The sequence below is a fragment of the Delftia tsuruhatensis genome (assembly GCF_903815225.1).
Lineage (GTDB): Bacteria > Pseudomonadota > Gammaproteobacteria > Burkholderiales > Burkholderiaceae_C > Comamonas > Comamonas tsuruhatensis_A.
Genome location: NZ_LR813084.1, coordinates 6055001 through 6111784, shown reverse-complemented (window position 1 = coordinate 6111784; position 56784 = coordinate 6055001). Strand labels below are relative to the sequence as shown.

50 protein-coding genes (2 of these 50 only partly in view) are annotated in these 56784 nt (G+C 68.4%); 28 read left to right on the top strand and 22 right to left on the bottom strand.

All coding sequences use genetic code 11. From position 1 onward, the window contains the following. On the top strand, positions 1-143 hold the 3' end of the coding sequence (locus tag L1Z78_RS27860; RefSeq protein ID WP_234639530.1) for a glycerophosphodiester phosphodiesterase. It extends 1021 nt beyond the left edge of the window; the window shows 143 of its 1164 coding nt (coding positions 1022-1164); its start codon lies beyond the left edge, outside the window; the stop codon is at positions 141-143. On the opposite strand, the gene L1Z78_RS27855 is transcribed toward L1Z78_RS27860, so the two are convergent. Then, positions 127-756: an NAD(P)H-dependent oxidoreductase gene (locus L1Z78_RS27855; RefSeq protein ID WP_418921657.1), complete on the bottom strand. Its 630-nt coding sequence runs from the start codon at positions 754-756 to the stop codon at positions 127-129. The genes L1Z78_RS27860 and L1Z78_RS27855 overlap by 17 nt on opposite strands. A 48-nt stretch (positions 757-804) precedes the next feature. Beyond that, entirely contained in the window at positions 805-1191 is a 387-nt protein-coding gene (locus L1Z78_RS27850) for a MerR family transcriptional regulator (RefSeq protein ID WP_234639529.1), read from the bottom strand. 119 nt (positions 1192-1310) lie between these two features. On the opposite strand from L1Z78_RS27850, the gene L1Z78_RS27845 reads away from it, so the two are divergent. Together L1Z78_RS27845 and L1Z78_RS27840 are read left to right on the top strand one after the other, a co-directional pair. Next, the gene (locus tag L1Z78_RS27845) at positions 1311-2804 is read left to right on the top strand and encodes a M20 family metallopeptidase (protein ID WP_234639528.1); all 1494 of its coding nucleotides are present in this window, start codon (positions 1311-1313) and stop codon (positions 2802-2804) included. After that, a complete protein-coding gene (locus tag L1Z78_RS27840) occupies positions 2801-3670 on the top strand; it encodes an alpha/beta hydrolase (protein ID WP_234639527.1) in 870 nt (289 codons plus the stop codon). The genes L1Z78_RS27845 and L1Z78_RS27840 overlap by 4 nt, the downstream gene beginning before the upstream one ends. On the opposite strand, the gene L1Z78_RS27835 is transcribed toward L1Z78_RS27840, so the two are convergent. Beyond that, a complete protein-coding gene (locus L1Z78_RS27835) occupies positions 3657-4409 on the bottom strand; it encodes a 16S rRNA (uracil(1498)-N(3))-methyltransferase (RefSeq protein ID WP_234639526.1) in 753 nt (250 codons plus the stop codon). The two genes, L1Z78_RS27840 and L1Z78_RS27835, sit on opposite strands and share 14 nt — an antisense overlap. A gap of 13 nt (positions 4410-4422) precedes the next feature. Continuing rightward, positions 4423-5520, bottom strand: coding sequence for an aminoglycoside phosphotransferase family protein (locus L1Z78_RS27830; RefSeq protein WP_234639525.1), 1098 nt, complete (start codon positions 5518-5520; stop codon positions 4423-4425). Positions 5521-5612: 92 nt separating this feature from the next. Between L1Z78_RS27830 and L1Z78_RS27825 the strand changes: the two genes are divergently transcribed. The 3 genes from L1Z78_RS27825 to rsmA all read left to right on the top strand — a co-directional run bounded on the left by L1Z78_RS27825 (position 5613) and on the right by rsmA (position 10372). Continuing rightward, complete coding sequence (locus tag L1Z78_RS27825) at positions 5613-8054, top strand: LPS-assembly protein LptD (protein ID WP_234639524.1); 2442 nt, start codon at positions 5613-5615, stop codon at positions 8052-8054. 41 nt (positions 8055-8095) lie between these two features. Beyond that, positions 8096-9529, top strand: coding sequence for a peptidylprolyl isomerase (locus tag L1Z78_RS27820; RefSeq protein WP_234639523.1), 1434 nt, complete (start codon positions 8096-8098; stop codon positions 9527-9529). 75 nt (positions 9530-9604) lie between these two features. Beyond that, positions 9605-10372 (top strand): 16S rRNA (adenine(1518)-N(6)/adenine(1519)-N(6))-dimethyltransferase RsmA, encoded by a 768-nt coding sequence (rsmA, locus tag L1Z78_RS27815; RefSeq protein ID WP_234639522.1) that lies wholly within the window; start codon positions 9605-9607, stop codon positions 10370-10372. 24 nt (positions 10373-10396) lie between these two features. Here the strand turns inward: rsmA and L1Z78_RS27810 are convergent, their stop codons facing one another. The 10 genes from L1Z78_RS27810 to L1Z78_RS27765 all read right to left on the bottom strand — a co-directional run bounded on the left by L1Z78_RS27810 (position 10397) and on the right by L1Z78_RS27765 (position 21592). Beyond that, positions 10397-10822 carry a barstar family protein gene (locus L1Z78_RS27810; RefSeq protein WP_234639521.1) on the bottom strand — a complete coding sequence of 142 codons (426 nt, stop codon included), beginning with the start codon at positions 10820-10822 and terminating at the stop codon, positions 10397-10399. 149 nt (positions 10823-10971) lie between these two features. Then, a complete protein-coding gene (locus L1Z78_RS27805) occupies positions 10972-11388 on the bottom strand; it encodes a ribonuclease (protein WP_234639520.1) in 417 nt (138 codons plus the stop codon). Positions 11389-11682: 294 nt separating this feature from the next. After that, the gene (locus tag L1Z78_RS27800) at positions 11683-13992 is read right to left on the bottom strand and encodes an NADP-dependent malic enzyme (RefSeq protein WP_234639519.1); all 2310 of its coding nucleotides are present in this window, start codon (positions 13990-13992) and stop codon (positions 11683-11685) included. 202 nt (positions 13993-14194) lie between these two features. Beyond that, positions 14195-15661, bottom strand: a complete 1467-nt coding sequence (locus L1Z78_RS27795) for a M81 family metallopeptidase (protein WP_234639518.1) — start codon at positions 15659-15661, stop codon at positions 14195-14197. Then, positions 15658-16917: a Zn-dependent hydrolase gene (locus L1Z78_RS27790; RefSeq protein WP_234639517.1), complete on the bottom strand. Its 1260-nt coding sequence runs from the start codon at positions 16915-16917 to the stop codon at positions 15658-15660. The genes L1Z78_RS27795 and L1Z78_RS27790 overlap by 4 nt, the downstream gene beginning before the upstream one ends. Before the next feature lie 30 nt (positions 16918-16947). Continuing rightward, positions 16948-17655: an ABC transporter ATP-binding protein gene (locus L1Z78_RS27785; protein WP_234639516.1), complete on the bottom strand. Its 708-nt coding sequence runs from the start codon at positions 17653-17655 to the stop codon at positions 16948-16950. Beyond that, positions 17652-18431 (bottom strand): ABC transporter ATP-binding protein, encoded by a 780-nt coding sequence (locus L1Z78_RS27780; protein ID WP_234639515.1) that lies wholly within the window; start codon positions 18429-18431, stop codon positions 17652-17654. The genes L1Z78_RS27785 and L1Z78_RS27780 overlap by 4 nt, the downstream gene beginning before the upstream one ends. Beyond that, the gene (locus L1Z78_RS27775) at positions 18428-19417 is read right to left on the bottom strand and encodes a branched-chain amino acid ABC transporter permease (RefSeq protein WP_234642285.1); all 990 of its coding nucleotides are present in this window, start codon (positions 19415-19417) and stop codon (positions 18428-18430) included. The genes L1Z78_RS27780 and L1Z78_RS27775 overlap by 4 nt, the downstream gene beginning before the upstream one ends. Before the next feature lie 8 nt (positions 19418-19425). Beyond that, on the bottom strand, positions 19426-20286 hold the full coding sequence (locus tag L1Z78_RS27770; protein ID WP_234639514.1) for a branched-chain amino acid ABC transporter permease: 861 nt from the start codon (positions 20284-20286) through the stop codon (positions 19426-19428). 100 nt (positions 20287-20386) lie between these two features. Then, positions 20387-21592 (bottom strand): ABC transporter substrate-binding protein, encoded by a 1206-nt coding sequence (locus L1Z78_RS27765; RefSeq protein ID WP_234639513.1) that lies wholly within the window; start codon positions 21590-21592, stop codon positions 20387-20389. Between the two features lie 244 nt (positions 21593-21836). Between L1Z78_RS27765 and L1Z78_RS27760 the strand changes: the two genes are divergently transcribed. Further along, complete coding sequence (locus L1Z78_RS27760) at positions 21837-22760, top strand: FadR/GntR family transcriptional regulator (protein WP_234639512.1); 924 nt, start codon at positions 21837-21839, stop codon at positions 22758-22760. A 142-nt stretch (positions 22761-22902) separates the two neighbouring features. Then, on the top strand, positions 22903-23931 hold the full coding sequence (locus L1Z78_RS27755) for a Bug family tripartite tricarboxylate transporter substrate binding protein (protein WP_234639511.1): 1029 nt from the start codon (positions 22903-22905) through the stop codon (positions 23929-23931). A gap of 73 nt (positions 23932-24004) precedes the next feature. Here L1Z78_RS27755 and L1Z78_RS27750 read toward each other — a convergent pair whose 3' ends face one another. Together L1Z78_RS27750 and L1Z78_RS27745 are read right to left on the bottom strand one after the other, a co-directional pair. Then, positions 24005-25363: an aspartate aminotransferase family protein gene (locus L1Z78_RS27750; protein WP_234639510.1), complete on the bottom strand. Its 1359-nt coding sequence runs from the start codon at positions 25361-25363 to the stop codon at positions 24005-24007. Positions 25364-25484: 121 nt separating this feature from the next. Next, positions 25485-26123, bottom strand: coding sequence for a LysE family translocator (locus L1Z78_RS27745; protein WP_234639509.1), 639 nt, complete (start codon positions 26121-26123; stop codon positions 25485-25487). Positions 26124-26243: 120 nt separating this feature from the next. Here L1Z78_RS27745 and L1Z78_RS27740 point away from each other — a divergent pair, with 120 nt between their 5' ends. Next, on the top strand, positions 26244-27212 hold the full coding sequence (locus tag L1Z78_RS27740) for a LysR family transcriptional regulator (protein ID WP_234639508.1): 969 nt from the start codon (positions 26244-26246) through the stop codon (positions 27210-27212). A 438-nt stretch (positions 27213-27650) separates the two neighbouring features. Here the strand turns inward: L1Z78_RS27740 and L1Z78_RS27735 are convergent, their stop codons facing one another. Next, positions 27651-27890, bottom strand: a complete 240-nt coding sequence (locus L1Z78_RS27735) for a DUF2061 domain-containing protein (RefSeq protein ID WP_234639507.1) — start codon at positions 27888-27890, stop codon at positions 27651-27653. Between the two features lie 139 nt (positions 27891-28029). On the opposite strand from L1Z78_RS27735, the gene L1Z78_RS27730 reads away from it, so the two are divergent. The 6 genes from L1Z78_RS27730 to sigJ all read left to right on the top strand — a co-directional run bounded on the left by L1Z78_RS27730 (position 28030) and on the right by sigJ (position 35957). Continuing rightward, complete coding sequence (locus tag L1Z78_RS27730) at positions 28030-31791, top strand: PAS domain S-box protein (protein ID WP_234639506.1); 3762 nt, start codon at positions 28030-28032, stop codon at positions 31789-31791. Next, on the top strand, positions 31788-32789 hold the full coding sequence (locus tag L1Z78_RS27725; protein ID WP_234639505.1) for an HD-GYP domain-containing protein: 1002 nt from the start codon (positions 31788-31790) through the stop codon (positions 32787-32789). The genes L1Z78_RS27730 and L1Z78_RS27725 overlap by 4 nt, the downstream gene beginning before the upstream one ends. A 78-nt stretch (positions 32790-32867) precedes the next feature. Then, on the top strand, positions 32868-33392 hold the full coding sequence (locus tag L1Z78_RS27720) for a GNAT family N-acetyltransferase (protein WP_234639504.1): 525 nt from the start codon (positions 32868-32870) through the stop codon (positions 33390-33392). A gap of 106 nt (positions 33393-33498) precedes the next feature. Further along, positions 33499-34431: a DMT family transporter gene (locus L1Z78_RS27715; protein WP_234639503.1), complete on the top strand. Its 933-nt coding sequence runs from the start codon at positions 33499-33501 to the stop codon at positions 34429-34431. 41 nt (positions 34432-34472) lie between these two features. After that, positions 34473-34973: an NUDIX hydrolase gene (locus L1Z78_RS27710; RefSeq protein WP_234642284.1), complete on the top strand. Its 501-nt coding sequence runs from the start codon at positions 34473-34475 to the stop codon at positions 34971-34973. 54 nt (positions 34974-35027) lie between these two features. Next, the gene (gene sigJ, locus L1Z78_RS27705; RefSeq protein ID WP_234639502.1) at positions 35028-35957 is read left to right on the top strand and encodes an RNA polymerase sigma factor SigJ; all 930 of its coding nucleotides are present in this window, start codon (positions 35028-35030) and stop codon (positions 35955-35957) included. Between the two features lie 6 nt (positions 35958-35963). Here the strand turns inward: sigJ and L1Z78_RS27700 are convergent, their stop codons facing one another. The 3 genes from L1Z78_RS27700 to fur all read right to left on the bottom strand — a co-directional run bounded on the left by L1Z78_RS27700 (position 35964) and on the right by fur (position 39334). Beyond that, entirely contained in the window at positions 35964-37178 is a 1215-nt protein-coding gene (locus L1Z78_RS27700) for a DUF1501 domain-containing protein (RefSeq protein WP_234639501.1), read from the bottom strand. A gap of 15 nt (positions 37179-37193) precedes the next feature. Further along, positions 37194-38759, bottom strand: a complete 1566-nt coding sequence (locus tag L1Z78_RS27695; protein ID WP_234639500.1) for a DUF1800 domain-containing protein — start codon at positions 38757-38759, stop codon at positions 37194-37196. A 149-nt stretch (positions 38760-38908) separates the two neighbouring features. Further along, positions 38909-39334, bottom strand: coding sequence for a ferric iron uptake transcriptional regulator (gene fur, locus L1Z78_RS27690; protein WP_234639499.1), 426 nt, complete (start codon positions 39332-39334; stop codon positions 38909-38911). A gap of 156 nt (positions 39335-39490) precedes the next feature. Here fur and L1Z78_RS27685 point away from each other — a divergent pair, with 156 nt between their 5' ends. The 4 genes from L1Z78_RS27685 to L1Z78_RS27670 all read left to right on the top strand — a co-directional run bounded on the left by L1Z78_RS27685 (position 39491) and on the right by L1Z78_RS27670 (position 42227). Continuing rightward, positions 39491-40039, top strand: coding sequence for an outer membrane protein assembly factor BamE (locus L1Z78_RS27685; protein WP_234639498.1), 549 nt, complete (start codon positions 39491-39493; stop codon positions 40037-40039). A gap of 116 nt (positions 40040-40155) precedes the next feature. Continuing rightward, positions 40156-40995, top strand: a complete 840-nt coding sequence (gene dapB, locus L1Z78_RS27680; protein WP_234639497.1) for a 4-hydroxy-tetrahydrodipicolinate reductase — start codon at positions 40156-40158, stop codon at positions 40993-40995. Between the two features lie 14 nt (positions 40996-41009). Beyond that, positions 41010-41723: a MotA/TolQ/ExbB proton channel family protein gene (locus L1Z78_RS27675; protein WP_234639496.1), complete on the top strand. Its 714-nt coding sequence runs from the start codon at positions 41010-41012 to the stop codon at positions 41721-41723. A 24-nt stretch (positions 41724-41747) separates the two neighbouring features. After that, the gene (locus L1Z78_RS27670; RefSeq protein WP_234639495.1) at positions 41748-42227 is read left to right on the top strand and encodes an ExbD/TolR family protein; all 480 of its coding nucleotides are present in this window, start codon (positions 41748-41750) and stop codon (positions 42225-42227) included. A gap of 21 nt (positions 42228-42248) precedes the next feature. Here the strand turns inward: L1Z78_RS27670 and L1Z78_RS27665 are convergent, their stop codons facing one another. After that, positions 42249-43445: a mechanosensitive ion channel family protein gene (locus tag L1Z78_RS27665; RefSeq protein ID WP_234642283.1), complete on the bottom strand. Its 1197-nt coding sequence runs from the start codon at positions 43443-43445 to the stop codon at positions 42249-42251. Positions 43446-43797: 352 nt separating this feature from the next. Here L1Z78_RS27665 and leuS point away from each other — a divergent pair, with 352 nt between their 5' ends. The 3 genes from leuS (at position 43798) to holA (ending at position 48242) form a co-directional block, all read left to right on the top strand. Further along, positions 43798-46464, top strand: a complete 2667-nt coding sequence (gene leuS, locus L1Z78_RS27660; RefSeq protein WP_234639494.1) for a leucine--tRNA ligase — start codon at positions 43798-43800, stop codon at positions 46462-46464. 43 nt (positions 46465-46507) lie between these two features. Further along, positions 46508-47014, top strand: coding sequence for an LPS assembly lipoprotein LptE (lptE, locus tag L1Z78_RS27655; protein WP_234639493.1), 507 nt, complete (start codon positions 46508-46510; stop codon positions 47012-47014). 175 nt (positions 47015-47189) lie between these two features. Further along, positions 47190-48242, top strand: coding sequence for a DNA polymerase III subunit delta (holA, locus tag L1Z78_RS27650; RefSeq protein ID WP_234639492.1), 1053 nt, complete (start codon positions 47190-47192; stop codon positions 48240-48242). Positions 48243-48374: 132 nt separating this feature from the next. On the opposite strand, the gene L1Z78_RS27645 is transcribed toward holA, so the two are convergent. Then, on the bottom strand, positions 48375-48677 hold the full coding sequence (locus tag L1Z78_RS27645) for a hypothetical protein (RefSeq protein WP_234639491.1): 303 nt from the start codon (positions 48675-48677) through the stop codon (positions 48375-48377). A 165-nt stretch (positions 48678-48842) separates the two neighbouring features. Here L1Z78_RS27645 and L1Z78_RS27640 point away from each other — a divergent pair, with 165 nt between their 5' ends. The 6 genes from L1Z78_RS27640 to L1Z78_RS27615 form a co-directional block, all read left to right on the top strand. Then, entirely contained in the window at positions 48843-50123 is a 1281-nt protein-coding gene (locus L1Z78_RS27640) for a glutamate-5-semialdehyde dehydrogenase (RefSeq protein ID WP_234639490.1), read from the top strand. A gap of 59 nt (positions 50124-50182) precedes the next feature. After that, entirely contained in the window at positions 50183-51640 is a 1458-nt protein-coding gene (trkA, locus tag L1Z78_RS27635) for a Trk system potassium transporter TrkA (protein ID WP_234639489.1), read from the top strand. A gap of 9 nt (positions 51641-51649) precedes the next feature. Beyond that, positions 51650-53116: a TrkH family potassium uptake protein gene (locus tag L1Z78_RS27630; RefSeq protein WP_234639488.1), complete on the top strand. Its 1467-nt coding sequence runs from the start codon at positions 51650-51652 to the stop codon at positions 53114-53116. Between the two features lie 81 nt (positions 53117-53197). Next, positions 53198-54493, top strand: coding sequence for a glutamate--cysteine ligase (gshA, locus tag L1Z78_RS27625; RefSeq protein WP_234639487.1), 1296 nt, complete (start codon positions 53198-53200; stop codon positions 54491-54493). Positions 54494-54590: 97 nt separating this feature from the next. Continuing rightward, complete coding sequence (locus L1Z78_RS27620) at positions 54591-56459, top strand: potassium transporter Kup (protein WP_234639486.1); 1869 nt, start codon at positions 54591-54593, stop codon at positions 56457-56459. A 69-nt stretch (positions 56460-56528) separates the two neighbouring features. Then, a protein-coding gene (locus tag L1Z78_RS27615; protein WP_234639485.1) for a benzoate/H(+) symporter BenE family transporter crosses the window boundary here: on the top strand, positions 56529-56784 show its beginning. Its footprint extends 926 nt past the window's final position; only the first 256 of its 1182 coding nucleotides appear in the window; it begins with the start codon at positions 56529-56531; its stop codon lies beyond the right edge, outside the window.

Below are 56784 nucleotides of genomic sequence, written 5' to 3'. Positions count from 1 at the left end.
CCCCCGTGGGGGATGGCGCGCGGCGCGGCAATGCGCGCGCCGACATGGATGATTTCCTGCGCGCAGGCATCGACGGCATCTTCACCGATGACCCGTCGGTGGGGCGCGCCGCCATCGACGCCTTGCTCAGGACACGGCCTTGACCGGGCGAGCCGCCGCGCGCCGGCCCAGCGAGCCGGCACGCTCCAGCCACCGCTGGAGCCGGGCGGCATCGGCGCCGAGCACGGGGCCGAAGCTGTGGATGCGCACGGGCCGGACGCCGCTGAATTCCAGGATGGCGCGGCGCATCTGGTGGTGGCCCGGCATGTGCGCCACCCAGCGGTAGTACCAGGGCGGGGAATCCATGCTCACCAGCAGGTCGGCCGAGCGGCCGGCCAGCAGCCGATCCCACAGCAGCGAGCCCTTGCGGTACTTGAAGGCGAAGCCGGGCAGGAACACGCGGTCGATGAATCCCTTGAGCAGGGCCGGCAGGCCGCCCCACCAGTTGGGATAGACCCAGGCCAGGTGGCTGGCCCAGAGGATGTGCTCCTGGGCCTGCCGCAGGTCCGGCTCCAGGGGCTGCTCGCCTCGGTAGCCGGCATGCAGCACCGGATCGAAAGCCAGTGCGGCCAGGTGCAGGATGCGTACTTCGGCGCCGCCTTCGCGTGCGCCACGGGCATAGGCTCCGGCCATGCCGGCGCACAGGCTGCCGTCCGACGGATGGCCGAGGATGATGAGGATGCGCTGGGAAGCAGGGGGGGTGGAGATGGCAGGCATGGCGCCTATGTTCGCCTTGTCCCTGGGGGCAAGGTCAAGCCCCCTGCATCAGGCAGGCGCGGATTCGCAGGCGGCCATGGCGGCCGCCGGCTCCAGGCTGCATGCGAGCAGTTCACGTTCCAGCGCCGCCAGATGGTCCTGCTGGCGTTGCAGGCGCAGCATCTCGGCCCGCACCTTCTCGCGCCGTGCGCGCAACAGCTGCGCCAGGGCCTGCCAGCCTGCGGCGTCGTCGATGCGGTGCAGGACATGCAGCTCGTCCAGGCGAAAGCCCAGCGCGAGCGCCTGGCGGATGCGCTGCACGAGCACGAGGTCGCGCTCGTCGTAGACGCGGTAGCTGCCCAGGCGCGCCACGGCGCCCATCAGGCCCCGGGATTCATAGAGCCTGACGGCCTTGGGCGAGCAGCCGGCGCGACGGGCGAGTTCTCCGATATACATGGCGTGATCGTAGTCGTTGCCGGGCTGGCTCCCTGCCAGTCTGTCGTTGGCGCACAATGGCCGGATTGCGGCGCCGGCCCGCGCTCGAGAGCTGCGCCGCCATGACACGAGGACCCGCCATGAACGCACGCACCCCTTCGCAGCTGCTGCAGCCCGCAGCCGCCCTCGAACAGATCGGCCGCTCGTGGGACGAGCGCATCGTCCCGGCGCTGACCGACTACATCGCCATTCCGGCCAAGTCGCCCATGTTCGCGCCGGACTGGGAACAGCAAGGCCACCTGGAGACCGTGCTGCGCAATGCCGCCGACTGGGTGCTGGCGCAGAAGGTGGCGGGCCTGACCCTGGAGATCGTGCGCCAGCCGGGCCGCACGCCGGTGCTGTTCTTCGAGGTGGATGGCACGCAGGACCATGCTGCCTCCAGCCCCACGGTGCTGATGTACGGCCACCTGGACAAGCAGCCCGAGTTCGACGGCTGGCGCAGCGACCTGGGTCCGTGGACGCCCAAGTACGAGAACGGCAAGCTCTATGGCCGCGGCGGCGCGGACGACGGCTACGCGGTCTACGCCAGCATCGCCGCCGTGCAGGAGCTCAAGCGCCAGGGCGTGCCGCATCCACGCATCGTCGGCCTGATCGAGACCTGCGAGGAAAGCGGCTCGCGCGACCTGCTGCCCTACGTGGATGCGCTGCGCCCGCGCCTGGGCGAGGTGGGCCTGGTGGTCTGCCTGGACAGCGGCGCCGGCAACTATGACCAGCTGTGGCTGACGACCAGCCTGCGCGGCATGGCCAGCGGCACGCTGAAGGTGGAGATCCTCACCGAAGGCGTGCACTCTGGCGATGCCTCGGGCGTCGTCCCCTCGTCCTTTCGCATCCTGCGCCAGGTGCTGGACCGCCTGGAGGACAGCAAGACCGGGCGCCTGCTGCCCGCCAGCTTCCACTGCGAGATCCCGGCCGATCGCATGGCCCAGATGCGGGCTACGGCGGCCATCCTCGGCGAGGAAACCTATGCCCGCTTTCCCTGGGCGCACTACGACTGCGGCGGCTCCACGCTGTTCGCCCTGCCCACCACCACCGATCCCGTCCAGGCCCTGGCCAGGCGCACCTGGGAGCCCACGCTGAGCGTGACCGGCGCAGAGGGCCTGCCCGCCCTGCAGGACGCCGGCAACGTGCTGCGCCCCTATACCGCCTTCAAGCTCAGCCTGCGCCTGCCGCCCCTGGTCGACGCCGCCGCCTGCGTGCAGGAGATGAAGGCGCTGCTGGAGGACAACGCGCCCTATCAGGCCCGCGTGACCTGGCAGGGCCTGTCGGGCGCCAGCGGCTGGAATGCGCCGCCCATGGATGCCTGGTTCGAGAGCGCGCTCGACGCCGCCAGCCAGGCGCATTTCGGGGCGTCATGCGGCTATATCGGGCAGGGCGGCACGATTCCGCTCATGAACATGCTCAGCCAGGGCTTCCCCAAGGCGCAGATGATGGTCTGCGGCGTGCTGGGCCCCAAGAGCAATGCCCATGGCCCCAACGAGTTCCTGCATGTGCCCTATGCCAAGCGGCTCACGGCCGCCGTGGCCCAGGTGATCGCCGCCATGGCGCAATCTCCCTCGGAGGCCGCCACCGCATGACGGATGCGCCTGTCCCCGCCCCGGACGGCCTGGCCGGGCGCCTTCCCGGCTGCGATGGCGCCGAGCTGGCGCTGCGTGACTGGCCCGTGGCCGGTGGGCCGGCGCGCGCCACCGTGCTGCTGGTGCACGGGCTGGGCGAGCACATCGGCCGCTATGCGGCGCTGGCTCAGCGCCTGAACGCATGGGGCTATGCCGTGCGCGGCTATGACCACTACGGCCATGGGCGCTCGGCGGGGCCGCGCGGCGGCCTGACGGGTGACAGCCGCCTGCTCGACGACCTCGCCTGCGTGGTCGATGCCACGCGCGCACAGCAGCCGGCCGGCCTGCCGCTGGTGTTGCTGGGTCACAGCCTGGGCGGCCTGGTGGCGGCGCTGTTCGTCGCCCGTGCCCTGCGGCCTGTCGACGCGCTGGTACTGTCTTCCCCGGCCTTCGACATCGGCCTGTCGCCGCTGCAAAGGCTGCTGGTGGGTACGCTGCCGCGCCTGTTGCCCGACCTGCGTGTGTCCAACGGCCTGCAGATTCCCTATCTCTCGCATGACGCGGCGGTCTGCGATGCCTACCGTGCCGATCCGCTGTGCCATGACCGCATCTGTGCGCGGCTGGCACGCTTTCTGGCGCAGGGCGGGCCTCAGGTGCTGGCCCTTGCGGGGCGGTGGAGCGTGCCCGGCCTGCTGCTGTGGGCGGGTGATGACAGGCTGGTGGCGCCGGCCGGCAGCCGGGCCTTTGCCGACCGCGCACCGCCGGCCGTGTTGCAGGCACAGTGCTTTGACGGCGCCTACCATGAGCTGTTCAACGAAAGCGATGCGTTCGCTGCGCCTGTGTTCGCGCGGCTGCGCGACTGGCTGGGCCGTTTCAGCCCAGCGTGAGGGCCGCCAGCGCCGCCAGGGGAGCGGTCTCCGCGCGCAGCACGCGAGGTCCCAAGGTGACGGGCACGAAACCCTGGCCGCGGGCCAGGGCCTCCTCGGCGGGCGAGAGGCCGCCTTCGGGGCCCGAGAGAAAAACCACGGGCATGTCTTCGGTGGCGGCCTCCATGACCTCGGCCAGCGGCCGCGTGCCTTCACCCAGCGACAGCAGCAGGCGCAGCGTGCCGGGCGGCAGCTTTTTCGCGCCACCCTCCAGCCAGTCTTCCAGGTCGGTGGGCGCGTGCAGCGGGGGCACGCGGTTGCGCGTGCACTGCTCGCAGGCCGACACGGCCACGGCCTGCCAGTGGGCCAGCTTCTTTTCGGCGCGCTCGCCCTTGAGCTTGAGCACGCTGCGCTCGGCCACCAGCGGCGTGATGCTGGCCGCGCCAAGCTCGGCGGCCTTCTCGACCAGCCAGTCCATGCGCTCGTTGGCCGTGATGCCGGCCAGCAGATGCACGGGGCGCAGGGGTTCGCGCTCCACGGCGTGGTGGGCGCCTATGCGCACGGCCACGTCGCTGCGGCCCATGCGCAGCACGGTGGCCTCGAACTCGCCGCCGCTGAAGCCGTCTCCGGCACGGCCTTCGAACAGCGTGATGCCATCGCCGGGCTGCAGGCGCAGCACCTGTACATGGCGCGCGGCACCTGCCGGCAGGTCGATCTCGTCGCCGCTGCGCAGCGCAATGGGGCAGTGGAAGCGGGGCATGGCGGTTCCGTCCTCAGACGCGCCCGTAGGCCCAGCCGACCTGAGGCTGGATGTTCTCGATCTGGTCCACCAGACGCAGCAGCGGCGTCAGTTCACGGTAGCGGCCGCAGGTGGAGCGGATGTAATGGATGAAGCGCGGCGTATCGGCCAGATAGCGGGGTTTGCCGTCGCGCAGCGTCAGCCGCGCGAAGATGCCGGCCACCTTGAGGTGGCGTTGCAGACCCATCCACTCGACACCGCGGTAGAACTCGCCGAAGTCATCGCCCCAGCCGCTTTGGCTGCGTGCGCCGACCAATCCCGACTTGCGTGCCTTCTCCCAGTAACGCACGGTAATGTCGATGACAAAGTCCTCCTCCCAGCTGATGAAGGCATCGCGCAGCAGGCTGGCGATGTCGTAGGTGACGGGACCGTGGACCGCATCCTGGAAGTCCAGCACACCCAGCGGGCCATCGGCGGCCACGGGTTGCATGAGGTTGCGCATCATGAAGTCGCGGTGCACGAAGACCGGGGGGGCGGCCAGGTTGTGGGCGACGATCTGTCCGAATGCCTGGGACAGCGTGGCCTGCTGCCTGTCGTCGAGCACGGTCTGCCTGTGGCGTGCGATGTACCAGTCCGGGAACAGCTGCAGTTCGCGGCGCAGCAGGGCCTCGTCATACGGAGGCAGCACGCCGGGGCGCGAGGCGGTCTGCCAGGCCAGCAGCACTTCGAGCGCCGAGCGGTACCAGGCCTCGGCCTCCTGCGGCTTGTCGGGGTCCAGCGCCTCGATGACGGTGTGACCACCCAGGTCGGACAGCAGCATGAAGCCGTGGACCGCATCCCAGTCGAGGATCTGCGGCACGGCCAGGCCGGCTTCGGCCATCAGTGCCTGCACCTTGGCGAAGGGCGCGCAGTCTTCCTTGTCCGGTGGCGCATCCATGACGATGAGGCTGGAGCCCGTGCCGGCATCCAGCCGCAGATAGCGGCGAAAGCTGGCGTCGGCCGAGGCCGGACGCAGGGTTTCGGGGCGCAGCGCATGCCTGGCGGCCAGCGGGGCCAGCCAGGCGTCGAAGGCGGCATGGCGGGCGGAATCGGCCCAGACAACGCCGGCCGTGGGGGTGTTTGGATGGCTCATGGATAATCGCGATTCTACAAACCGCCACCCCGACGAACGCCCGGCGGTGATGCTAGGCTTGCGCCTTTCTCCATCCGCCGCTGTTGACCAACGTGTACCTCCGACCGCTGCCCCCCGATCCGCTGGCTGCCCGCGCGCCCGCGCGCCCCGCCGTACGCCCGCTGGCCTGGCTCGTGGCTCTCGCCTGGGCCGGGGGATCGACGCTGGCCCAGGCCCAGACCGCCCCCGCCCCGGCCGAGGAAGGCCGGCTGCAGCAGGTGCGCCCGCTGCGCCCCAGCACGCTGATGCAGGAAACCTATCCCGAGCAGGTGCGTTCGCAGCAGCCCGTCTACGTGCGCGGCGACGCCCTCAGCGGCCAGCCCGACATCAGCACGGTGATCGAGGGCAATGCCGAACTGCGCCGCGGCGACACCATGATCCGCGCCGACCGGCTCGAATACCAGGTGCCGGACGACCGGGTCAATGCCTCGGGCGCGGTGCACATCAACCAGGCCGGCAATGTCTATGAAGGCTCGCTGCTGGACCTGAAGGTCGATGCCTTCCAGGGTTTCTTCGACAACGCCGGCTACCGCTTCCTGGCCAACGGTGCCTATGGCAAGTCCTCGCGCGTGGATTTCATCGACCGCGACCATGCCGTGGTCCACGACGCCACCTACACCACCTGCCAGCGCGATGACGAGGCCAGCTGGGAGCCGGCCTGGATGCTGCGCGCCAAGACCCTGCACATCGATGCGGCCGAGGAGGTCGGCGTGGCCGAGGGCGCGGCATTGCAGTTCAAGGGCGTCACCGTGCTGCCCGTGCCGCGCATGAGCTTTCCGCTGTCGGACAAGCGCAAGTCGGGCCTGCTGCCGCCGACCATGGGCCTGGACCAGCTCAGCGGCTTCGAATACACCCAGCCCTACTACTGGAACATCGCGCCCAACCGGGACATGACCCTGTATCCGTCGGTCATGACCAAGCGTGGCGTCAACCTGGGCGCCCAGTTCCGCTATCTGGAGCCGACCTACTCGGGCGAGGCCTATGCGGCCTACATGCCGGGCGACCGCCAGCGCGACCGGGACCGCTGGGCCTATTCGCTGCAACATCGTGGCGTCATCGATTCGCCCATCGGTGGATTGGGGCTGAACATGAACCTCAACCGCGTCAGCGATGACAACTACTGGCGCGATTTCCCGCTGGCCGCGAGGTCGCTGCGCGAGCGTCTGCTGCCCAACGACGTAAACCTGTCCTGGGCGCGTGGCGACGGGGTGCTGACCCTGCGCACCATGTACTGGCAGACCATGCAGGATGCGTCGGCCCCCATCACCCCGCCCTATGGCATGAAGCCCCAGCTGCAATGGCGCTACACGCCACTGGACGTGCCGCACGGCCTGGACTTCAGCTTCGTGGCCGACACCACGCGCTTCGAGATCGACAAGCCCCTGGCCGGCATGAGCTACAACAACGGCCAGCGCAGCTACATGCAGGCGCAGCTGAGCCGCCCGTTCCTTTCGCCAGGCGCCTTCATCACACCAAAGATCCAGCTGCACGCCAGCAACTACCAGGTGGACAGCATGATGGGCAACGGCAGCCGCAGCGCCTCGCGCACGCTGCCCACCCTGAGCGTGGACAGCGGCCTGGTGTTCGAGCGCGACACCTCGCTGTTCGGCCGCCAGCTGCTGCAGACCTTCGAGCCGCGCGCCTTCTACACCTACACGCCCTACCGCGACCAGAGCTTTCTGCCGCTGTACGACACGGCGCGCAACGACTTCAACTTCGCGAGCATCTACGCCGAGAACGACTACAACGGCCAGGACCGCATCGCCGACAACCACCTGCTGACACTGGGCGCGACCACGCGCCTGATCGACGGGGCCACCGGCGCTGAGAAGGCGCGCTTCGGCATCGCGCAACGCGTGCGCTTCTCCGACCAGAAGGTCATCCTGCCTGGCGAAGTACCCGCCACCAGCCGCCTGTCGGATGTGCTGCTGGGCGCGGCCATCAACTGGACGGACGCCTGGTCCACCGAAGGCACGACGCAGTACAACCGCGACCTCAACCGCTCGGTGCGCACCACCTTCGGCGCACGCTACAGTCCCAGTTCCTACCGCACGGTGAACGTGGCCTACCGGACCCAGTACGACACCGTGGCGCGCACCGATGCCAGCAAGCTGGTGGATGTGGGCTGGCAGTGGCCCATCAACGACCTGTGGGGTGACAAGGGCCGTGACCTGGGCGCCGGCCGTGGCCAGGGCGGCGGGCGCTGGTATACGGTGGGCCGGCTGAACTACAGCCTGAAGGACCGCAAGCTCGTCGACACCGTCGTCGGCCTGGAATACGACGGCTGCTGCTGGATCGGGCGCGTGGTGCTGGAGCGCCTGCAAAGCGCGATCAACCAGTCCAATACGCGGTTGCTGTTCCAGATCGAGTTCGTGGGCTTCTCGCGCCTGAGCCTGGGCGCCGATCCGCAGCGCAGCCTCAAGCAGAATGTGCCGCGCTACCAGTACCTGCGCGAATCCGTGACGCCTCCCAGCCGCTTCACCAATTACGATTAGAGCCAAGGCTCCAAACACGCTTTTTGCAAGGCATCTCTCCCATGCGTTTTCTTTCCCAGACCCATTGCAGCGCAGCTGTCGCCGTGGCGCTGGCCTTGCTGGCCTCCACAGCCCAGGCGCAAGGCCTGCGTGTTCCGGGCCAGACCCGGGCCACGGCGCCCCAGGCGGGCGACGCTGCCGTCACGCGTGCACTGGACGCCACCAATCTGCCCTCGGCACGCGAGCGCGGCGGCAATGCGGGTGTGCGCTCTGCCGACTACATCGTGGCCGTGGTCAACTCCGAGCCCGTGACCAACAACGAAGTGCGCGCCCGCATGGTGCGCGTGGCGCAGAACATTGCCGAGCAGGGCGGCCAGATGCCGCCCGAGGCGCTGCTGGCCCGCGAGGTGCTGGAGCGGCTGATCGTCGAGAAGGCCCAGTTGCAGGAAGCCAAGGACACGGGCCTGCGCGTGGACGACTACGCGGTCGACCAGGCGCTGGGCAACGTCGCGCGCCAGAACGGCATGGACAAGGCCGGCCTGCTGGCCCGCCTCCGGGCCGATGGCGTGGACGAAAAGCAGTTCCGTGAGGAGCTGCGCCGCCAGATCACCTTGCAGCGCCTGCGCGAGCGCGACGTGGATGGCCGCGTGCGTGTCACCGAGGCCGACATCGACCGCTACCTGGCCGAGCAGCGCCGTGGTGGTGGCGAGCAGGCACCCGCAGCGGTGAACCTGGGCCACATCCTGATCGCCGTGAAGGAAGATGCCGGCCCCGCCGAGGTGGCCGAGCGCGAGGCTCGCGCCAGGCAGGCGGCCGAGGCCGCACGCACGCAGCCCGACTTCAAGGCGGTGGTCAAGGAGTTCTCCGACGTGCCGGATGGCCAGGGCGGAGGCGCCATGGGCATGCGCCCGCTGGACCGCTATCCCGAGCTGTTTGCCAAGGCCGTGGGCCAGGCGCCGCTGGGCGGCATCGTCGGTCCCTTCCGTTCGGGCGCGGGCTTCCACGTGCTCAAGGTGCTCGAGAAGTCGCAGGCCGGCATGCCGGCGGTGGTCACGCAAAACCATGCGCGCCACATCCTGCTGCGCATCGGCGACCAGATGACCGAGGCCGAAGCCGCCAGGCGCCTGGCCGACTACAAGCGCCGCGTGGACAGTGGCCAGGCCAGCTTCGAGTCGCTGGCGCGCGAGTTCTCGCAGGACGGCAGCGCGCGCAACGGCGGCGACCTGGGCTGGTCCTCGCCCGGCCAGTTCGTGCCCGAGTTCGAGCAGGTGCTGGACCAGCTGCAGCCCGGCCAGGTCAGCGATCCGCTGGTCTCGCGCTTCGGCGTGCACCTGATCCAGCTCATCGAGCGCCGCCAGGCCGCACTGACGCCGCGCGAGCAGCGCGACATGGTGCGCAACGTGGTGCGCGAGCGCAAGCTGGAGACCGACTACCAGACCTGGCTGCAGGAATTGCGCGGCCGGGCCTATGTCGAGTACCGCGAGCCTCCGCAGTAAGACCTTCGTGCAGCCGCGGCTGCTCCGGTCCACAATGGAAGGCGGTGCCATTGGCGCACCGCCTTGCTTTTTTCCATGAAACATATTCCTCGCAAACGTTTCGGCCAGAACTTCCTGACAGACGGCGGCATCATCGATTCCATCGTGCGTGCCATCGATCCCCGGCCGGGCCAGCCCATGGTCGAGATCGGTCCGGGCCTGATGGCGCTGACACAGCCCCTGGTGGAACGCCTGGGCCGGCTCACCGTGATCGAGCTGGACCGGGACCTGGCCGTGCGCCTGCGCCTGCACGAGCAGCTGGATGTGGTCGAGTCCGACGTGCTCAAGGTGGACTTCCGTGCCATCGCCGTGCGCCTGGGCGTGGCCAGGCTGCGCATCGCCGGCAACCTGCCCTACAACATCTCCAGCCCCATCCTGTTTCACCTGCTCGAGCAGGTGGATGTGGTCGAGGACCAGCATTTCATGTTGCAAAAGGAGGTCATAGACCGCATGGTGGCCGCACCGGCCACGGCCGCCTATGGCCGGCTGACGGTGATGCTGCAGTGGCGCTACGCGATGGAGAACGTGCTGTTCGTGCCGCCCGGGAGTTTCGATCCACCACCCAAGGTGGACAGTGCCGTCGTGCGCATGGTCCCGCGCGAGACGCCTGCGGCCCTGGACGCGAAACTGCTGGAGGAACTGGTGCAGGTGGCCTTCAGCCAGCGGCGCAAGATCCTGCGCAACACGCTGGGGCGCTGGCTGGAAGGCAAGGGCTTCGAGGGGGAGTTCGATCTGCAGCGCCGTGCAGAAGAAGTGCCGGTGGCCGAATACGAGGCCCTGGCCGCCGGGCTGTCGCGCCGGTAGCCGGAGGCTGCTCGGAAGGCTGGGTCAGAGGAAAGAGTAGAAGCAGCGGAAGGGAATCTTGCGCTCGGCCCAATACTCGGCCGCGTCACGGAAACTGTCCAGCAACTGCTCCCGGACTTCCTTGTCGAACTTGGGCGTGGTCGGGATCTGGTCGAGCACGAGCACGAAGCCCGGCTGCGGTCCGGCCTTGTGGATGGGGTCGGTCAGGCAGTCGTAGAGCGCATCGAAGTTCTTGCCGAAATGCGCGGGAAAGAAAAACTGCGTGGCCAGCAGCTCCAGGATGTCGGCCTTGGTCTGGGCATGGGCCAGGTTGGCATACAGGAAATGGCACCCCAGCGTCTCGGCCGCCTGTTGCAGATCCTGCACCCTGTAGGCGCGGATGGACTGCACGATGTTGGCGCGCACGTTCCGCAGCGGGGTGTCGGGGATCTTACGAAGTGGTGCATCCATCTCCGTGGCTCTTTCTCTAACGTGGATGTGGCCTGCGGGAGCGGGCTCATGGCCTGCCGCATTCCCGGGCTGTGGATGAAATGCAGACCCCTGCCAGCGCGCTGCGTCGGACGCGGAAGGTCGAACGGGCTGCAAAGACTGGGTCGAGGTCATTCGATGATCTTGCGAAAGCTGCTGTAGTGGTCGCTGGTGTAATAGCAGGCATCGGGCCGTTGGGGCTCGCCGCCGCAGACGATGCGGCGTGCGCCGCGATCACGCGAGCCCGGCGTGCGCACCGTGTATTCGCGGTAATAGCCGCGCGTCTGACGGGGCAGGATGCGTTCCCGGTTGCCGAAGACCGTGCCGTCCTTGTCATGGGCAAAGGGTCCGCCACGCAGGATCAGCGCATAGGTGGAACGCCCCTCGCGTGGCAGCTCGGAAAGCGCCACGGTGTCAACGGCCGGCATCTCCGCGCTTTCGGGCACCGAACGGCGCGCATCGGCCAGCGAGGGCGACAGCACGAAGGCGGCCCCGACGATGAGCGCTAGACCGGACTTGTACGCCTTGGCGGCGGCTGCCTTCAGCATCAACTACACCTTTCAGAAATCCAGGGAAGCCCTGAAATCTCGACCCGCTAGTGTGACGGATCACCCCCCAAATTGCAAGTTCTGCCTAAAAAACAGGCAGCTTGACCAAGCAATTGTCTGGGGATTGAACAGTGAGACGTGGTGGCGCTGCGCGTGAGCCACCGGACACGGCCGACGCAACCGGCGCGCCCCAAAAGCGAGGGGCGCCGAGCAAGAGCCGCCTCGCGGCGATGGCGCCGTCCCCCTCCCGCGAAGCGAGAGAGGGGGAAGCCGCGCAGCGGCTCAGGGGGTGCCTTACCGGTTCGCGTTCGCGTCAGCGACCGTCAGCGCCGTCATGTTGACGATGCGGCGCACCGTGGTGCTGGGCGTGAGGATGTGCACGGGACGCGCCGCGCCCAGCAGCACCGGGCCGATGGCGATGCCGCCGCCGGCGGCCTGCTTGAGCAGGTTGTAGCTGATGTTGGCGGCATCGATGTTGGGCATGACCAGCAGGTTGGCATTGCCCAGCAGCGTGCTGTGGGGCATGAGCTGGGCGCGCGCCTTGCCGTCCAGGGCCACGTCGCCATGCATCTCGCCGTCCACTTCCAGCCAGGGGGCCTGTTCGCGCAGCAGCTCCAGGGTCTGGCGCATCTTGATGGCGCTGGGCTGGTTGCTGGAGCCGAAATTGGAGTGCGACAGCAGGGCGGCCTTGGGCTTGATGCCGAAGCGCATCATTTCCTCGGCGGCCATGATGGTGATCTCGGCCAACTGCTCGGCCGTGGGGTCGTAGTTGACGTGGGTGTCCACCAGGAAGACCTGGCGGTCGGGCAGCAGCAGCCCGTTCATGCAGGCATAGGTCTGCACGCCGGCGCGGCGGCCGATCACCTGGTCCACGTACTGCAGGTGGTGCGAGGTCTGCCCCCAGGTGCCGCTGATCAGGCCATCCACCTCGCCCTTGTGCAGCAGCATGGAGCCGATCAGGGTCAGGCGCCGGCGCATCTCGATCTTGGCGATGGGCACGGTGATGCCCTTGCGCTCGGTCATGCGGTGATAGGTCTGCCAGAAGTCGCGGTAGCGCTCGTCGTGCTCGACGTTGACCACGTCATAGTCCTGGCCCTCCTTCAGGCGCAGGCCGAACTTCTCGATGCGCTGGGCGATGATGGCCGGACGTCCGATCAGCGTGGGGCGCGCGATGCGCTCGTCCACCACGATCTGCGCGGCGCGCAGGATGCGCTCTTCCTCGCCTTCGGCGTAGGCCACGCGCTTCTTGGCCGCCTTCTTGGCTGCGGCGAACAGCGGCTTCATCATCGTGCCCGAGGCGTAGACGAAGGTCTGCAGATGGGCGCGGTAGGCATCCATGTCCTGGATCGGGCGCTGGGCCACGCCGCATTCGGCGGCGGCCTGGGCCACGGCCGATGCGATCTTCATCATCAGGCGCGGATCGAAGGGCTTGGGAATCAGGTACTCGGGGCCGAAAGTCAGCTGCTCGCCCACGTAGGCGGCCGCCACTTCCTCGCTCTGCTCGGCCTGGGCCAGCTCGGCGATGGCGTGCACGGTGGCGATCTCCATCTCGGTGGTGATGGTGGTCGCACCGCAGTCCAGCGCACCCCGGAAGATGTAGGGGAAGCACAGGACGTTGTTGACCTGGTTGGGGTAGTCCGAGCGGCCCGTGGCGATGATGGCATCGCTGCGCACGGCCTTCACATCCTCGGGGACGATCTCCGGATTGGGGTTGGCCAGGGCGAAGATCACGGGGCGCGCGGCCATCCTGGCCACCATGTCCTGCTTGAGCACGCCGCCGGCCGACAGGCCCAGGAAGACGTCGGCGCCTTCGATGACCTGACCCAGGGTGCGCAGTTCGGTGGCGCGCGCGAACAGGGCCTTGTCCTCGTCCATCAGCTCGGTGCGGCCCTCATAGACCACGCCGGCCAGGTCGGTGACGAACACGTTCTCGCGCCTGAGGCCCACCTTGAGCAGCAGGTTCAGGCAGGCCAGGGCGGCGGCGCCCGCGCCCGAGGCCACGAGCCTGACCTCCTCGATCTTCTTGCCGGCGACCTTCAGGGCATTGACCATGGCCGCGGCCACGGTGATGGCCGTGCCGTGCTGGTCGTCGTGGAAGACGGGGATCTTCAGGCGGCGACGCAGCTCGCGCTCCACGAAGAAGCACTCGGGTGCCTTGATGTCTTCCAGGTTGATGGCGCCGAAGGTGGGCTCCAGCGCGGCGATCACGTCGACCAGCTTCTGTGGGTCCTTCTCGTTGATCTCGATGTCGAAGACGTCCACGCCGGCGAACTTCTTGAACAGCACGGCCTTGCCTTCCATCACGGGCTTGGAGGCCAGCGCGCCGATGTCGCCCAGGCCCAGCACAGCCGTGCCGTTGGAGATCACGGCCACCAGGTTGCCGCGCGCCGTGTACTTGAAGGCGGCGGCGGGGTCCTTGACGATCTCTTCGCAGGGGGCGGCCACGCCGGGCGAGTAGGCCAGCGCCAGGTCGTGCTGGTTGGCCATGGGCTTGGTCGGGACGATGGTCAGTTTGCCGGGCTTGGGGAACTCGTGGTATTCGAGTGCGGCACGGCGCAGCTGGGCACGTTTATCGGAAGGGGTCGGGGCCGTGTTGTCGGACATCAAGCGTCTCCAGCGATGCATGGCCGACGCGCGCGTTTCGGACCCGCGTGCCGTCGGCTGAGGTAGGGGGGAACCGATTGTAGGCCGGGAGGCGATAGCCGGTGTCTGCGGTGAAACTGTTGTGATGCCGGCGTGCCCAATTTGCCCAATCGCCCCGCGGCGGCGCCGGTCTTTGCTTGCGCGCCCTGGCAAAGCCGGGCAACTACAGGGCGTCCAGCGGAAACACCGGCCGGTGGACGTGCGTGAACGGAAAGCGCGCATAGTCCGAGGTGGTCACGCCGGGGCTGTCGCACTCGACCAGGCCGGCGGACAGCGGCACGAAGACGGGCCGGCAGTACATGCGCGACTTGAGCAGCAGGAAGCGGAACCGCGTCGGGTCCATGCCCACGCAGTGGAACACGCCCAGGTCCCAGGGTTCGTGCGTCTGCTCGGTGACCACGATCTGCGCGGCGCCGATGTCCAGGCACACGCTGCGGCCCATGTGGCAGCGCTGTCCCGTGTAGATGGGACCGCTGACCGTGTAGGCGCCATCGCTGACGGCGCGCACCGTGCCGCGCAGCCGCAGTGGCTGCTTGTGCAGGCCTATGCTTTCGAGCGAGACCTTGTTGCCCAGCGCGATCTCCACCTCGGCGCCTTCGCCCGCCGCCGCCAGCGCGGCCACGGCCTCGGGGTCGCACAGCGGGCCCACGGCGATGCCCGTCAGTCCCAGCTCCAGCGCGGTCTGCAGCACGTCCATGGTGTCGCAGGTGCCGCCGGACATGCAGTTGTCGCCGTGGTCCAGCAGCAGCACGGGGCGGTCGGCGCCTTCGGCCAGGGCCTGGGCGCGGCGCAGCGAGTCGGCCAGCGGTTCGCTGCGGTAGACGTAGTCGGCGCGCCGCTGCCAGATCTGGGCGGCCAGCGTGTCCACGCTCGCCTGGGTGGCCGCGCGCTCGTCGGTGCGACAGGTGGCGACCACGCTCACGCAGGGCGCGGCGATGTCGGCCAGCGAGAATCCGCCGAACACCGAGACGGCCGGCAGGCCCTCCGCTTCCAGGGCACGCGCGGCGTTCACGGCGTCCAGCATGGGGCCGTCCAGCGTGGTGCTGCGCAGCGTGTGGCTCATCAGGGGCAGGCGGTGCCAGCACACGGCGTAGCGCGCGCGGCCGGCCAGCATGTCCAGCAGCAGGCGGCCCGCATGCTCGCCGGTCTCGTACATGTCGATGTGCGGATAGGTCTTGAAGCCCACCATCACATCGGCATTGCCCACCATTTTTTCGGTGATGTTGCCGTGCAGGTCCAGCGCCACGCCAACGGGCACGCCGGGTGCGGCGGCGCGCACGCGTTCGAGCAGGTCGCCTTCGCCGTCGGCGCTGTGCTCGGCCACCATGGCGCCGTGCAGGTCCAGCAGGATGGCGTCGCAGCCCGGTGCGGCTTCGACGATGCGGCGCGTGAGCTCGTCATAGGCGGCCCCATGCACGGGGCCGCTGGGGTTGGCAGTGGCCGACACGGGCGTGACCAGGGTGGCGCCCGCCGCCTCGGCCAGGTCGATGAAGGCGGCCATGGCCGTGCGCATGCCCTTGTTGGCCGAATAGGCCGCCTCGCCATAGGTGGGCGCAAAGGCCTGGATGGGCGTGGGCACGGGCGAGAAGGTATTGGTCTCGTGGTTGAGCCGGGCGATCAGAACTTTCATGACACCACTCCGGCCGCTGCCAGCATGGCGCGCAGCAGCACGTTGCAGCCGGCCTCCAGATGGGCAGGCTCGGCGTCCTCGATCTCGTTGTGGCTGATGCCGTCGGCGCAGGGCACGAAGATCATGGCGGTCGGTGCCAGGCGCGCCACGTAGACGGCATCGTGGCCCGCGCCGCTGACCACGTCCATGGCGCTGTAGCCCAGGTCGGCGGCATTGGCGCGCACGGCCTCGACCAGGTGGGGCGTGAAGGGCTGGGGCGGGAAGTAGACCACCTGCTCCACGCCGACCTCCACGCCGCGCGCGGCGGCGATGCGCTCGCAGGCCGCGCGCAGCGCGGCGTCCATGTCCAGCAATTGCTCGTCGTCGGGCGCGCGCAGGTCCACGCTGAGCCGCACGCGCCCCGGGATCACGTTGCGCGAGTCGGGGAACACCTGCAGCGAACCCACCGTGCCGCGTGCATGCGGCAGGCGGTCCAGGGCGATGCGGTGGACCTCGGCCACCAGCTCGCTGGCAGCCAGCAGCGCGTCGCGGCGCAGCTCCATGGGCGTGGGGCCGGCATGGGCCTCCATGCCCTGCACGGTGACGTCGTACCAGCGCTGGCCCAGGGCGGCGCTGACCACGCCGATCACGCACCCGTGCTTTTCCAGCACCGGGCCCTGCTCGATATGGGCCTCGAAATAGGCGCCCACGGCATGGGCGGGGCCGGCCTGGCCTGCATAGCCGATGGCGGCCAGCGCCTCGCCCACGCTCACGCCCTGGGCATCGCGCTGGGCCAGCGCGTGCTCCAGCGTGAAGGCGCCCGCGAACACGCCCGAGCCCATCATCACGGGCACGAAGCGCGAGCCTTCCTCGTTCGTCCACACGGCCACCTCCAGCGGGGCGCGCGTGCGCACGCCGGCCTCGTTGAGGGTGCGCAGCACCTCCAGGCCCGCCAGCACGCCGTAGTTGCCGTCGAACTTGCCGCCCGTGGGCTGGGTGTCGATGTGGCTGCCCGTCATCACGGGCGGCAGCGCGTCATCCACGCCCGCGCGGCGCGCGAAGATGTTGCCGATGGCATCGACGCGGATGCTGCAGCCGGCCTCGCGCGCCCATTGCACGAAGAGGTCCCGGCCCTGGCGGTCCAGGTCGGTCAGCGCCAGGCGGCACACGCCGCCCTTGGGCGTGGCGCCGATGCGCGCCAGCTCCATCAGCGATTGCCACAGGCGGGCGCCGTCGGTGCGCAGCGCGGCGGTGGCGTTGGGGGTACTGAGATCCATGGGGGCTCCTGGCGATGCAAAAAAGGTGGATCAGGCGATGCCTACGCCGAGATAGCGGTCCTTGACGGCGGCGTCGGCGAGGAAGTCGGCGTTGCTGGCCTCATGCGCAATCGCGCCCTGTTCGATGATGTAGTGGCGGTCGGCCAGCTGGGTGCAGACCTCCAGGTTCTGTTCCACCAGCACGATGGCCACGCCTGCGGCCTTGATGGTCTTGAGCTGGGCCACGATCTCCTCGACGATGACGGGCGCCAGGCCCTCGACGGGCTCGTCGAGCATGAGTAGGCGCGGTGCATTCATGAGGGCGCGGCCGATGGCCAGCATCTGCTGCTCGCCGCCCGACAGCTGGCCGCCGCCGTTGCCGCGCCGCTCCTTCAGGCGCGGGAAGATGCGGTAGATGTCCGCCAGCTGCCAGGGCGAGCGCTTGCGCTGGCCCAGCAGCAGGTTTTCCTCCACCGTCAGCAGCTTGAAGATGCCCCGGTGCTCGGGCACCAGGCAGATGCCGCGCTGGGCCACCAGGTGCGTGGCCAGCTGGTGCACGGGCTCGCCGCCGAAGCGGATCTGCCCCTGCGTGGGCCGCATCACGCCCGCGATGGACTTGAGCGTGGTGGTCTTGCCCGCGCCATTGCGGCCCAGCAGGGTGACCAGCTCGCCATCCTCCACTTGCAGCGACACGCCCTGCAGCACATGGCTTTTGCCGTAGTGGGCGTGGATGCCTTCCACCGACAACAGGACGCTCATGCCTTGCCTCCCGTGATCATGTTGCCCAGATAGGCGCTGCGCACGCGCTCGTCGCTGCGGATCTCGTGCGGCAGGCCCTCGGCCAGCACGCGGCCTTGCTGCATGACGGTGATGGTGTCGGAGATGTCCATGACGATGTTCATGTTGTGCTCGATGAGCACCACGGTGTGCTCGTCCTTGAGGCCCTGGATCAGGCGCTTCATCTCGTCCAGGTCGTCGATGCCCATGCCCGAGGTCGGCTCGTCCAGGAAGATGGCCTTGGGCCGCGCGGCCAGGGCCATGCCCACCTCCAGGCGCCGCTGCTGGCCATGCGAGAGGTTGCCGGCCGGCGTGTCCGCATGGCGCTCCAGCCCCAGGCGCGCGAGCACGCCGGCCACGGTCTCGGCACAGGCGCGCGGACCCTCGGGCGCGTTCCAGCAATCGAGCGCCCTGGCGGGCGCCACGCCCTGCGCGGCCAGGCGCAGGTTCTCGCGCACGGACAGGGTCAGGAACAGGCTGGTGACCTGAAAGGACCGTGCCATGCCGCGGCGCACGCGCCGGTGGTCGGGTTCGCGCGTCACGTCGTGGCCGTCGAACACGATGCGCCCGCCGCTGACGCTCTTGGTGCCCGTGAGCATGTGGAACAGGGTGGTCTTGCCCGCGCCGTTGGGGCCGATCACCGAATGCACGGTGTGGGCGCGGACCTTGAGGTCCACGCCGGCCAGGGCGGCGAACTTGTCGTAGCGCTTCTCTACGCCCACGGCTTCGAGCAGGATGGGGGTGGTGGCGGTGCTCATGCCTGGCCTCCCTTGGTCTTGGCCACGGGCGCGGCATCGGCCGGTCCTTTGCGCCGCATCAGGCCCCACAGGCTTTCGCCCAGGCCCCACAAGCCGCGCTGCAGTCCCAGGCTGACGATCATCAGCACCACGCCCAGCAGCAGCAGCCAGCGCGGCCACAGCGTGGACAGCCAGTCGCCCAGCAGCACATAGAAGGCCGCGCCCAGCACCGAGGCCAGCAGGTTGCCCGTGCCGCCGATCACGGTCATCACCAGGATCATCTCGCTGGTGTGGTACTCGGCATTGGACAGCGGGGCGATGCCTGTCATCATGGCGTGCAGCGCGCCGGCCAGGCCGGTCACGGCGCCCGAGATCACGAAGGCCTGGAGTTTGAGCAGGCGCAGGTCGTAGCCCACGGCGGCGGCGCGCTCCTCGTTGTCGCGCACGGCCAGCAGGGTGCGGCCGAACACCGAGTCGCAGACGCGGCGCAGCAGCCAGAACACCACGAGGAACAGCACGGCCACGAAGCCGTAGTACTGCCAGGGCGAGGCCAGCGGCCACAGCGTCTGCCCGGCCACCGACAGGGCCGGGCGAGGCACGTCCAGCAGGCCGTTGTCGCCGCCCGTGAGATCGGTGGCCGTGTAGGCGATGAAGTAGAACATCTGCGCAAAGGCCAGGGTCAGCATCACGAAGTAGGTGCCGCGCTGGCGTATGGCCACCCAGCCCACGAGGGCCGCGCCCGCCGCGCCCATGGCGGTGGCCGCCAGCAGGGCCAGCGGCATGGGCAGCGGCCAGCGCGTGAGCAGCAGGGCGATGGTGTAGCTGCCCAGGCCGAAGAAGATGCCCTGCCCGAAGGACAGCAGGCCCGTATAGCCCAGCAGCAGGTTGCAGCCCATGGCCGCGAGGCCGAAGATCAGCACCTCGCTGGCCAGCGAGCCCGACTGCATGCACAGCGGCATGGCGACCACGATGGCCAGCGCGAGGAGGAGATGGGAATGCCTGGTCATCATGGTGTTCATCCTTTGCGGCCCAGCAGGCCATGGGGTCGCAGCAGCAGCACGGCGGCCATGGCCACGTAGATCATCAGGCGCGCGCCCTCGGGCCACAGCGTGCTCATCACGCTTTGCACGATGCCGATCAAGAGGCCCCCGACCAGCGCGCCGCCGAAGCTGCCCAGCCCGCCCACGACCACGATCACGAAGGCCACGCCCAGGGCCTCCACGCCCATGAAGGGCTCGGCCCCGCGGATGGGCGCGGCCAGCACGCCGGCCAGCGCCGCCGTGGCCGCGCCCAGCGCGAACACCAGGCTGAAGATGCGCAGCACGTTCATGCCCAGCAGCGAGACCATCTCGGTCGACTCGCTGCCCGCACGCACCGCGCTGCCCAGCCGCGTGCCCTCCAGCAGCCACCACAGCAGCACGGCCAGCACGGCGGTGAAGCCGATCACGAACAGCCGGTACTTGGGATAGACGAAGCTGCCCCACATCACCACGCCCTGCAGCAGCTCGGGCACGGCCACGCTGTCGCCCAGCGGACCCCATTGCAGGATCACCAGCTCCTGCACCACCAGGGCCAGGCCCACGGTGACGATGATGTGGAATTCGTGCGCCTTGGCGTAGACATGGCGCAGCATGAGCTTTTCCACCAGCCAGCCCAGCGCGCCCACGGCCAGCGGCACCACGATCAGGGACAGCCAGAAGCTCAGGCCCCAGCGCGTCATCTGGTAGCAGAAATAGGCGCCCAGCAGGTAGAAGGCGCCATGCGCGAAGTTCACGAAGCGCAGCAGGCCGAAGACGATGGACAGGCCCACGGCCAACAGGAAATACAGCATGCCGATGCCGATCCCGTTGATGGTCTGAAGCAGGTAGATGCTCATACAGGGTCCGAAACGATGAAGGCCGCAGGCACAGGCCACCCCGCACCCCGCGCGGGCGGAGTGTTGGAGGGCGCCTTGCCGCTGTGGCGGCCGGGGAAGGTCAGGCCAGCTTGCAGCCGGTCTGGTCTACGGGAAGAAAGGATTTCCCCGAACTCACGACATCCACGTAGTCGTCCTTGTTCTTCATCTTCGCCTTGGCCTTGCCCTTGAGCAGGTAGTAGCTCTTGAGCACCTGGTGGTCGGCCTTGCGCACTTCCTCCTCGCCCGTCAGGCCCTGGTACTTCATGCCTTCGAGCGCGGCCACCACGGCCTTGGGATCGGCCGTGCCCGCCTTGACGATGGCATCGATCATCAGCTTGGTGCAGATGTAGTGGCCGGCCAGGCTGTAGTTGGGATTGGCCTTGAACTTGTCGTTGCAGCGCTGCACCAGCTCGCGGTTGAGCGGCGCATCCACCGTGTGCCAGTACTGGGCGCCGAAGTACACGCCGTCGCACAGGTCGGCGCCCAGCGACTCGAACTGCTCCAGCCCCGAGGCCCAGGCGATCAGGATGGTCATGTTCTTGTTCATGCCGAAGCTGATGGCCTGGCGCAGCGTGTCCGACGACTGGGCGCCGAAGTTCAGCAGCAGCAGCACGTCGGGCTTGGCGGCCACGGCATTGGTCAGGTAGCCGCTGAACTCCTTTTCGGTCAGCGAGTGGTAGCTGTTGCCCACATGCTCGATGCCCTTTTCCTTGAAGATGTTCCTGGCCGCCGTCAGCAGCCCGTCGCCGAACACGTACTGCGGCGTGATGGTGTACCAGCGTTTGGCCTTGGGCAGGGACTCGATCAGCGGGCGCACGGTCTGCTCGATGGCGCCGAAGGTGGGGGCCGACCAGCGGAAGGTGGCGCTGTTGCAGTCCTTGCCCGTGATCTCGTCGGCACCCGCCGTGGTGATGAAGATGCCGCCGGCCTTCTCGGCCTCCTTGCCCATGGCCAGGGCCTCGGACGACAGGATGCCGCCCGCGAAGAAGCGCGTGCCCTGCTGCTGGGCCGATTCCTGCACCTTGCGCACGGCCGTGGCGGGCTTGCCCTCGGTGTCCAGCACGGTGTAGGCCAGCGGGCGGCCCAGGGCCTTGCCGTATTGCTCGATGGCCAGCTTCATGCCCAGGTCCGCGAATTTGCCGTTGGCCGCGAAGGCGCCCGACATGGGCACGGGGCAGGCGAACTGGATGCTGTCCTTGGACTGCGCCCAGGCGCTGCGGCCCAGGCCCAGCGAGGCCGGCAGCGCGCCCAGCGCCGAGAGTTGCAGGAGGTGACGACGTTGCATGGAATCTCCGTGGTGGGGACAGAAGGCGCGGTGGCCCGGATACGCTTTCAGAGCAAGTTGCATGCCAAAGGAAGGGGGTGCGTGCAGGCTCCTCAATTCATATTTATAGTGATAAATAGCACGAATAGGGCGCGTGCTAACCCTAGGCGCGCACGGTGACGCGCCACGGCGGTGCATACTGCACCAAACCCGCATGCAGCAAGGGCGCGAACACGATCCGGCGCCTCCCGGAGAACAATCCACAATGGCTACACAGAAGACGTCATCCCTGGCGATCCGGCAGCTCAAGCGCCCGGATCTCGTGGCCCAGGAAATCAAGCGGCTCATCACCGAGAAGAACCTCAGCCCCGGCGATCGCCTGCCGCGCGAAAGCGAGTTGCAGGCGCAGTTCCAGGTCAGCAAGGGCACGATCCGCGAGGCCCTCAAATCGCTGGAGGTGCAGGGCCTGATCACCATCTCCACGGGCCCTTCGGGCGGAGGCACCGTGGTCGAGGTGCCGCTGGACCGCACGCTGCAGTTCATGCAGAACTACCTGTTCTTCCAGGAGGTGACCATCGACGACATCTACACGGTGCGCCAGATGCTGGAGCCCGAGCTGGCCGCGGGCGCCGTGCCCCACCTGAGCGATGCCGACTTCGACGCGCTGGAGCACAGCATCGCCTGCTGCGACCCCACGCAAAGCAGCGAGGACCTGGTCAGCCAGCGCCGCGAGGACGTCAACTTCCACGACATCCTGGCGGCCGCCAACCCCAATCCCTTCCTGCGCTTCACCTGCGAGCTGATCAACGAGATGATCCGCCAGCTCATCGTCTTCGCCAACCGCACGCCGCAGGCCGAGCACCGGCGCTTCGGCGAGGCCAATGCCCGGTTCCACCGCGACATCGTGCAGGCCGCGCGCGAGCGGGATGTGGACAAGGTGCGCGCGCTGATGCAGCAGCACATGCGCGACGCGGCCAGCAGCGTCAAGCGCATGAAGGGCCGCATCCAGGGGCGGCTCATCCTTGATGCCGACAGCCTGCGCAGCCCGCGTCCGCGCCGTGCCGCGCAGGCGGTGAAGCTGCCGGCCAAGGCGGCCGCCGCAGCGCCGGTGAAGAAAGCGGCCGCGAAGGCGCCGGCGAAGGCCGCCGCCAAACGCCCCGCCACCCCGCGCAAGCGCGCGGCGTCCTGAGCTGTCCCGCGCCGGTCAGCGCCAGGCTTTCGGGGCCCGGCGCTGCTGGTATGCTGCCGCGCGCCGCATGCCGCATGCCGCATGCCGCATGCCGCATGCCGCATGCCGCGCGCCCGCATTCACGCATTGACGAGAAACCACCATGAGACAAGCCACTTCCTCTGCCTCCACCGCTTTCGGCCGCCGCGCCGCCCTGTGGCGCACCCTTGCCGTGGGCGCCGCGCTGGCCGCCACGCTGGCGGCACCCGCCGTCCAGGCCCAGGGCGCGGGCAGCTACCCCTCCAGGACCATCCGCCTGGTCGTGCCCTTCGCGCCCGGTGGCTCCACCGACATCCTGGGCCGCCTGCTGGCGCAAAAGCTCGGCGAGAGCATGCATGCCACCGTGGTGGTGGACAACAAGCCCGGCGCCAACGGCACCATCGGCTGCGACCTCGTGGCCAAGGCCCCGCCCGATGGCTACACCGTGGTGCTGGGCGACGTGGGCTGCATGGCCATGGCCAAGGGCCTGTATACCAAGCTGCCCTATGACCCGCTGCGCGACTTCGCGCCCATCAGCCTGGTGGCGCGCAGCCCGCTGGTGCTGACCGTGGGCGCGCAAAGCCCGTTCCACTCGCTCAAGGAGCTGACGGCGGCGGCCCAGGCCCAGCCCGGCAAGCTCAACTACCCCTCGTCGGGCACGGGCGGCCCCAACCACCTGGGTGCCGAGCTGTACGCCATGCAGGCCAAGGTCAGGGTCGGCCATGTGCCCTACAAGGGCAGCGCGCCTTCGGTGGTGTCGCTGGCCGCCGGCGAGACCGACTTCGGCTTTCTCACGGCCGTGACCATCGCCGCCCAGCTCAAGGCCGGCAAGGTGCGCGCCCTGGCCGTGGCCCACAACGAGCGCCTGCCATCCATGCCCGACGTGCCCACCATGTCCGAGGCCGGCCTCAAGGACTTCACGGCCGACGCCTGGTTCCTCGCGGCCGTGCCCGCCGGCACGCCCAAGCCCATCGTGGACAGGCTCTACGCCGAGATCGCCAAGGCCCTGCCCGCCCCTGAGGTCAAGGAAAAGCTCGACGCCATGGGCGTGCTGCCCTCGGGCCTCAAGCCCGATGCCTCGGCCCAGTTCCTGCGCGTGGAAGTGGACAAGTGGCGCGAGGTGATCAAGAACGCGGGCATCACGCTGGACTGATCCTGGCGCCCTTGCCATGCGAAAAGCCCCTGGGCCGCGAGGCCGCAGGGGCTTTTTCATGGAAGCCTGGTGCTCAGTTCGTCTCGGCCAGGGCGTCGCCCAGGGCGCTGACCAGGCGCTCGATCTCGGCCTTCTCGCTGATGAAGGGCGGCGCGATCTGGATGGTGTCGCCGCCGTAGCGCACGTAAAAGCCCTTGTCCCAGCACTTCATGGCGATCTCGTAGGGACGGCGCGCCGGCTCGCCGGGCAGGGCCTCGATGGTGAAGCCCGCGGCCAGTCCGAAGTTGCGGATGTCGGCCACGTGCTTGGCCCCCTTGAGGCTGTGCACGGCCTGCTCGAAGAAGGGGGCCAGCGCGCGCACGCGGCCCGGGCCGTCCTCGCGCTGCAGCAGCTCCAGCGCGGCCACGCCCGCCGCGCAGGCGATGGGGTGGGCCGAGTAGGTGTAGCCGTGCGGGAACTCCAGCATGTACTCGGGGCCGCCAGCGGCCATGAAGGTGCCGTAGATCTCCTTGCTGGCCACCACGGCGCCCAGCGGCTGGGCGCCATTGGTCACCTGCTTGGCGATGTTCATGATGTCGGGCGTGACGCCGAAGGCCTCGGCCGCCGTCATGGCGCCGCAGCGGCCGAAGCCCGTGATGACCTCGTCGAAGATCAGCAGGATATTGTTCTGCGTGCAGATCTCGCGCAGGCGCTGCAGGTAGCCGGCCGGGGGGATCACCACGCCGGCCGAGCCCGAGAAGGGCTCGACGATGACTGCGGCGATGTTGCTGGCGTCATGCAGGGCGATCAGGTCCAGCAGCCGGTCGGCCAGCGCGCGGCCGTCGGTGGCCGGCAGGCCCTTGTGAAAGGAGCCCAGCGGTGGCTGGGTGTGGGGCAGGTGGTCGGCCTCCACGCCCTGGCCGAAGGTCTTGCGGTTGCCCACCATGCCGCCCACCGAGATGCCGCCGAAGTTCACGCCGTGGTAGCCCTTTTCGCGGCCGATCAGCCGGGTCTTGCCGCCCTGGCCCTTGGCGCGCCAGTAGGCGCGGGCCATCTTCAGCGCCGTGTCGGCCGCTTCCGAGCCCGAGCCCGTGAAGAACACATGGTCCAGGCCGGCGGGCGTCAGCTCCTTGATCTTGTTGGCCAGGGCGAACGAGGCGGGGTGGCCGAACTGGAAGGCCGGCGCATAGTCCAGCTGCTGGGCGGCGCGTGCGATGGCGTCGGAGATCTCGCGGCGGCCGTGGCCCAGGCCCGTGCACCACAGGCCCGACAGGCCGTCGAAGATCTTGCGGCCTTCGCCATCGGTGTAGTAGGCGCCCTGGGCGCCCGTGATCATGCGCGGCCTGGCCTTGAATTCGCGGTTGCCGGTGAACGGCATCCAGTGGGCATCGAGCCAGGCGGCATCGGTGCGTGTGGAGGCGGGGCTGCTTTGTTCGGTGGGTACCAGGGTCATGGCGATCTCCTCGGGCCTGGGGGTGGAAGTGGACCGGCCCATTGTGATCGCGCCCCTTGATTTCTCGAAGTGCGCGTTATCGAGGTTCACTTGCGCAAATCTGCAAGTAACCGGGCTGCGGTCAGACCGCCCGGCGCTGCTCGGCGGCCAGGCGCAGCGCAAGGCCCGCCAGCACCGTGGCCATCACCCATTTCTGCACGCGCAGCCAGTGCGGGTTGTGGGCGAACCAGGCGGCGATGCGGGCCGCGAACAGCGTGATCAGCAGGTTGACGCTGAAGCTGGTGGTGATCTGGACCATGCCCAGCACCAGGCTTTGCGTGAGCACGGAGCCATGCTCGGGCGAGACGAACTGCGGAAAGATCGACAGGTAGAAGATGGCGACCTTGGGGTTGAGGATGCTGGTGACCAGGCCCATGGTGAACAGCCTGCGCGGCGACTCCGGCGGCAATGCCGTGGCCTCGAAGGGCGAACGGCCCTGGGGGCGCACGGCCTGCCAGGCCATGTACAGCAGGTACAGCGCGCCGGCCCACTTGAGCAGGTCGAAGGCCAGGGGCACGGCCATGAACAGCGCAGTCAGCCCCAGGCTGGCGCACAGCATGTGCACGAAAAAGCCCAGCACCACGCCGGCCAGCGAGACCACGCCTGCCTGGCGGCCCTGGCACAGTGAACGCGAGATCAGGTAGAGCATGTTGGGGCCGGGCGTGAGCACCAGCAGCAGGGAGGCGCCGGCGAATACCAGCAGATCGTTGAGGGCAAGCATGGCCGTGTGGGTTGCAGGAGAAAGGGAAACCAGCATTCTGGCGGCTGCGCCCCTGTCCTGCACGCTCTATAGTCGGCTGCGGCGGCGCACGGGGCGGCGCCATGCTGGAGAGGGATGGCGATGACCGATTTTTCTGCGGACCCGGGGCGGCAGGCGCCTCCGCATGCCCGGCGCCCCCGCGCCGCCTTGGGCCAGCTCAGCGACATGGACCTGCGCCTGCTGCGCGTGTTCAAGGCCGTGGTCGAGTGCGGTGGCATGGCGGCGGCCGAGCTGGAGCTGAACATCGGCAGCTCCACGCTGAGCCGCCACATGAAGGACCTGGAGGAGCGCCTGGGCCTGACGCTGTGCCGGCGCGGCCGTGCCGGCTTCGCGCTCACGCCCGAAGGCCATCGCATCTATGAGGCGACGCTGCAACTGCTCGGCGGCGTGGAAGGCTTCCTGGGCCAGGTGGACGACATCCACGGCCGGCTGGCCGGCACGCTGGACGTGGCGCTGTTCGACAAGACCGTCGGCAATCCGCAATCGCGCATTCCTGAAGCGATCGCTGCACTGCACGACCAGGCGCCGCAGCTGCACCTGCGCCTGCATGTGGCCTCGATCCAGGCCATTGAGCGCGGGCTGATGGAGGGGCGCTGGCAGGTGGGCATCCTGCCGTCGGCACCCAGCTCGGATGCGCTGGACAGCGCGCGGCTGTTCGGAGAGCGCATGCAGCTGTACTGCGCACCTGGCCATGTGCTGCACGGGGCCGACCATGGCGCGCTGGATTGGGAGGGACTGGGCGCGCATGCCTTTGCGGGCCTGGGCTACCAGTCACCCAACATGGCGCTGAGCCACCAGGCAGGCTTGCAGCGGCAGGCCACGGGGTTCGACCAGGAGGCCATCGCCATGCTGGTGCGTTCGGGGCGTTACCTGGGCTTCCTGCCCGACCACTATGCACAGGCCATGCAGGACCAGGGCCTGCTGCAGGCCGTGGCTCCGCACAGGTTCTTCTATCCGTGCGATTTCTTCGCCGTCTGGCGCAATGCCGTTGCGCCGGGGCGCGCGGCCCGGGTGTTCATCGATGCGCTGTTGAAGGTACACAGTACGTGAACTGTTTTTTCACAGGTTTGCGAAGTGGATGTCAACAGAGTTGACAAGGCGTTATCCACATTGTTGCAAACAGGTTGCACACAGATATTCAGGCGTGTGCGCTTGACAATGTTTGTCATTGTGGCCGGGGCCGGGGCTTCAGTCTGCTGCGCCGTCGCCGAAATGCAGGCATGGACTCTGTGCCGGCCATGGGCCGCACGAGCAGCGCTTTGACACCACTGATTTCGCATTTTCCGGATTCTTGCCACCATGCGCCGCCATGTCCACCTCTTGTGCCGCTGCGCGCGGGCCTGTCCTGGCGCTGCCCTTTGCGGCCGGCTCCGCCATCAGGCCGGGCCCGCGTCCACCATCCTGGCCAGCGTCTCGGCCAGCCATGTCCCGAAGTATCCATCCGCGTCGAGCGGCAGGGGCTGGTCCATGTCTGTTCTCCCCGGCGGCTCAGGCGGCGGCCGCCGCTGCCGCGCGCCGGCGCAGGCCGCGTTCCCACAGCTTTTCGTGGAAGAAGAAGGCCACGGCCTGGACGGTGGGCTCCAGCAGGCTGAGCGTCAGCGCAGCCCAGAGGTTGCCGGTCACGGCATAGGCCACGGCCGCCGCCACGGTGACATGGATCACGTAGTAGCTGGCGGTCTTCATCAGCGTGTTGCGATGGTGGTGCAGGGTCTGGCGGATGCGGCTCATGGGCAATCTCCTCGGGATGAGGCTTCATGCTAGGGCTGGAAAATAGATTGATCCAATCGAAAATGACCATCAACGACATCAAGACTATCGATGGCTCGCCGATGGCCGCCATGGCCCGGGCCTGCATTGGGGGCGTGCCATGAGCTGGGACCAGCTGTTCGTGCTGGGATGGGCTCCCCATCCCCAGTGGTTCCAGTGGCTTCATCCGGGGTTGGTGACGTTGTCCGTGGCCGTGGCGGTGGCCACGTCGATGGTGGCCATGCAGATCGCGGGGCTGGCGCGCAATGCCGCCTCGCCGCGGCTGCGGCGCGTCGGCGTGCTGACCGGTGCCTTCTGCCTGGGCGCGGGCATCTGGGCCATGCACTTCATCGGCATGCTGGCCTTCCTGCCCTGCACCTTCGGCGACTATGACCCCTGGATCACGGCGGTGTCCATGCTGCCCAGCATGCTGGCGTCCTGGCTGGCACTGACGCTGATGGTGCGGCCCGGGCTGTCCACCCGGGCGCTGGTGGGCGGCGGCGTGCTCATGGGGCTGGGCATTGGCTCCATGCACTACATCGGCATGGCCGCTGCCGAGACCTGGACCTGGATGCTCTACGACCCCTGGGGCGTGCTGCTGTCGGTGGCCGTGGCCGCCGGCATGGCCATGCTGTCGCTGTGGGTGCGCTTTCGCCTGGGCAACACCGGGCGCCTGTGGCCCACCCTGGTCGCGGGCATCGTCATGGGGCTGGCCATCTCCTGCATGCACTATGCGGGCCTGTACGCGCTGCGCCTGAAGCCGGAGATCGAGGCGCTGGCGCGGCAGGACTCGCCCACGCACGGCCTGCTGGTGTTTTCCATCGTGGGCGTGGTGGTGCTGATCTTCGGCCTGGTGTTCGCGGTCAACATGACGCTGCGCTACCGCCAGATCTACCGCCAGGTCCAGCGCAGCGAGTCGCGCCTGCGCGCCGTGGTGGAGACGGCCGTGGACGGCATCGTGATGATCGACGGGCGCGGCGGCATCGTCTCCTTCAACGGGGCGGCCGAGCGGCTGCTGGGCTGGACCGCGCAGGAGGTCATGGGCCGCAGCGTGGCCATGCTCATGCCCGCATCGGGCTGTGACGGCCAGGGCGGGTCCCTGCAAAAGCACCTGGCCACGGGATTCGCGGGGCTGATCGGCTCCAGTCGCGATGTGCACGCGCTGCACCGGGACGGCTCGCAGATCGCCGTGCGACTGGCCGTGGGCCGGGTGGCCATCGCGGGCGATCCGCTGTTCGTGGGCTTCGTGACCGACATCCGCGAACGCCGCCAGATGATGCAGTCGCTGCGCCGCAGCGAGGAGCAGTACCGCACGCTCATCAACAACGTGCCGGGCACCACGTTCCGCTGCCTGTACGACGGCCGCTGGACTCCCCTGCTGCTCAGCCGTTCCATCGAGGAACTGACGGGCTGGACGGAGCAGGATTTCTTCGACGGCCTGACCGGCTGGGACCGGCTCATCCATGCCGAGGACCGCGAGCGCCTGGAGGCCGCCGTCGCAGGCGCGCTGGCCCGGCGCCAGACCTACAACGCCGAGTACCGCCTGTTGCACCGTGACGGCGGCATCCGCTGGGTGACCGAGACCGGGCGCGGCGTCTTCAACGACCAGGAGGAACTGGCCTGGATCGACGGCGTGATCATGGACCAGACGGCGGCGCGGGCCCGCAATGCCGAGTTCGAAGGCACGGTGCGCGCCATCGATCTGTCGCTGGCCACCATCGAGTACGACCTGCAGGGCCATGTCCTGCGCGCCAACCGCAACTTCCTGGACCTGTTCGGCTACCGGCTCGAGGAGATCGCGGGCCGCCACCATGGCATGTTCTGCGAGCCTGGCTATGCCCATACGCAGGAGCATCTGCAGTTCTGGCAAAGGCTGGCACAGGGCGAGTTCCAGGCCGGCGAGTACCCGCGCTGCGGGCACGAGGGGCGGCGCATCTGGGTGCAGGCCACCTACAACCCCATCCTCGATGCCAATGGGCGGCCCTACAAGATCGTCAAGCTGCTCACCGACATCAGCGCCCAGCGCAAGCTGGCCCAGGAACTGGTACTGGCCAAGGAGCATGCCGAGGCCGCAGCGGCCGCGCGCAGCACCTTCCTGGCCAACATGAGCCACGAGATCCGCACGCCCATGAACGCCATCATCGGCTTCACCGAAGCGCTGCGCGAGACAGCCCTGCAGCCCACGCAGGCGCGCTACCTGGACACCGTGCATTACGCGGCGCGCTCCATGCTGCGCCTGCTCAACGACATCCTGGACACGGCCAAGCTCGACAAGGGGGCGGTGGAGCTGGAGATCGAGGACTTCTCGGTGCGCGAGCTGTGCCAGCAGATCCTGGCCTCGCTGCGCATCACGGCCGACCGCAAGGGCCTGGACCTGCGGCTGGACTACGATCCGCACACGCCACAGGCACTGCGCGGCGATGGCATGCGCGTGCAGCAGATCCTCGTGAACCTGCTGGGCAATGCGGTCAAGTTCACCGAGCGCGGCCATGTGCTGCTGCGCGTGCGCTACGAGCAGGGCGTGCTCCTGCTGGATGTGCATGACACGGGCATAGGCATCGCGCCCGAGAAGATCCACCGCATCTTCGATCCGTTCGCGCAGGCCGATGCCTCCACGACCCGGCGCTTTGGCGGCACGGGGCTGGGCACGACCATTTCGCGCCAGCTCGCCGAGCTCATGGGTGGCAGCATCCAGCTGCACAGCACCGTGGGCGTGGGCACGGTGTTCGAGGTGCGCCTGCCCCTGCCGGTGGGCGAATCGCTGCTGCCTGAACGCGGCGCGCCCTCGCGCAGCCTGCCACCACTGCACATCCTGGCCGTGGACGACGTGCCCGAGAACCTGGAGCTGCTGCAGATCAACTTCTCCAGCCAGAACCACCAGATGGTGCTGGCCCATGACGGCGCCGAGGCGCTGCGCTGCGTGCAGGCGCAGGAGCCGCCCTTCGACGTGGTGCTGATGGACCTGCAGATGCCGGGCATGGACGGCCTGGCGGCCGCGCGCGCCATCCGCGTCTGGGAGCGCCAGCTGCAGCGCCGGCCCGTGCCCATCGTGGCGCTGTCGGCCAGCGTGCTGGAGAAGGACCGCAGCGACGCCAGTGCCGCCGGCATGGACGGCTTCGCCTCCAAGCCGCTGGACATGGCGCGCCTGCAGGCCGAGATCGCGCGCCTGCTGTCCCTGCAGGTCGCACTCAAGGAGGCCAGGCCGCCGGCGCCTGCCACCGCCCAGGCGGGGCTGCCCGATGTCACGGTGGACTGGGCCTCGGGCATCGCCCTGTGGGGCCGCGTCGATCCGCTGGTGGCGGCCATACGCCGTTTTCTGAACGAGCAGCTGGACCTGGCCTCGCGTCTGCACCGTGCCATGGAGCGCTCGGGGCCGCAGGCCCTGGCGGGGCTGGCCCACCGCGTACGCGGCGCGGCCGGCAACCTGGGACTGCAGGCCGTGTACCGGTTGGCCTCGCAACTGGAGAGCCAGGCGCAGGAAGGCGCCGTGCCCCAGCAACTGGCAGCCGGCATCGCGCAGCTGCAGCTGGCACTCGATGCGGTGGCAACGGAGCTGCGCCAGCGCCATCCGGCCTCCCTGCCGCCTGATGAGGCCTCGGGCGCGTCGCCAGTCCGATCCTGCGAGACGGCGCAGGCGGGCGGTGCGGGGGCGGACCAGCGGGCATTGCCCGAGGAGGCCAGGCCCTGGCTGGAGCGCGTGGTCGCCGCGCTGCAAAGCGGCGAGCTCGATGGCCAGGCCATGCAGGCACTGGTGCGCATGCTGGCGGCCGAACAACTGCATCCGCTGCAGCAGGCACTGGATAATTTCGACTTCGAGCGCGCGCAGCAATGCGCCCAGCAGCTGCAGGAGCAACTGCCCTCGAACGATGGAGACAGAGCATGAATGCGCCCAATCTACTGGCAACGGACAAGCGCCCGCGCCTGCTGCTGGTCGACGATGACCCGACGAATCTGCACGTGCTGCGGCAGATCCTCGGCGAGGACTACCGGCTTTCCTTCGCCACGGATGGGCGCCGCGCGCTGCAGCTGGCACAGCACCAGCCGGACCTGATCCTGCTGGACATCATGATGCCCGAGCTGGACGGCTATGCCGTATGCCGCCAGCTCAAGGCACAGGCGGACACGGCCCGCATCCCCGTGATCTTCATCACGGCACTGTCGGACGGCCAGGACGAGGCCCTGGGCTTTGCCTCCGGCGCCGTGGACTACATCGTCAAGCCCGTGCGCGCACCGGTGGTCCGCGCGCGGGTGCGCAACCATCTGTCGCTGGTCAAGCTCGACGAGCTGCGCAGCACGCGGCTGCAGATCGTGCAGCGCCTGGGCCGCGCGGCCGAATACCGTGACAACGAGACCGGCATGCATGTGATCCGCATGAGCCATTACGCCAAGACGCTGGCGCTGGCGGCCGGCTGCACCGACGAATGGGCGGACGACCTGCTCAACGCCGCGCCCATGCACGATGTGGGCAAGATCGGCATCCCCGATGCCATCCTGCTCAAGAACGGCCCGCTGACGCCCGAGGAATGGAGCGTCATGCGCCGCCACCCGCAGATCGGTGCCGAGATCATCGGCGAGCACGACTCCCAGGTGCTGCAGATGGCCTACAGCATCGCGCTGACCCACCACGAGAAATGGGACGGCACGGGCTATCCGAAAGGCCTGGCGGGCGAGGACATACCGCTGGCCTCGCGCATCGTGGCCGTGGCCGACGTGTTCGACGCGCTCACCACCGAGCGCCCCTACAAGCACGCCTGGAGCGTGGACGACGCCATGGAGCACATCGAGCAGCAGGCCGGCGCGCACTTCGACCCCCGCCTGGTGCCGCTGTTCATCGGACTGCGCCCGCAGCTCGAGGACATCCGCGAACGCTGGAAGGACTGATTCCGGCCGGCAGGACGGGGGCATGCCGCTTCGCGTATTCTGGCCGGCCTGCTGTCCTTGCCTTCCATGCATCGCTCCATGTCCGAGTCTTTCGTGCCATCCCCCGCTTTCCAGGTCCGTCCTCTGATGGCAGCCGACCTTGCCGGCCTGATGCAGGTGCAGCTGGCCTGCTATGGCGCGGACTATGCCGAAAGCGCAGAGGTCTTCGCGCGCCGCCTGGCCAGCGCCGCCCATTGCTCGCTGGTGCTGGAGCAGGGCGGCCGGGTGCGCGCCTACCTGGCGGCCTACCGCAGCCGGATGGCCAAGGTCACGCCGCTGCATGGCGATTTCGAGGCCGTGCCGCAGGCCGATACGCTGTACCTGCACGACATGGCCGTGCATCCCGAGGCAGCGGGCCAGGGCATGGCCGGCGCGCTGCTGGCACCGCTGTGGACCCAGGCGCGCGCCGAGGGACTGCGTCACACGGCCCTGGTATCGGTGCAGGGCTCGCGCGGCTACTGGGAGCGCCATGGCTATGCCGTCCAGCGGCTGGACAACCCCTTGCAGCAGCAGAACCTGGACAGCTATGGCGAAGGCGCGCTGTACATGGTGCGGCCGCTGTAGTTCTGCCGGGGTGCAGCGCGGCTGCATGGCCGTGCAGAAAAAATCGTTGGTACGGCCCATCGGGCGCCCGGACAATCCGGGCTGACGCCCTCAATCCGTACACCCCATGCCACTGCCCAGCCTGTTGCGCCTTCTCGCCCTCGCCGCCCTGTGGGGCGGCAGTTTCGTGCTGCTGCGCGTGGCCGTCCCCGCGCTGGGCGCCTTGCCCACGGCCTTTGTCCGGGTGCTGCTGGGCGCGCTGGGCCTGCTCCTGCTGCTGGCCGCGCTGCGCCTGCGGCCACGCTTTCAGGGGCGGCTGGCCGCCGCCATGGCCCTGGGCGTGGTGAACTCCGGCGTGCCCTTTCTCATGTATGCACTGGCAGCGCGCAGCCTGCCGGCCGGCTACAGCGCCATCCTCAATGCGACCACCCCGCTCATGGGCGTGATCCTGGGTGCGCTGGCCTTTGGCGAACGCATCACGGCGGCGCGCCTGACGGGGGTGTTCGTGGGCCTGGCCGGCGTGGCCGTGCTCGCCCAGGCCGGGCCGGTGGCGTTGACGGCCGAGGTGCTGCTGGGCATCGCCGCCTGCCTGGTGGCCACGGCCTGTTACGGCGCAGCGGGGTTTCTCACGCGCCGGTGGATCACGGACCGTGGGGGCCTGGACAGCCGCATCGTGGCGCTGGGCAGCCAGTGCGGCGCGGTGCTGGTGCTGCTGCCCTTCATGCTGTGGCAGCTGTGGCGCGAGCCGCAGGCGCCCGCGCAGTGGGCGGCGGCGCCCCTGCAGGCCTGGGGGGCCATGTTGGTGCTGGGCCTGCTGTGCACGGCGCTGGCGTATGTGCTGTATTTCCGGCTGATTGCCGATGTGGGGCCGCTGAAGGCGCTGACCGTCACCTTTCTGATTCCCCTGTTTGGCGTTGCCTGGGGTTGGCTGCTGCTGGGCGAATCCGCCACGCTGGCCCACGCGGCCGGCGGAGGGCTGATCGCGCTGGCGCTGTGGCTGGTGCTCAGGCCCGCGTCGCCACTGGCGGCGCGCATGCAGCCGGGGGGTGGGGTGCGCTGATGGGGGTTATGGCCGCGGGCGGGTCTTTGCCTCTGGTCATAATGCGCGCCATGCCCGATCGCTGGAAACCCAATGTCACCGTGGCGGCCATCATTGAGCGCGATGGCCGCTTCCTGCTGGTGGAAGAAGACACGGCCGATGGTGTGCGCTACAACACCCCCGCAGGCCATCTCGACCCGGCCGAGTCGCCCGTCGACGCCTGCGTGCGCGAAGTCGACGAGGAGACGGCGCATGATTTCGTGCCCACGGCCCTGGTCGGCGTCTACCTGAACCGCTTTCTGCGCACGCGCACCGGCTCGGACATCACCTATCTGCGCTTTGCATTCACCGGCGAGCTGGGCGACTTCCGGGCCGGCCAGGCCCTGGACGAAGGCATCATCCGCACTGTGTGGATGACGCTCGACGAGCTCAAGGCCTGCGCGGACCGACACCGCAGTCCGCTGGTCATGCAGAGCATCGAGGACTATCTGGCGGGCCGCCGCTATCCGCTGGAACTGATCCACACCGACCCCAGCGTGTCGCAGGCGCCGCGCGCGCATTGAGCCGCATCGGCGCGCCGGCTGTCACAAAACGCCATGCTCCCGCGTCCTGATGGCATGCAGACCTCCTCCGCCACCCACGATCCCGATTCCCTGGCGCTGTTCGAGCGCCACCGCGCACGCCTGTTCGGCCTGGCCTACCGCATGCTGGGTCAGCGCGCCGACGCGGAAGATCTGGTCCAGGAGGCCTGGTTGCGCTGGCATGGCGCCGAGCGTGCCGGCATAGAGCAGCCCGAGGCCTGGCTGGTCTCGGTGACCACGCGGCTGGCCATCGACCGGCTGCGCCGCCTGCGCGCCGAACGCGAGCACTACCAGGGCTTCTGGCTGCCCGAGCCGCTGGTCCAGCCCTGGTCCGAGGAGGCTGCGCCCTCGTCGCAGGATCTGCTGGAGCGTGCACACGACGTATCCACCGCCCTGATGTTCGTCCTGGAGCAGCTCACGCCCGACGAGCGCGCCGCCTTCCTGCTGCGCGAGGTCTTCGACGCCGACTATGCCGAGGTGGCACAGGCCCTGGGCCGCAGCGAGGCCGCCTGCCGGCAGCTGGTGCACCGCGCGCGCAGCCACGTGCAGGCCGGCCGCCCGCGCTTTGCCGCGCCGCCCGAGGCCCATGCGGCTTTGCTCAAGCGCTTCGCGCAGGCCGTGCAGGGCGGGGATTTCGCGCAGATCCAGGCGCTGTTCGCGCCCGATGCCGAACTCATCAGCGACGGTGGCGGAAAGGTCCCCTCGTTCGGCCGCGTGCTGGAGACCGGCCGGCGTCTGGCCCTGCTGTACTTCGCCACCACGCGGCGCATGCGGCGCAATGGCCAGACCCAGACCTTGCATCTGGCGCGCATCAACGGGCTGCCGGGCCTGCTGCGCTGCATCGATGGCCAGCTAGAGTCGGTACAGACGCTGCTGGTCGAGGACGGGCTGGTTCGCCGCATCTACACGCTGCGCAATCCCGACAAGCTGGCCGGCGTGCCCGTGCCGCCGGAGACGCTCGCCTGAGCGGGGTCAAACCAGTTGCAGGTCGCGGGGCGTCACGCCTGCGAACACCCGCTGGACCTGGTCCGCTTTCAGCCCGTACATGCGCTGGAACAGGCCGCCGAGCACGGCGCGGTACTCGTTGAGCACGGGATGGTCGCGGTTCTGGAACAGGTTCTTCTGGCTAACCTCGACCTGCTCGCCCACGATGCGTCCGCCCGCGCGCGATGACAGCCCGCCTCCCAGCACCCAGTAGGTCGTGCCGTGGCCGTGGTCCGTGCCCTTGTTGCCGTTCTCGCGGAAGGTGCGGCCGAACTCGCTGACCACCACCACCACGGTATGGCGCCAGGCCTCGAGCCCGATCTCCTGGGCGAAGCCCGCCAGACCCTGGCCCAGCTCCTCCAGGCGATTGGCCAGCGCGCCCGTGGCGCCGCCCTGGTTGACGTGGGTGTCCCAGCCGCCGACATCGACGAAGCCCAGGTCGAAGCGCTCGCGCATCAGCGTCGCCATGCGCCGCGCCACCAGGGAAAATCCCTTGGCGCTGATGGCGTCGCGGCCGGCCTGGTCCATCTCCTGCTGCAGGCTGCGCTGGACGGCGTCGCGCACGGCAAAGCCCTCCTTGACCGTGGCGCCCAGGGGCGAGCCCTCGTACATGGAGGCAATGACCTGGCTGCGCCGCTCGTCCACGCCGCTCTTGCCCACCGAGGCCAGCGCCATGTTGGGTGCGGCCAGGCTGCCGCGCAGCGTCAGGGGCAACTGGCTGGTGAAGGCCATGGGCGTGACCGGGTTGCGGCCATCGCGTGCCAGCACCTCGGCCAGCCGGTTCAGAAAGCCGGAGCGGTAGTTGCGACGTCCTTCCAGGTCCTGCCCCAGCTCGATGGAGTCCTGGGTCTCGAAGTGGCTGCGCGACAGGTCGTGCGTGCCGGCGAACGGCACGAAGCAGGCCTGGCCGCCCGCGAACAGGGGATGGATGCTGCCCTCCAGCGCCGGGTGCAGTCCCCAGCGGCCGTCCAGCGCCAGCGCGCCCTGGGCTTCGCCGGGCCGGGGAATGGCGATGCTGGGGCGTGCCTCGTAATAGAAGTCGCTGTGCGTGGGGACCAGCAGATTGTTGCTGTCATAGGCCCCGCGCAGGAAGACCAGCAGCAGGCGTGGCGTGGCCGCCTCGGGCGTTGCGGCCCGCAGCCGGCCCATGTGGGCGGCAAAGGGCAGGGCGGATGCCAGGGAAAGAAAATGGCGTCGCTGCATGCTGGCTCTCCGGTTTCAGCGGAACATCATCTCGGGTGCGGACAGAAGATAGGTATTGAAGTCCGCCGGATTGCGCGCCTGGGCCAGCGCCGCCTGGGCAGGCTGGCTCCACTGGGGCAGCCGCTCACGCACGCTGGCCAGGGCCGACAGCGTGGGATGGGGAGGCTGCTCCAGCGGGGCCTTGGGATCGCTGCGAAACAGCACGGCGCTGCGCGTGGCGATCTGGCGCGCGACTTCGAAGCGCGCGGCCATCTGGCCCGAGCCGTCCCAGTCCGACTGGGTCTGCGGATAGCCGTCCGGTGTTTCATGTGCATACAGGCTCTGCCCCAGCCGGTTGATCCAGCCCAGCACCGGGGTCACGTCGGCCGCCACGCGCTGGTCGACCGACAGCCGCGTGGCGGCCAGCACATAGTGCACCGGATCGCGGAACTTGCGGCCGAAGGGGCCGGCTTCGGGGGCGGTGAGCAGCGCGGTCAGGGTGGCGGCGATGTCGCCGTGGCTGCTGGCGAATGCCTGGGCCGTGCGCTGCACCAGGGCGGGCGGCGGATCGTCGGCAATGAGGAAGACCGCCAGCTTGCGCGCGATGAACCGTGCGGTGGCCGGCGAGGCGACGATGCGGTCCAGCGCCTCCTCGACCTCGGCCATGCCGCGCCGGTGCATGGGCTGGCCCAGGAAGGACTTGGGCCCGTAGTCGTGGCGGTTGGGATTGAACTCGAAGAAGCCCGCACGCACGTAGTCGCCCTGCAGCTCGCGGCGCAGGCGTGGTGGCGGGGCATCGGCGGGCTGCATGCTGACGCCCACGCCGGTCAGGATGCGCGCCATCTCCTGCACGTCGGCCTGGGTGTAGCCGCTGCCCACGCCCATGGTGTGCAGCTCCAGCAGTTCGCGTGCGTAGTTCTCGTTGATGCGGCCCGCCGCGTTGCTGGCGTTGTCCAGGTAGCGCAGCATGGCCGGATGGCGCAGGGAAGCCTCCAGCAGGCTGCGAAAGCTGCCCAGCGCATGCGGGCGGATGGCGTGTTCCTCGTAGTCGCCCACCCAGGCGCGGATGTCGGCCTTGCGCAGGCTGACGTTGAAGTGGTTCATCCAGAACCAGGTCATCTGCTCGCGCAACTGGTCCGGTGAATACAGGGCGCGCACCACGAAGCGCTTTTGCGCCTCGGTGCCCAACTGGTTCAGCGTGCGCTGGTAGGCCTGCTGCAGCCGGCCCTTCTCGTCGCCCGAAGGCGCTTCCTGGACGGCCTTGCGCTGCGCCGCCAGGTCGCGCGCTATCTCGTCCATGGGGCGGCGGCTGATGTCCAGATCGTCGATGAGTTGCCGGGCCTGCTGCGGCAGGGCCTCCTGGCCCGGATGCAGTTGCCGCGCCAGCCAGGCCCGCAGCCCCAGGCGCTGCAACGCGGCATCCCCGCTGTCGGTGGCGCCCCAGGTGACGCGGTCCAGCCACTGCTGGCGTTGCGCGCCCGTCAGCGGGGTGTCGGGCAGTGCCTTCAGTGCGGAGGGGGCGGCGGTCTGCGCAGGCGGCACAGGCGCGCAACCTGCGGCAAGCACGGCAAGGGCGAAGGCGAGCAGCGATGTACGAAGCATGGTGTCCGTCGTGTGGTGAAACCCATTGGACGCCAGCTTGGACCCGGCGTCCGCCTTGCCGTGTAAAGCACCGGTTGCAAAAGGAAAGAAGGGTAAAAAAAACGGAGTGCCTGGCACTCCGCTTTGCAGGGATATGGCGTGGGCCCGCCTTACTTGGTGGCCCGGCCTGCGCAGTCGGCGCACTGGCCGTACAGCGCCATCGAATGGTCCTGGATCACCCAGCCCTTGGCCTTGGCGATCAGGTTCTGGCGCTTCTCGATATCGGGGTCGTAGAACTCCTCGACCTTGCCGCAGCTCGTGCACACGAAGTGGTCATGGTGCTGGCCTTCGTTGAGCTCGTAGACGGCCTTGCCGCTTTCGAAGTTGCTGCGGATGAGGATGCCGGCCTGCTCGAACTGGGTGAGCACGCGGTAGACCGTGGCCAGGCCGATGTCCGAGCGCTCGTCCAGCAGCACGCGGAACACGTCTTCGGCCGTCATGTGGCGTTGCGTGCCCTTCTGGAAGATCTCCAGGATCTTCAGGCGGGGAAGCGTGGCCTTCAGGCCCGTACTCTTGAGTTCGTCGATGTTCTTCATATCAGGGTCTTTGGCAAAGACTGCCCGCTGGGCCCGCCTCGATGGCAGGCGCGGGACGGCGAACAAATGGCCCTGGAGCCAGGGGCGTCGCATGATCGCAAGCCCACGGGACCAGCCGCTACAATGATCCACGATCATATCCCTATGCTGATACCAATGCATGTTCAAGCCCGTTGCCGCGCCCGTGCGGCCCTGATGCTGTCGATCGGGGTGGCGCTGGCAGGCTGCAGCAGCCTCGATGGCGCAGCGCACCGAGTCGCCAATGTCGTCACGCCCTACAAGGTGGAGGTGGTGCAAGGCAATTTCGTCTCCCGCGAACAGGTCGAGGCCCTGCAGCCCGGCATGAGCCGCCAGCAGGTTCGCGACATTCTCGGCACACCGCTGGTCACCAGCGTATTCCACGCCGACCGCTGGGAATATGTCTTCACCATCAAGCGTCCGGGCGTCGATTCGCAGGTGCGCAAGCTGACCGTGTTCTTCAACGGCGACCTGTTCGCGCGTTCGGAAGGCGACGAGATGCCCACCGAGGCCGAATTCGTCGCCAGCCTGGGCTCCAAGAAGAAGCTGGGCAAGATTCCGCAGCTCGAGGCCAGCGAAGACCAGTTGTCCAAGTTCCCGGCCGCCAAGCCCGCCGAAGAGCCCGCTGCCACCGAGCCTCCACCCTCCACGGCCAGCTACCCGCCGCTGGAGTCCGGCTCCCGCTGACCCGTCCCGCCCGCGCGCCGCAAGGCCTGTGGGCGTTTTTCTGTACCGCCGCGACCCATCTTCTGTGTGCGGTGGCACTGTTTGCGCATTCCGCTTCCCATACGCCGATTTCCGACATGAACGCCACGACAGCCTCCTCCTCCAGCAACCATCCCCGCCTGCGCGTGGCCGTGGCGGGCGCCTCCGGCCGCATGGGCCGCATGCTGATCGAGGCCATCCTGCAAAGTGACGATCTTGCGCTGACCGCGGCGCTGGACCGCCCCGAAAGCCCGTCGCTGGGCACGGACCCCTCGGCCTTCCTGGGCCAGTCCAGCGGCATCGTCATCGAAAGCGATGTGCGTGCCGCGCTGTCCAAGGCAGACTGCCTGATCGACTTCACACGTCCGGAGGGCACGCTGGCCCATCTGGCCGTCTGCGCCGAACTGGGCGTCAAGCTGGTCATCGGCACCACGGGCTTCAGCGAGGAGGAAAAGGACCGCATCGCCGAGTACGCGCAGCGCACGGCGGTCATGTTCTCGCCCAACATGAGCGTGGGCGTGAACGTCACCTTCAAGCTGCTGGAGATGGCGGCCAAGGCGCTGTCCAGCGGCTACGACATCGAGATCGTCGAGGCCCACCACCGCCACAAGGTCGATGCCCCCTCGGGCACGGCCCTGAAGATGGGCGAGGTCATCGCCGAGGCCCAGGGCACGAAGCTGGCCGACCGGGCCGTCTACGAGCGCTTCGGCCACACGGGGGCGCGCGAGGACAACACCATCGGCTTTGCCACCGTGCGCGGCGGCGACATCATCGGCGACCATACCGTGATGTTCATCGGCGCGGGCGAGCGCATCGAAATCTCGCACAAGTCCAACAGCCGCGCCGGCTACGCCCAGGGCAGCCTGCGCGCCGTGCGCTTCCTGGCCGGCAAGGCCACTGGCGCGTACGACATGTACGACGTGCTGAATCTGCGCTGAGCCTCTTTCACACCATGGATGGCGCACTCTGGCTCTGGTGGCAGCAAGGCGACGCGGTCGCCCGCGGCACGGCGCTGCTGCTGCTGGCGCTGTCGGTGGCCAGCTGGGTGGTCATCGTCTGGAAACTGTGGTTCATGGCGGCCTGCCGCCGACGCGTTCCCCGGGCCATCGAGGCCTTCTGGGCCGCCGAGGGGCTGGGTGAGGCCCAGGCCCGCATGGCGGACATGGACCGCCAGCAGCTGGCGGTTCCGCTGGCGGCGGCCCTGAGCCAGCTATCCCGTGGGGCCTCGGCGGCGCTGGCTGACCGGGCCACGTCCTCCGTGCGGCTGACGCGCGGCCTGCGCGAGGCCCTGCAGGCGGCCAGCCAGCAATTGCAATGGGGCCAGACCCTGCTGGCCACCGTGGGCGCCACGGCGCCCTTCGTGGGCCTGCTGGGCACCGTCTGGGGCATACACCATGCGCTGGCCACGCTGGCCGGCAGCGGGCAGATCGGCATCGAGCAGCTGGCAGGCCCCGTGGGCGAGGCCCTGGTGATGACGGCCGCCGGCCTGGCCGTGGCCTTGCCGGCCGTGCTGGCCTACAACCTGATGGGGCGCGCGGCGGGCCAGATGGAGGCCTTGCTCGAAGGCTTTGCCCATGACCTGCTGGCGCAGTTCGGTGCCGGGCCGGTGGCGGACGACGGCATCGCGGCCCCGGACCTGCCGACCAGCCCCATGGAGGCGCCCTGACGGGGCCGCCGCCGGAGTCCAGCCATGTCCTTCGGTCGACTCGCGAGCAGGCAGGGCCCTTCCCAGCCGCTGCATGCCATCAATGTCACGCCCCTGGTGGACGTGATGCTGGTCCTGGTCGTCATCTTCATCCTGGCCGCGCCCATGCTCGCTGCCTCGCTGCGGGTGCAACTGCCCCAGGCCCAGGGCACCCAGCCCATGGCCGCCGCGAACGAGGACGATGCCCTGCTGCTGGAAGTCGATGCCGGCGGCGCGCTCTGGGTGCAGGGCCAGTCCACCACGGCCGAGGCGCTGCGCGAGCGCCTGGCACGGCTGGGCGCCCGCAATCCCCAGGCCGAGCTGCAATTGCGCGCCGACCAGGCCGTGCCCTATGGCCGCGTGGCCGAACTCATGGGATGGGCCCATGCGGCAGGCCTGACGCGCATGGGCTTCGTGGCCGAGCCGGTGCGGGCCCGGCCGCCCGAGGCCGGCGCCGGGCCGGGGCCGTCCTCCCCGCAGCGCTGAGGCGCCTCAGTCTTCGTCCGCTCAGCGCTCGGCTGCGGCCAGGCGCAGGTGCTGGCCATGGTCGGACGAGCGCTGGTACAGGCTCAGGCCGAATCGCGGCAGCATGCCGATCAGGTGGTCGAAGATCGCGCCCTGGATGGCCTCGTACTCCACCCACACCGTGGTGCTGGTGTAGCAGAAAAGCTCCAGTGGAACGCCCATGGGCGAAGGCTCCATGGTGCGCACCAGCAGGAACATGTTGGGCGTCTTGTGGATGTGGGGATGGCGCACCAGGTAGGCGTAAGCATAGGCCTTGAAGGCCGCCAGGTTGCTGACCTGGCCGGGCTCGATGTCGGCGCCCGGTGGCGCCTCGGGAGCGCGCAGGCCGCCGTTTTCGTCCAGATGGCCCTTGAGCAGCGCAATGGATGACAGGGTGCGGTGCTGCTCGGGCGTCAGCAGGCGGATGGTGTGGGCGTCGATGTGCAGCGAGCGGCGGATGCGGCGCCCGCCCGACTCGAACATGCCGCGCCAGTTCTTGTAGCTGTCGCTCATCAGCCGCCAGGTGGGGATGGTGGTGATGGTCTTGTCCCAGTTCTGCACCTTGACCGTGTGCAGCGCGATGTCGATCACGAAGCCGTCGGCACCCACCTGGGGCATCTCTATCCAGTCGCCCACGCGCAGCATGTCGTTGGAGCCCAGCTGCACGCCGGCCACGAAGGACATGATGGTGTCCTTGAAGATCAGCATCAGCACCGCCGAGGCGGCGCCCAGGCCTGACAGCAGCAGCAGCGGCGAGCGGTCCACCAGGGTGGCGACGATCAGCACGATGGCGATCAGGAACACCAGCAGCTTGCCCAGCTGCACATAGCTCTTGATCGAATGGGCCTGCGTGGCCTTGCGCTCCTCCTTGAGGTCATGGGCCTCGTTCATGGCATTGAGCAGGGCGCTGATCACGCGGGCCACATGGTAGATGGTGCAGGCGATGGCCAGGTTCAGGATCAGCGTCGCCCACTGAGGCTGCAACTGCGGGATGGCCTGTACGCCGGACTGCATGACCAGGGAGGGCACGGCCTTGGCCAGGCGCTGCAGCACGTTGTCGTGCAGCAGCACCTGGGCCCACTCCATCTCCACCAGGGTGCTGCGCATGCGCGGCAGCACGCGCAGAAGCAGCCACTGCACGACAAAACCCGCCGAGCGGGCCAGCAGCACCAGCGCGCACAGCGCTGCCAGGGCCTGCATGACGGGATCCCAGGCGGAAATCAAAGACCAGTTCAGCACGAGAGCACTCCAGGGCGCGGAAAAGCCTGCCACGCGAAAGCGGCATGCCCGGGAGATCCATGTCCGTTCCTGCGCAAGTCCGGGCTGGCGATGGCGGAACGCCTGCGGCGCGCTGCCGCAGAGAGTGCCAAGCATACGCAGCACGGATTTTCCCAGCGCGGCGGCCGGGCAAGCCGGGTGCCGATGGCGCAGTACCGCCTGCGGGCTTGTGGGCTGCTTCGGGCGCTGCCGGGCCGGGGCCCTAAAATCGCCGGTTGATTCCGGCAATCCGGCATGTCCGGCCACCTTGTCCGGCCCTTGGGGCCGCAGCACCATGCAAGAGAAATACAACCACATCGACGTTGAGCGCGCAGCGCAAGACCACTGGTCCGCCCGCGACGCCTACCGCGTGACCGAAGACCAGGCCAGGCCCAAGTTCTACGCCTGCTCCATGCTGCCCTACCCCAGCGGCAAGCTGCACATGGGCCATGTGCGCAACTACACCATCAACGACATGCTGACGCGCCAGCTGCGCATGAAGGGCTACAACGTCCTCATGCCCATGGGCTGGGACGCCTTCGGCCTGCCGGCCGAGAACGCCGCGCTCAAGAACAAGGTGCCGCCCGCGCAGTGGACCTACGACAACATCGCCTACATGAAAAAGCAGATGCAGGCGATGGGGCTGGCCATCGACTGGAGCCGCGAGATCGCCACCTGCGACCCCGACTACTACAAGTGGAACCAGTGGCTGTTCCTGCAGATGCTGGAAAAGGGCATCGCCTACCGCAAGACCCAGGTCGTGAACTGGGACCCGGTGGACCAGACCGTGCTGGCGAACGAGCAGGTCATCGACGGCCGTGGCTGGCGCACCGGCGCCCTGGTCGAAAAGCGCGAGATCCCCGGCTACTACCTGAAGATCACCGACTACGCCCAGGAGCTGCTGGACCATGTGCAGGTCGGCGGCGACAAGGCCACGCTGACCGGCTGGCCCGAAAAAGTGCGCCTGATGCAGGAAAACTGGATCGGCAAGAGCGCCGGCGTGCGCTTCGCCTTCACGCACGACATCCGCGGTGCCGACGGCCAGCCCATCCAGGACGGGCGGCTGTACGTGTTCACCACGCGCGCCGACACCATCATGGGCGTGACCTTCTGCGCCGTGGCGCCCGAGCATCCGCTGGCCCTGCACGCCGCCGCCACGAATCCCGCGCTTGCCGCCTTCATCGAGGAATGCAAGAAGGGCGGCACCACCGAGGCCGAACTGGCGCTCAAGGAAAAGGAAGGCCTGCCCACGGGCCTGTTCGTCACCCACCCCCTGAGCGGCGCCCAGGTCGAGGTCTGGGTCGGCAACTACGTGCTGATGAGCTACGGCGACGGCGCCGTCATGGGCGTGCCCGCCCATGACGAGCGTGATTTCGCCTTCGCGAAGAAGTACGGCATCGCCATCCGCCAGGTCATCTGCGTCGAAGGCGAGACCTTCGGCACCGAGGCCTGGGCCGACTGGTACGGCGACAAGCAGCGCGCCGCGTGCGTCAACTCCGGCGAACTCGACGGCCTGGGCCATGTGGCCGCCGTGGACAAGGTCGTCGAACTGCTGGCGGCCAAGGGCCTGGGCGAGAAGAAGATCACCTGGCGCCTGCGCGACTGGGGCGTGAGCCGCCAGCGCTACTGGGGCACGCCGATTCCCATCATCCACTGCGAGGACTGCGGCGCCCAGCCCGTGCCCGCCAAGGACCTGCCCGTGGTCCTGCCCCAGGACCTGGTGCCCGACGGCTCCGGCAACCCGCTGGTCAAGAGCGAAGCCTTCCACGCCGGCGTGGTCTGCCCCTGCTGCGGCAAGCCGGCGCGCCGCGAGACCGACACCATGGACACCTTCGTGGACTCGTCCTGGTACTTCATGCGCTATTGCGATGCCAGGAACGGCGAGCAGATGGTGGCCGAGGGTGCCGACTACTGGATGCCCATGGACCAGTACATCGGCGGCATCGAGCACGCCATCCTGCATTTGCTGTACGCGCGCTTCTGGACCAAGGTCATGCGCGACCTGGGCCTGGTCAAGGTCGACGAGCCCTTCACCAGGCTGCTGACCCAGGGCATGGTGCTGCGGGGTGCGTTCTTCCAGAAGCCTGAAGGAGCGGGCAAGAACTACTACTGGGAGCATGAGGTCAATGTCATCACCAACGAGAACGGGGTGGTGACCGGTGGCACGCTCAAGAGCGACGGCTCGCCTGTCGAGTACGAGTTGACCACCATGTCCAAGTCCAAGAACAATGGTGTCGATCCGCAGGAACTGATCGAGAAGTACGGTGCCGACACCGCGCGCCTGTACACCATGTTCACGGCCCCGCCCGAGCTGACGCTGGAGTGGAACGAATCGGCGGTCGAAGGCAGCTACCGCTTCCTGCGCCGCGTCTACAACTTCGGCGTCAAGCTGTCGCAGATGGACATGGCCGGTGCCTCCGTCTCCGGCGCCAGGTCGCTGGACGAGCTGGAGTTCGGCAAGGCCGCCAAGGCCCTGCGCCTGGAGATCCACACCGTGCTCAAGCAGGTGGAGTACGACTACCAGCGCATGCAGTACAACACCGTGGTCTCGGGTGCGATGAAGATGATCAACGCGCTGGAGGACTTCAAGGCCCTCGACGACGCGGGGGCCCAGGTGGCGCTGATCGAAGGCTTCGGCATCCTGCTGCGCGTGCTCTACCCGGCCACGCCCCACCTGGCCCACGTGCTGTGGAACGATCTCGGCTACGCCGCCCACCTGGGCGACGTGCTGGATGCACCCTGGCCCCAGGTCGATCCCAAGGCGCTGGTGCAGGACGAGATCTCGCTGGTGCTGCAGGTCAACGGCAAGTTGCGCGGCGCCATCCTGGTGTCGTCCACCGCCGACAAGGCCGAGATCGAGCGTATCGCCCTGGCCAACGAGGACTGCCTGAAGTTCACCAACGGCGCGGCGCCCAAGAAGGTGATCGTGGTGCCGGGCCGCCTGGTCAACGTCGTGGTCTGACCCCCTGGGCGCCGGGCCTGCCCGGCGCCCGCAAGGAACAAGCATGCAAAAACGTACGCTGCTCACCGCCCTGGCCCTGGCTCCGCTGCTGGGGGCCTGCGGCTTTCGCCTGCGGGGGGTGCCGACCTTCGTGTTCCGCACGCTCTACATCCAGGCCGGGCGGGGGTCGCCGGTGGCGCGCGAACTGCAGCGCAACCTGGCCAGCGCCAGCGACAAGCTGACCGTGCTGCGCGACCCGGCCTCGCCCGACGATGCCGAGGCGATCTTCCAGATCGTCAGCGAGCGGCAGGAGCGGGTCATCGTCGGCATGAACGCCCTGGGCCAGGTGCGCGAGCTTCAGCTGCGCCTGCGCGTGCGCTTCAAGCTGCGCACGCCCAATGGCGACGAGCCGATTCCCGAGACCGAGATCCTTCAGCAGCGCGATGTGACGTACAACGAAACCAACGCGCTGTCCAAGGAAGCCGAGGAGGCTATGCTCTACAAGGACATGCGCACCGACATCGTGCAGCAATTGCTGCGCCGTCTGGCGGCCGTGAAAAGCCTGACATGAAGCACCCCCTGAGTCGCTTTGCGCCTTCCCCCGTGTGCACGGCGCCCTCTCTCGCTGCGCGGGAGGGGAACGACACCCTCGGTGCGGGGCGGCGCGGCCGGCGTAGGCCCTTCCTCGGTGCCCCTGGACTGGGCCGCGCCAGCTTCGCATGCAGCGCCATGTATCAACACGAGCTATGCAGCTTGCCCTGAACCAGCTCGGCGGCCACCTGGCCAAGGGCCTGCGCCCGCTCTACATCCTGCACGGCGACGAGCCGCTGCAGCAGCAGGAGGCGGCCGATGCCATCCGCGCCGCGGCGCGCGCGGCCGGCTATACCGAGCGCAGCAGCTATACCGTGGCCGGAGCCCATTTCGACTGGAGCGCCGTGCTGGCGGCGGGCGGCTCGCTGTCGCTGTTCGCCGACCGGCAGATCGTCGAGATCCGCATTCCCTCGGGCAAGCCCGGAAAGGATGGCGGCGCCGCATTGCAGCAGATCGCCGAGGCGGCTCGTGGCAACGACAGCACGCTGACGCTCATCTTGCTGCCGCGTCTGGACAAGGCCACCAAGACCGGAGCCTGGTTCAGCGCGCTGGATGCCCAGGGCATGGCCATCCAGATCGACCCCATCGAGCGTGCCCAGCTGCCGGCCTGGATCGCCCAGCGCCTGGCGGCCCAGGGCCAGCGCGTGGTACCCGGCGAGGAAGGCCAGCGCACGCTGCAGTTCTTCGCCGACCGTGTCGAGGGCAACCTGCTGGCCGCGCACCAGGAAATACAGAAGCTGGCCCTGCTGCATCCCGAGGGCGAGCTGAGCCTGGCCCAAGTCGAGCAGGCCGTGCTCAACGTGGCGCGCTATGACGTCTTCAAGCTGTCCGAGGCCGTGCTGGCCGGCCAGATCGGCCGCGTCTCGCGCATGCTCGACGGCCTGCAGGCCGAAGGCACGGCCGAGGTGCTGGTGCACTGGACCCTGGCCGAGGACATCCGTGCCCTGTGCCGGGTCAAGGACGCCATGGCAGGCGGCCAGCCCCTTCCCATGGCGCTGCGTGCGCAGCGCATCTGGGGGGCCAGGGAGCGCCTGTTCGAGCGCCTGCTGCCCCGCATCACGGACGCACAGGCCGCGCGCCTGCTGCAATCGGCCCACACGGTGGACGGCATCGTCAAGGGACTGGCCTTCGAAGGCTGGCCCCGTGATGGCTGGCAGGCCTTGCGCCGACTGGCCATGGACCTTGCGACGGCAGGGAACACCCCCTGAGGCGCTGCGCGCCTTCCCCCTCTCGCTTCGCGGGGGGACGACACCCTCGGTGCGGGGCGGCGCGGCTGGCTTAGGCCCTTCCCTGGCGTCCCTCGCGCTGGGGGCACGCCGGTTTTTTGCGTTGTGCCCTGCTCAGTGCGCCTTCTCCAGTTGTATCTGCGCCTTGTCCGCCCAGATCTGGAGGTTGTCGAGCAGGTCCTTCTGGCTGAAGGAGCAGCTCTCCTCCGTGAACAGCGCCCCGGCTTCGAGCCGGTCCAGCAGGTTGAGCAGCACCTCGCCATAGCGCGGTGGCAGGGCCCCCAGCAGCTCCGAGGCGGCCCGGGCCTGCTGGCCGAGGGCGGCGGCGGACAGCTGCTGCTGTGCCAATTGCGCAAAGCCGGTGCGCAGCTGCGCCAGCTGCTGGGCGGCGAGAAGGGTGTCGTGGCTGGTGGTCATGGCGGGAAACCTCTGCGTATGCGGCAGCAGTGTAGGGCGGCCGCGACAGCTTTTCGGCCAGCCGGGCGCGGGGTTTGCCCTGTGGCGGCGGCATGCGGCCGCATGTTGGCGGGGGCTTGGCCGGTTCAGGTGCGCAAACGTGCGCAACTCGGCGAGAATCGCGGTATGAACGCGCTGAATATCGTCGAATACACCCACAACCTGGGCGTTCAGGCCAAAGTGGCCTCCGCCCGGATGGCCCGCGCCTCCGCCGCCGTCAAGAGCCGTGCCCTGCTGGCGCTGGCCCGCCTGCTGCGCGAGAACGTGGAGCCGTTGCAGATCGACAACGCCCGCGACCTCGAACGCGCCGTGGCCAACGGCCTGTCCGCTCCCATGGTGGACCGCCTGCGCCTGACGCCCAAGGTACTGGAAACCTGCGCCCAGGGCTGCGAGCAGCTCGCCGCCATGGCCGACGTGATCGGCGAGATCATCGGCATGAAGCAGCAGCCCAGCGGCATCCGCGTGGGCCAGATGCGCGTGCCCATCGGTGTGTTCGGCATGATCTACGAGAGCCGCCCCAACGTGACCATCGAGGCGGCCAGCCTGAGCATCAAGAGCGGCAACGCCTGCATACTGCGCGGCGGCTCCGAGGCCATCGACTCCAACAAGGCCCTGGCCGCCCTCGTGGCCCGGGCCCTGGCCGAGGCCGGCCTGCCCGAGCACGGCGTGCAACTGGTGCAGACCACGGACCGCGAGGCCGTGGGCCAGCTCATCGCCATGCCCGACTACGTGGACGTCATCATCCCGCGCGGCGGCAAGGGCCTGATCGAGCGCATCAGCCGCGAGGCCAAGGTGCCCGTGATCAAGCATCTGGACGGCAACTGCCACACCTATGTGGACGATCCCTGCGACGTCGCCATGGCCGTCAAGGTGGCCGACAACGCCAAGACGAACAAGTACAGCCCCTGCAATGCCAGCGAAAGCCTGCTGGTGGCGCGCGGTGTGGCCGCCGCGTTCCTGCCGCAGATCGGCGCCATCTACGCCGCCAAGGGCGTCGAGATGCGCGGCTGCCCCGATTCGCTGGCCATCCTGAAGTCCGTGGCCGGTGCCCGGCTGGCCGAGGCCACCGAGCAGGACTGGAGCGAGGAGTACCTCGCCCCCATCATCAGCATCAAGCTGGTCGAGGGCGTGGACGAGGCGATTGCCCACATCAACCGCTATTCCAGCCACCACACGGACGCCATCCTCACGCGCGATCACATGCATGCCCAGCGCTTTCTGCGCGAGGTGGATTCGGCCAGCGTCATGGTCAACGCCAGCACACGCTTTGCCGACGGCTTCGAGTACGGCCTGGGCGCTGAAATCGGCATCAGCACCGACAAGTTCCATGCGCGCGGTCCTGTGGGCATCGAGGGCCTGACCTCGCTCAAATACGTGGTGCTGGGTGAAGGCGAAGTCCGCGCCTGACGGCGTCGGGCTGCGTGGACGCAGGCCCCGCGCCTGCGCCGCAGCACCGCAATGACTCCATGAAAATCATCATTCTTGGCGCCGGACGTGTGGGCTACAGCGTGGCCGAGAGCCTGGTGTCCGAACGCAACGACATCACGGTGATCGACACCGACGCGCGGCGCCTGCGCGAACTGGAGTCGCGCTTCGACCTGCGTGGCGTGGTCGGCAACGGTATCGATCCCCAGGTGCTGGCCGAGGCGGGCGCCAAGGACACGGACCTGCTGATCGCCTGCGCCGCGCTCGACGAGACCAACCTGGTGTGCTGCAAGCTGGCCCAGGTGCTCTTCGAGGTCCCCACGCGCATCGCGCGCGTGCGTTCCTCGGGCTTCGGCGAGGACGAAACGCTGCTGGGCAAGGAAGGCTTTGCCGTCGACCGCATCATCTGCCCCGAGGAGTCGCTGACCAACTACATCAGCAAGCTCATCGAGTTCCCCGAGGCCATGCAGGTGCGCGCCTTCGCGGGCGGACGCGCCGCGCTGGCCTCGGTGCGCGCGCGCGACGGGGCCCCGGCCGTGGGCCGGCAGATCGGCGAGCTGCGCGACTGCATGCCCGAGCTGGCCATGCGCATCGTGGCCATCTACCGGCGCTTCCTCGACGAGCCCGACCGCTTCGTGCGCTGCGACGGCAACACCCGCATCGAACCTGGCGACGAGGTCTTCATCCTGGCTGCGCGCGAGCATGTGGCCGAGGTGCTGCGCGCCATCCACCGCCCGGCAGGCCGGCCCTCGCGCCCCGTCTACCGCATCATGGTCGCGGGTGGCGACCAGGTCAGCCTGCGCCTGGCGCTGCAGCTGTCGCGCGTGCCCGGGCGTTTCCACATCAAGATCATCGAACCCGACGAGCAGCGCTGCCAGGACCTGGCCTCCGTCCTGCCGGCAGAAGTGCTGGTGCTGCACGGCGATGCCACCGACGAGGATCTGCTGGCCGACGAAAGCGTCGAGGACGTGGACCTGTTCCTGGCCCTGACCGACGACGACGAGAACAACATCATGGCCAGCCTGCTGGGCAAGCGCATGGGCGCGCGGCGCGTGCTGTCGCTGATCACCCGGCGTGCCTATGCCGATCTGATGCACGGCACGCAGATCGACATCGCGCTGTCGCCGGCCCAGGCCATGCTCGGCGAACTGCTGGCCTATGTGCGCCGCGGCGACGTGCAGGCCGTGCACAGCCTGCGCCGCGGCGTGGCCGAGGCGCTGGAGATCGTGGCGCGCGGCGACCGCAAGAGCTCGCGCGTGGTCGGGCGCAAGGTCGAGGACCTGCGCGTTCCCGAGGACGCCCACATCGGCCTCATCGTGCGCGGCATTCCCGAAGGCGTGCCGGCCGACGAGATCGCGGCCGGCGCAACGCCCGAGGTCATCATCCCGCGCGGCAACACCGTGATCGAGAGCGGCGACCACGTGGTCTTCTTCCTGCCCCACAAACGGCTGGTGCGCGACGTGGAGAACCTGTTCCGCGTCAGCGCCACCTTCTTCTGAGCCCGCACCATGCGCGACCTGTTCCCCGTCCTGCGCGTGCTCGGCATGCTCATGGTCATGTTCGCGCTGTCCATGCTGCTGCCCTTTGCCGTGTCCTGGTTCGCCGACGACGGCATCTGGCGCATCTACCCGTGGTCCATCGGCATCACGGCCGCTGCCGGCCTGTCGCTGTGGATCGGCCTGGACCATTTCCGGCGCGAGCTGCAGCCGCGCCACGGCGTCATCCTGGTCACCCTGGTCTGGGTGGTGCTCCCGCTGTGCGCCATGCTGCCCCTGGTGCTGGGCCTGGGCCATGTGGGCCTGACCATCAGCTTCACCCATGCCTATTTCGAGGCTGTCTCCGGTTTGACCACCACCGGCGCCACCGTGCTCACGGGTCTGGATGCGCTGCCCGTGTCCATCAACGTCTGGCGTACCTTTTTGCAGTGGCTGGGCGGCATGGGCATCCTGATCCTGGCCGTGGCCATCCTGCCGCTTCTGGGCGTGGGGGGCGCCCAGCTGTTCCGCGCGGAGGCGGCCGGTCCCATCAAGGACACCAAGCTGACGCCGCGCATGACCGAGACCGCCAAGGGCCTGTGGGGCGTGTACGGCGTGTTCTCGCTGGCCTGCCTGATCGCCTTCTGGGCGGCGGGCATGGCACCCCTGGACGCCCTGATGCACATGTTCGCCACCGTCAGCCTGGGTGGCCTGTCCTCGCATGACGCCAGCTTCGCCTATTTCGATTCGCCGCTGATCGAGCTGATCGCCCTGGTCTTCATGCTGCTGGCCAGCTGCAATTTCGCGCTGTATTTCGTGGCCATGCGCAAGGGCCGCTGGGATGGCTTCTGGCGCGACCCCGAGATGCGCGCGACGCTGGCCGTGCTGCTGGGCGGCGGCCTCATCGTGGCGCTGCTGCTGTGGACCAAGGGCGTCTATGGACCCGTCGAGGCGTTGCGCTACGGCGTCTTCCATGTGGTTTCAGTGGCCACGACCACGGGCTTCACCACCGTCGACTACCTGGGCTGGCCCGTCTTCGCGCCCGTGCTCATGCTGCTGCTGTCGGGCGTGGCCACCAGCGCGGGCTCCACGGGCGGCGGAATCAAGATGGTGCGCATGCTCATCCTGCTCAAGCAGGCACGGCGCGAACTCACGCGCCTGGTCCACCCGCGCGCCATGCAGCCCGTGCGCCTGGGCGAGGGCGTGGTGGACGACCGCATGATCTTCTCGGTGCTGGCCTTCATGCTGGTCTACGGCGCCACGGTGATCACGCTGAGCATGGTGCTGCTGCTCACCGACCTGGACCCGGTGACCGCGTTCTCCGCCGTGCTGGCCAGCGTGCACTGCATGGGCCCCGGGCTGGGCGCCCTGGGGCCTTCTTCCAACTATGCGGTGCTCACTGATTTCCAGACCTGGGTGTGCACGCTGGCCATGCTGCTGGGGCGGCTGGAAATCCTCAGCTTCATGGCCCTGCTTTCCCCGGCCTTCTGGCGCCGTTGACGCCGCAGAGACTGGGGAAAACACCTAGATCATGGTCCAATCTCTACAATTGCCCCCCACCGTCGTTCCCAGAGGGTCTTTATGGTTCCACATCTCATCACGGCCCTGACCGGCCCGATCAACGAGCTTGAGCAGCGCATTCTCGACTCCATGCCCGCGATCGAGCGCTGGTTCCGGCTCGAGTGGATGGAGCACACGCCGCCCTTTTACTGCTCGGTGGACATCCGCAACGCCGGTTTCAAGCTCGCGCCCGTGGACACCAACCTGTTTCCCGGCGGCTGGAACAACCTGACCGACGAAATGCTGCCGCTGGCCGTGCAGGCGGCCATGGCCGCGATCGAGAAGATCTGCCCCGAAGCGCGCAACCTGCTGATCATTCCCGAGAACCACACGCGCAACACCCACTACCTGGCCAACGTGGTCCAGCTCAAGCGCATCTTCAACATGGCCGGGCTGAATGTGCGCATCGGCTCCATCAGCCCCGACGTCAAGAAGACCACCACCGTGACCCTGCCCCATGGCGACACGGTGACGCTGGAGCCCGTGATCCGCAGCAAGCGCCGCCTCGGCCTCAAGGACTTCGACCCCTGCACCATCCTGCTCAACAACGACCTGTCGGCCGGCGTGCCGGGCATCGTCGAGGAACTGTATGAGCAGTACCTGCTCCCGCCACTGCACGCGGGCTGGAGCGTGCGCCGCAAGAGCCGCCACTTCCAGAGCTACGAGGAAGTGGCCAAGCGCTTCGGCAAGCTGCTGGGCATCGATCCCTGGCTGATCAACCCGCTGTTCGGTCGCAGCGAAGGCATCGACTTCGCCAATGGCGTGGGCATGGAAGGCCTGGCCGAGCAGGTCGATGTGCTGCTGGCCAAGGTGCGCCGCAAGTACAAGGAATACGGCATCAAGGAAAAGCCCTTCGCCATCGTCAAGGCCGACAACGGCACCTATGGCATGGGCGTGATGACCGTGCGCGACGCCAAGGAACTGGCCGAGCTGCCGCGCAAGAGCCGCAACAAGATGGGCATGATCAAGGACGGCCAGACCGTGCACGACGTGATCATCCAGGAAGGCGTGCTCACCCAGGAGCGCATGAACAATGCCGTGGCCGAGCCCGTGGTCTACATGATGGACCGCTACGTGGTCGGCGGCTTCTACCGCATGCACCCCGAGCGCGACGTGGACGAGAACCTCAACGCGCCGGGCGCAGGCTTCGTGCCGCTGGCCTTCCAGCACAGCACCCAGCTGCCCCAGATTGGTGCGCGACCGGGCGCCAGCGTGCCCAACCGCTTCTACATGTATGGCGTGGTCGCGCGCGTGGCCATGCTGGCTGCCAGCTATGAGCTGGAGGCGACCAACCCCAACGCGGAAATCTACGACTGAACGGGACGCTGTCCGATGCAACCGTGATCAGGACAGCGGACAATGCCGACATTTCCATGACTGAGGCCGCCTCCCCCACGGGGCGGCGCATAGACCTGTGCAGAAAACCAAATCTTCGTTGGCCGCGCTCACCCTGGGCGCCATCGGCGTGGTCTATGGCGATATCGGCACCAGCGTGCTGTATTCGGTCAAGGAAGTCTTCGGCTCCGGCCATGTGCCCTTCACCCAGGAAAACATCTACGGCGTTCTGTCGTTGCTGTTCTGGACGCTGACGGTCATCGTCTCGCTCAAGTACGTGGTCCTGGTGCTGCGCGCCGACAACAACGGCGAGGGCGGCCTGGTCGCCATGCTGGCCCTGGCCTCTCAGACAGTCAAGGACAAGCCCAGGCTGCGCAATGCACTGCTGTTCATTGGCATCTTCGGCACCTCGCTGTTCTATGGCGATGGCGTGATCACGCCGGCCATCTCCGTGCTCTCGGCCGTCGAAGGCCTGGAAGTGGTGTCCCCGCACTTCACCAAGGCGGTGATCCCGCTGACCCTGGTGATCCTGTTCCTGCTGTTCTGGTTCCAGAAGCACGGCACGGCGGGTATCGGGCGCTTCTTCGGTCCCATCACCCTGGTCTGGTTTGCCACCATCGCCGCGCTGGGCGTGCACCAGATCACCGGCCATCCCGAAATCCTTGCGGCCGTCAGCCCGCACTTCGCGGTGCGCTTCATCTGGGACAACCCCGGCACCAGCTTCATCATCCTTGGCGCCGTCGTGCTGTGCGTGACCGGTGCCGAGGCCCTGTACGCGGACCTGGGCCACTTCGGCAAGAAGCCCATTCGCCTGGCCTGGTTCTCGGTGGCCATGCCGGCGCTGACGCTCAACTACTTCGGCCAGGGCGCCCTGCTGCTGGCCAACCCGGCCGCCGTCAAGAACCCCTTCTACATGATGGCGCCAGCCTGGGCTCTTCTTCCCCTGGTCTTGCTGGCCACCATGGCGACCGTCATCGCCTCCCAGGCCCTGATCACCGGCGCCTTCAGCGTCACGCGCCAGGTCATACAGCTGGGCTACCTGCCGCGCCTGGAAGTGCGCCATACCAGCGTGCGCGAGGCCGGTCAGATCTACATGCCCCTGGTCAACTGGAGCCTGTTCGTGGCCATCGCCCTGGCCGTGGTGCTGTTCCGCTCCAGCGGCAACCTGGCGGCCGCCTACGGCATCGCCGTCACGCTGGACATGCTGATCACCACCACGCTGACCTTCTTCGTGATCCGCTATCGCTGGAACTACCCCCTGGCCCTGTGCATCGCGGCCACGGGCTTTTTCTTCTTCGTGGACCTGGCCTTCTTCACCTCCAACCTGCTCAAGCTCTTCGATGGCGGCTGGTTCCCTCTGCTCATCGGCGGCACGGTGTTCTCGCTGATGATGACCTGGCGCCGGGGTCGGGAGCTGTTGCACGAAAAGCTGCAGGCCGATGCCATCGACCTCAAGAGCTTCCTGGAATCGGTCTGGCACCACCCGCCGGCCCGCGTGCCCGGCACGGCCGTCTTCCTGTCCGGCGAGCCGGGGGCCGTGCCCAATGCGCTGTTGCACAACCTCAAGCACAACAAGGTGCTGCACGCCCAGAACATCTTCGTGACGGTGCGCAACCATGAAGTGCCCTGGGTGGGCCTGGACAAGCGTACCGAGATCGAGGCCCTGGGCAGCGACTGCTGGCAGGTCATCATCAACTACGGCTTCAAGAACGAGCCCGACGTGCCAGCGGCCCTGGCCTTGCTGCGCCCCCGTGGCTGCCAGCTCGACGCCATGGAGACCAGCTACTTCCTCTCGCGCGATGTCATCATCCCGCGCATCAGCCACCGCATGGCGCCCTGGCGCGAAAAACTGTTCGCCCAGATGCACCGCAATGCCAGCCGGGTCTCGGACTTCCTGCACCTGCCCAGCAACTCCGTGGTGGAGCTGGGCTCCAAGATCGAGCTTTAGCGCGTGAACACGCTCTTAGGCGTCACCGACGCATCGCCGCAATGCCGGCTCAGGTGACAGAATCGCGCGATGCGCTTTCTTCGTGACTTGAGCCCTTCGGCCTTCGCAGCCGGCTTCGTGGCCGTGCTCGTGGGATTCACCAGCTCGGTGGCCCTGGTGTTCCAGGCAGCCCAGGCCTTCCATGCCACACCCGAGCAGATCACCTCCTGGGTCTGGGCGCTGGGGCTGGGCATGGGGCTGTGCTCCTTGCTGCCCTCGCTGATACTGCGCATGCCCGTCATGGTGGCCTGGTCCACTCCTGGCGCGGCCGTCTTGGCGACGGCGG

Coding starts and splice junctions, on each gene's coding strand:
- L1Z78_RS27810 (WP_234639521.1), bottom strand. CDS start 10,822: ATGGATGCACCACTTCGTAAGATCCCCGACACCCCGCTGCGGAACGTG.
- L1Z78_RS27720 (WP_234639504.1), top strand. CDS start 32,868: ATGTCCGAGTCTTTCGTGCCATCCCCCGCTTTCCAGGTCCGTCCTCTG.
- L1Z78_RS27830 (WP_234639525.1), bottom strand. CDS start 5,520: ATGAGCCATCCAAACACCCCCACGGCCGGCGTTGTCTGGGCCGATTCC.
- L1Z78_RS27780 (WP_234639515.1), bottom strand. CDS start 18,431: ATGAGCACCGCCACCACCCCCATCCTGCTCGAAGCCGTGGGCGTAGAG.
- L1Z78_RS27665 (WP_234642283.1), bottom strand. CDS start 43,445: ATGCAGGCCCTGGCAGCGCTGTGCGCGCTGGTGCTGCTGGCCCGCTCG.
- L1Z78_RS27675 (WP_234639496.1), top strand. CDS start 41,010: ATGGATGGCGCACTCTGGCTCTGGTGGCAGCAAGGCGACGCGGTCGCC.
- L1Z78_RS27805 (WP_234639520.1), bottom strand. CDS start 11,388: ATGCTGAAGGCAGCCGCCGCCAAGGCGTACAAGTCCGGTCTAGCGCTC.
- rsmA (WP_234639522.1), top strand. CDS start 9,605: ATGAAACATATTCCTCGCAAACGTTTCGGCCAGAACTTCCTGACAGAC.
- L1Z78_RS27845 (WP_234639528.1), top strand. CDS start 1,311: ATGAACGCACGCACCCCTTCGCAGCTGCTGCAGCCCGCAGCCGCCCTC.
- L1Z78_RS27740 (WP_234639508.1), top strand. CDS start 26,244: ATGACCGATTTTTCTGCGGACCCGGGGCGGCAGGCGCCTCCGCATGCC.
- L1Z78_RS27775 (WP_234642285.1), bottom strand. CDS start 19,417: ATGACCAGGCATTCCCATCTCCTCCTCGCGCTGGCCATCGTGGTCGCC.
- L1Z78_RS27785 (WP_234639516.1), bottom strand. CDS start 17,655: ATGAGCGTCCTGTTGTCGGTGGAAGGCATCCACGCCCACTACGGCAAA.
- L1Z78_RS27745 (WP_234639509.1), bottom strand. CDS start 26,123: ATGCTTGCCCTCAACGATCTGCTGGTATTCGCCGGCGCCTCCCTGCTG.
- L1Z78_RS27765 (WP_234639513.1), bottom strand. CDS start 21,592: ATGCAACGTCGTCACCTCCTGCAACTCTCGGCGCTGGGCGCGCTGCCG.
- L1Z78_RS27730 (WP_234639506.1), top strand. CDS start 28,030: ATGAGCTGGGACCAGCTGTTCGTGCTGGGATGGGCTCCCCATCCCCAG.
- lptE (WP_234639493.1), top strand. CDS start 46,508: ATGCAAAAACGTACGCTGCTCACCGCCCTGGCCCTGGCTCCGCTGCTG.
- L1Z78_RS27850 (WP_234639529.1), bottom strand. CDS start 1,191: ATGTATATCGGAGAACTCGCCCGTCGCGCCGGCTGCTCGCCCAAGGCC.
- L1Z78_RS27760 (WP_234639512.1), top strand. CDS start 21,837: ATGGCTACACAGAAGACGTCATCCCTGGCGATCCGGCAGCTCAAGCGC.
- L1Z78_RS27725 (WP_234639505.1), top strand. CDS start 31,788: ATGAATGCGCCCAATCTACTGGCAACGGACAAGCGCCCGCGCCTGCTG.
- leuS (WP_234639494.1), top strand. CDS start 43,798: ATGCAAGAGAAATACAACCACATCGACGTTGAGCGCGCAGCGCAAGAC.
- L1Z78_RS27855 (WP_418921657.1), bottom strand. CDS start 756: ATGCCTGCCATCTCCACCCCCCCTGCTTCCCAGCGCATCCTCATCATC.
- fur (WP_234639499.1), bottom strand. CDS start 39,334: ATGAAGAACATCGACGAACTCAAGAGTACGGGCCTGAAGGCCACGCTT.
- L1Z78_RS27670 (WP_234639495.1), top strand. CDS start 41,748: ATGTCCTTCGGTCGACTCGCGAGCAGGCAGGGCCCTTCCCAGCCGCTG.
- L1Z78_RS27645 (WP_234639491.1), bottom strand. CDS start 48,677: ATGACCACCAGCCACGACACCCTTCTCGCCGCCCAGCAGCTGGCGCAG.
- L1Z78_RS27640 (WP_234639490.1), top strand. CDS start 48,843: ATGAACGCGCTGAATATCGTCGAATACACCCACAACCTGGGCGTTCAG.
- L1Z78_RS27630 (WP_234639488.1), top strand. CDS start 51,650: ATGCGCGACCTGTTCCCCGTCCTGCGCGTGCTCGGCATGCTCATGGTC.
- L1Z78_RS27695 (WP_234639500.1), bottom strand. CDS start 38,759: ATGCTTCGTACATCGCTGCTCGCCTTCGCCCTTGCCGTGCTTGCCGCA.
- L1Z78_RS27710 (WP_234642284.1), top strand. CDS start 34,473: ATGCGCGCCATGCCCGATCGCTGGAAACCCAATGTCACCGTGGCGGCC.
- holA (WP_234639492.1), top strand. CDS start 47,190: ATGCAGCTTGCCCTGAACCAGCTCGGCGGCCACCTGGCCAAGGGCCTG.
- gshA (WP_234639487.1), top strand. CDS start 53,198: ATGGTTCCACATCTCATCACGGCCCTGACCGGCCCGATCAACGAGCTT.
- L1Z78_RS27750 (WP_234639510.1), bottom strand. CDS start 25,363: ATGACCCTGGTACCCACCGAACAAAGCAGCCCCGCCTCCACACGCACC.
- L1Z78_RS27685 (WP_234639498.1), top strand. CDS start 39,491: ATGCATGTTCAAGCCCGTTGCCGCGCCCGTGCGGCCCTGATGCTGTCG.
- L1Z78_RS27770 (WP_234639514.1), bottom strand. CDS start 20,286: ATGAGCATCTACCTGCTTCAGACCATCAACGGGATCGGCATCGGCATG.
- L1Z78_RS27735 (WP_234639507.1), bottom strand. CDS start 27,890: ATGAGCCGCATCCGCCAGACCCTGCACCACCATCGCAACACGCTGATG.
- L1Z78_RS27790 (WP_234639517.1), bottom strand. CDS start 16,917: ATGGATCTCAGTACCCCCAACGCCACCGCCGCGCTGCGCACCGACGGC.
- dapB (WP_234639497.1), top strand. CDS start 40,156: ATGAACGCCACGACAGCCTCCTCCTCCAGCAACCATCCCCGCCTGCGC.
- L1Z78_RS27840 (WP_234639527.1), top strand. CDS start 2,801: ATGACGGATGCGCCTGTCCCCGCCCCGGACGGCCTGGCCGGGCGCCTT.
- L1Z78_RS27820 (WP_234639523.1), top strand. CDS start 8,096: ATGCGTTTTCTTTCCCAGACCCATTGCAGCGCAGCTGTCGCCGTGGCG.
- L1Z78_RS27795 (WP_234639518.1), bottom strand. CDS start 15,661: ATGAAAGTTCTGATCGCCCGGCTCAACCACGAGACCAATACCTTCTCG.
- trkA (WP_234639489.1), top strand. CDS start 50,183: ATGAAAATCATCATTCTTGGCGCCGGACGTGTGGGCTACAGCGTGGCC.
- L1Z78_RS27800 (WP_234639519.1), bottom strand. CDS start 13,992: ATGTCCGACAACACGGCCCCGACCCCTTCCGATAAACGTGCCCAGCTG.
- L1Z78_RS27755 (WP_234639511.1), top strand. CDS start 22,903: ATGAGACAAGCCACTTCCTCTGCCTCCACCGCTTTCGGCCGCCGCGCC.
- L1Z78_RS27835 (WP_234639526.1), bottom strand. CDS start 4,409: ATGCCCCGCTTCCACTGCCCCATTGCGCTGCGCAGCGGCGACGAGATC.
- L1Z78_RS27700 (WP_234639501.1), bottom strand. CDS start 37,178: ATGCAGCGACGCCATTTTCTTTCCCTGGCATCCGCCCTGCCCTTTGCC.
- L1Z78_RS27715 (WP_234639503.1), top strand. CDS start 33,499: ATGCCACTGCCCAGCCTGTTGCGCCTTCTCGCCCTCGCCGCCCTGTGG.
- sigJ (WP_234639502.1), top strand. CDS start 35,028: ATGCAGACCTCCTCCGCCACCCACGATCCCGATTCCCTGGCGCTGTTC.